Here is a 55,602-nt window from a genome sequence, read left to right on the forward strand (position 1 = left end):
AAATGGTTGATCAGGTCGATGCGGGTAATCAGGCCGACGAACTCGTCGCCGTCGAAGATGATGGCGACCTCGTTGCGGTCGAACACCGGCAGCAGCGCATCCAGCGTCTGGCTGGCCTGCAGCGTGTGCAGATTGGAGGTCATCGCTGTGCGCACCGGGCCGTTGAAGCGCTCCCAGCGGCCGTCATGCGGGCCTTCGACCTTGGCCAGGATATCGCTTTCGTCGACGATGCCGATCAGCTTGCCGTCGTCGAGCACCGGTAGCTGCGAAACATCGGAGCGGCGCATCCGCCCATAGGCGTTGAGCAGGCTTTCGTCCGGGCCGACGGACACGGTGTCGCCGGTGCGATGCGAGCGCATCACCAGGTCGCGCAGGTCGCCATGCTGCTCCTGCTCGGCCAGCCCCTGCTCGGCCAGCCAGAAATCGTCGAACACTTTCGACAGATATTTGTTGCCGCTGTCGCAGACGAAGGTGACGACGCGCTTGGGCACCGTCTGCTCGCGGCAATAGCGCAAGGCAGCGGACAACAGCGTGCCCGACGACGAGCCGGCCAGAATGCCTTCCTTCGACAGCAGGTCGCGCACGGCCAGCATGCTCTGCTTGTCGGGGATGGCGTAGGCTCTTTTCACCAGCGACAGGTCGGCATTGGGCGGCACGAAGTCCTCGCCGATGCCTTCGACGGTCCAGCTGCCGGCCTCTTCCATCTTGCCGGTCTTGATCAGCGGCGCCAGCACCGAGCCGACCGGATCGGCGAGCACCATTTCGGTCTTCGGCGACACCTTGGCGAAATAGCGGCCAAGGCCGGTCAGCGTGCCGCCGGAGCCGACGCCGACGACCACCGCGTCGACATCGCCGTCGAGCTGCGAAAATATCTCCGGACCGGTGGTGGTCTCATGCGCCAGCGGATTGGCCGGATTGGCGAACTGGTTGGCATAGAAGGCGCCAGGCGTTTCCGCCGCGATCTTCTCGGCCATGTCCTGGTAATATTCGGCATGGCCTTTGCCGACATCGGAACGCGTCATGCGCACCTCGGCGCCGAGCGCGCGCAGATGCTGGATTTTTTCGCGCGACATCTTGTCGGGCACGACCAGCACGATGCGATAACCCTTGGGGATGCCGACCTGGGCGAGGCCGAGGCCGGTGTTGCCGGCGGTCGCCTCGACGATGGTGCCGCCACGCCTGAGCTTGCCCTCTCGCTCCGCCGCGGCGATCATCGACAGCGCGATGCGGTCCTTGATCGAGCCGCCGGGATTCTGGCTTTCGAGCTTAATGAACAGCCGGCACTTGCCGGTGTCGAACTTGGTCAGCTCGACCACCGGCGTCTGGCCGATCAGGTCGAGAACCGACTTGTAGGGCGGACGCAGGCGGGACAACGCGTCGGGTGCGGCGATCTCGTGCTCGCTCATATCGATGCTCCATGATCAAGCGACCGCCTCGAGGCAGAGCGGCAGCGTAGCCTCTTTTCCAGCCCTTTGCAGTCGGAAAGAAGATAGATCGTGCCAATCAACTGGCCAGATTAGGAATGAAATTCTGGGTTTACTGCTGTCCCGCAAATCGTGGCCGGGCAGCGGGACAGCGCCGACGTCAACAGCAACTCACCCCAGCAGCTGCTTGCTCAGCCTCGCACACTGCACGCGGATATCGGGAATGGCGTCGATCTCGAAGAAGGTGCCGCGTGTCAGCGGGCCGACGGCGAGGATCTTGGCTGAAACGGTGCCGTCGCCGGCGATGATCTCGCATTTGGCTGAGACGTCGAGGCCGATGCGCAGCGGATCCGGCCTTGCCAGGCCGCGGTCGACCAGCGAACGCACCACGCTGTTCGATGAGGTCGAGATGTCCCTGACGATGCCGGAGCAATCGTAGATGCGGGCGACCTCGAATGTCTCGAGGCGCTGTGTGTGGCGCGACTGGACCTGGATGGTGAATTCGCCCCCCTTGGCGATGTCGACGACGCGGCCTGCGACCAGGCGGATGCGGCCGGATTGCACGGCTTCGGTCACCCGAGCGTAGACCTCCGGCGCCATGCGATGACGGTGGATGTCCCACCAGGCCTTGGTGTGCTCGACGAAGCGGCGCTTGGCGGAAGCCGGCCAGTTCTGCCAGATCTTCTGGTTGAATGGCCGCAGCCCGTCGACGACGTCGCGCCAGTCGATGCCGGCCTTCTGGTTTTCCTTGATCAGGTCGCGGAACCAGCCGACGAAATAGGATAGCTGCGTGCCGAGCGGGATGTCGGCGACGTCGAGCTTGATCGGGTTGCCCTTGCGATGCGGCGAGGGCAGCAGGCCACGCCTGGACACAGCAATGATGTCGCCGCGATGGCCGCGCTGTTCCAGCGCCAGGAACGCATCGACCATGCTGAGACCGGTGCCGAGCACCATGACGCTTCTGTCGGGATCAAGTGCTGTATCGGCTTCCGAGCCCATCCTGACGGCATGGCCTTGCGCCGGCTCCTCGTCATGGCCGGTGGCCAGCACGGCGAGGTGTGCAACCACGCTGGTGCCGTTGGCCAGCGCCACTTCGACGCCCGATGCCGTGGGCGTGATCGATAGGCTTTCCTCGCGGATCAGGCGAAGCCGCCCGGTCTGCTGCTCGCGCGTCTCGAGATCATCCAGCAGCTCCCCGAGATAGCGGGCATAGACGCTGCGCGGCGCGTAGACCGGCGCCTGGTCCTGACTTGCCAGGCCGCGCTCCAGCAGCCAGCGCCAGAAATTGGCGGGATCGTCGGCATAGGCGCTCATGCCGGCGGCGCTGACATTCAGCACATGCGCCGACAGCAGCGTCGAATAGGCGATGCCCTGGCCGAAATGCGGACGCTTCTCGATCAGCGTGATGCGCAGGTCGGGATTGGACGATTTCAGCAGATGCGCTGCCAGCACGACGCCACTGGCGCCGCCGCCGACGATGATGATCGAGTTGGCGCGCCCGGTCATAGGCATGCCTGCGGTGTGCGCAGCGCCAGTGTCAGGCCTGGACCTTGATCGCAACCGGCAGGTCGTCCGTGGCCATATCGCGCATTTCGGCGAGGCTGCGCTGATCGAGCACCTCGGCGATCGCCTGCCGGACCTCGAGCATCAGATGTCGGACTTGGCATGTCGCCTCGTTGCAATCTTCACAGCGCTGATACTGGGTGCGGCTGGCGCAAGGGATAGGGGCCAGCGGCCCGTCGAGGACGCGCACGACATGGCCGACCTTGATTTCGTCGGCAGGGCGCGCCAGGCGGTAGCCGCCATCCTTGCCCTTGCGGCTCTGGACGAAGCCGGCATTGCGCAGCTCACCCAGGATGGCGTCGAGAAATTTCTTCGGGATGTTGTTGCCGGTGGCAATGTCGTTGACGAAGGCGAGCTGTCCGGCCGGCAATCGCGCGAGATGTACGAGCGCCTTGAGGCCGTACTTGCCCTTTTTCGTGAGCATGAGATCAAAATTTCTCTGTCATGCGACGGCGTAGAACCATCGGTTGCAAAACGCCTGGCGTGCATCCCCGTCGCGTCCAGGCTGCCATGACACATAAATTCTAGTGACATGATGTACAAGCCGATCAATGTTGATTTTGCTTCGTTTTCAAGCTGCTGTGGCCATTTTAACCTGCCTTTGTGCCCTTGAGAGCACAAAGAATGCGCTTTGATGGCAGCGGAATGGCAAATGGTCCTCCGGGGCCGGATGCGGCCGGCATCGACTGACGCGACGGCGAAAGCCGATCCATGCCGCGAGCGATCATGGTGATGTGGTGGCCGCTCATCGTCGACTCCAACTCCCTCATGTCGATAAGAATACTATACTTAGCTCCGGGCACGCGGAATGCGTTTTCAAATCCGGAGCTGTTTGAGGCATGGATTTGCGTGGCATTGGCCGAAGGGGGAATTCTCGTTCGCGAGTGGCTAGGCGATGCGGCGATCCTTCGCGCCCCCTTTGTCCCGCGGGCAATTAGAAAAGCTCTGCCCTGTCCAACGCCGTGACGTTGCCCACCGTAGCTGCCCTATCCGCCTTGGCAGCCCAACGCCGGTGGCTTTTTTCTAACAAGCCGGCCTTCGTTGGAAGGATTTAACTCTACAAGAACGATAGAATTAGATGACTATCCTGGGGCATTCCGATTTTCTCTTTTCAGGAGCCCTTCATGTCCACGATTTCGCGACGCATTGTTCTGCTCTCGTCGGCAGCATTGGCCGGTGCTGCCTTCCTCGGCCCGGCCCTTGCCGACGACCTCAAGATCACCATCGGCTACCAGACGGTGGTCGAACCCTCGAAAGTGCCGCAGGCCGATGGCGCCTATGAAAAGGCGACGAAGGCGGCCATCGACTGGCGCAAATTCGATTCCGGCGCCGATGTCATCGCCGCGGTTGCTTCCGGTTCGGTCGATATCGGCTATGTCGGCTCGAGCCCGCTGGCGGCGGCGGCGAGCCGCGAGCTGCCGATCCAGACCATCTTCATCGTCGGCCTGATCGGCGAATCCGAGGCGCTGGTGGCGCGCAACGGCGCCGGCATCGAGAAAATCGCTGATCTCGCCGGCAAGAAAGTCGCCGTGCCGTTCGTGTCGACGACGCATTACAGCCTGCTCGCCGCGCTGAAGCATGAGGGCGTCGATCCGAAATCGGTCGAGATCCTCAATCTCAGGCCACCGGAAATCGCGGCGGCCTTTTCGCGCGGCGACATCGATGCGGCTTACGTCTGGGATCCGGCGCTCGGCCAGATCAAGACGACGGGCAAGGTGGTGCTGGATTCCTCGAAGGTCGCCGCCTGGGGCGCGCCGACCTTCGACGCCTGGATCGTGCGCACCGACTTTGCCGAAAAGAACCCTGAGGCAGTACGCGACTTCGTCAAGGTGACAGGTGCGGCCTATGCCGAGTTCCTGGCGAAGCCGGACGCCTGGTCGGTGTCGTCGCCGCAGGCGGCTGCGATCGCCAAGCTCACCGGCGCCAAGCTGGAAGAAGTGCCGCAGTTGCTCAAGGGCTATGTCTTCCCGACGCTCGAAGAGCAGGCGTCCGACAAATTCCTTGGCGGCGGCACGGTCAAGGCGGTGGAAGCGACATCCGCCTTCCTCAAGGAGCAAGGCAAGATCGACGCCGTGCTGCCGGACTATTCGAAATACGTGTCGTCGAAATACGTCACCCAGGCGCTGGCCTCGAACTAGACGCATGAACCCCTGACGCCGCGTGCTGACTGCCCCGGAACCGCTGACGAGGAGCGGCTCCGGGGCATTTCAGATTTAGACGAACCTCTTGCGAGGCACCCATGCCGCATCTCGTGCTCGACCCCCATCTCGTGCTGGACAAGGTCTCGATCCAGTATGACGGCCAAGCCGCACCCGCCGTCGAACTTGTGTCGATCGATGTCGCCAAGGGCGACTTCGTCGTGCTGGTCGGCCGTTCCGGCTGCGGCAAGACCTCGCTGCTCAATGTCGCCGCCGGCCTTGTCGCGCCGGCGCGTGGGCGTGCCTCCATCAACGGCAAGCCGATCACCGCGCCGGGCTCGGACCGGGCGGTGGTGTTCCAGAACGACGCGCTGTTTCCGTGGCTGACCGCGCGCGAAAATGTTGCCTTCGCGCTCAGGCTGCGTGGCATCAGGCCGGCCGAGCGGGCGCGCCGCGCCGATGAACTGCTCGAGTTGGTGAAGCTCACCGATGCCGGCGACAAGCGCATCTGGGAGCTTTCCGGCGGCATGCGCCAGCGCATCGGCCTCGCCCGGGCGCTGGCCGCAGAACCGGAATTCCTGCTGCTCGACGAACCGCTCGGCGCGCTCGACGCGCTGACGCGCGAACGCATGCAGACGACACTGCTCGATTTGTGGACGGCAAGCGATGTCGGTGTGCTGATGGTGACGCACGGCATCGAGGAGGCGCTGGTGCTGGCCACCCGCATCGTCGTGCTGGCGCCCGGCCCGGGCCGCGTGGTGAGGAGCTTCGAGCCCGGTTTCTCCAGGCGCTACGCGGCCGGCGAGGCCATTCGCACCATCAAGGCCGATCCGGCCTTTGCCGCGGCGCGCGGCGAGTTGACCGACGCGATCTTCGAAGGAGAAGCGGCATGACCGTTACTTCCTACACGGAGCGGCCGGGCAGCAAGGTCGACGAGGCCGACGGCCTGTCGGTGCCGTGGTCGCGGCCAAGCCCGAAGCGCAAGGGCATCTCGGCACGCGCGGTCAGCGCCGTGACCATCCTGGTGGTGCTGGCGGTATGGGCGCTGTCGGCCCGCCTGCAACTGGTGTCGCCGGTGTTCCTGCCTTCGCCGATCGCAGTGTGGAACAAGTTCATCCTCGTCGCCCGTGACGGCTTCGTCGATGCAACGCTGCTGCAGCATGCGGTCGCCAGCCTGGGCCGAGTCTTTGCCGCGCTGATCGCGGCCATCCTCGTCGGCGTGCCGGTTGGTCTCGCCATCGGCATCAGCACGGTCGGGCGCGGCATCTTCGATCCGCTGCTGGAGTTCCTGCGGCCGATCCCGCCGCTCGCCTATCTGCCGCTGGTCATCATCTGGTTCGGCATCGGCGAACCGTCCAAGATCCTGGTGATCGCCATCGCCATGCTGGCGCCGGTCGCATTGTCGACCGCCTCGGGCGTTCGCGGCGTCTCGCAGGAGCGCATCAATGCGGCGCGTTCGCTTGGCGCGACACGAGCACAAGTGGTCCGCCATGTGATCCTGCCCAGTGCGCTGCCTTTGATCCTGACCGGACTGCGCATCGCACTCGGCGCCGGCTGGTCGACGCTGGTCGCCGCCGAGCTGGTGGCGGCGACGCGGGGGCTCGGTTTCATGATCCAGTCGGCCGCCCAGTTCCTCGTCACCGACGTCGTGGTGATGGGCATATTGGTGATCGCGGCCATCGCCTTCGTGCTCGAATTCACCATCCGCAGGATCGAGCGCGTGCTCGTCCCGTGGGCGGGACGCGAATGATTGGAAACCAGAAGAGCAGGAGAGAATGACGATGACCCATTCCACCGCCGTGCTGTTCGCCCAGGCCGGCAACTGGTTTCTCGCCTGGACCAGGGAAAGCCAGCCGCCTGAACAGCAACCGAAATCGCCGGCGCCGGTACGCTGGGACGCCGAGCGCGACCGCCTGCCGCCACGCGACGAGAGTTTTTACTGGGCCTGGCAGTACTGGTCGCAGTGAGGGGTCACACCCTACCGGTTTGCCCAGACCAGCCCCACCAGGCCGACCAGCATGGCGACAATGCCGATATAGAGCCATTGCGACTGGCCGGTCATGAAGCTGCCGCCGACAACGCCGACGCCTTGCAGCGACCACAGCGCGCCGATGGCAAGCACAATCAACGCCAGCAGATTTTTGGTCAGTCTCATTGACGGATCTCGCTTTCGAAGTCGATCGGTTGCGGCGCTGGGGCCGCGATGAAAGAGCCAAAGGAAGTGGCCCGCTTGCGTCGACTTCTACTTGGATATCTATGCTCGATCTTGTCAAACAAATCCCGGATATCGGAACGAAGATCATCATCAATTGATCATCTCTTGCCGGAAAATCCCTGACAGACTGTTACCCAATGACTCCAAACGTGTGCCACTGCCACGGAACCGCCAGATCATTGCCGCATTTCCTGCCTTATTCGGCACCTAACGGCTGGGTCTGTCAAAGAACGGAGCCATCCCTCAACATGAAGAACTCAAAACAGACCGCGCTTGTCGCGGTAACGATCGCTGCTGGCCTGATGGTCGGCGCTTCTTCGGCAACCGCCGCCGGCCAGTGCGGCCGTGCCTCGTGGTATGCCCTGCACTCCAAGACCGCATCGGGCGAGCGCATGAATCCTTCGGCGATGACCGCCGCCCACCGCACCTTGCCGTTCGGCACCAAGCTCAGGGTCACCAACAAGAACAACGGCCGCAGCGTCATCGTGCGCATCAACGATCGCGGCCCGTTCATCAAGGGTCGCGTGCTCGACCTGTCGAAGGGTGCCGCCGGCCAGCTCGGCTTCATCGGCTCCGGCCACACCGCCGTGTGCATGGCGCGCGTTTGATGTGACTATTTCCTGGACCATGATCTTCTGCCGAGAACCGGAATCCACTTTTCGGGATCATGGTCGGGTGTCCGGCAAGAGGGGCCGGACACATTACTTACACATTTCGCAGCCGCACACTGAGCCGGCTGGCGCCGTTCAGGGCCGATTCCCAGTGCCTTGAACCAAAGAAATATTGGTCACGCCACGTGACGTATTGCATCGCAGCAATTAGTTGTTAACCTCCCCGCGAGACATTTAGGCTCGGCGCTGCTCGTCGTCCCTTCGGTCGCAGGCAGCAGCGGGGTTCTTAATGTTCTACCAGCTCTATGAAATGAACCACGCCGCCTTGCAGCCGGCGCGTCTCTATGCCGACGCGGTGCGCCTGTTCTACTCCAATCCGCTCAATCCGTTTTCCCACACGCCCTGGGGCCGTTCGGTCGCGGCGACCGCCGAATTGTTCGAGCGCACCACCCGCCGCTACGGCAAGCCGACCTTCGGCCTCAACAAGACAGTGGTCGACTGGAAGAGCGTCGAGGTCACCGAGAAGACCGTCTGGTCGAAGCCATTCTGCAAAGTCGTCCGCTTCGAACGCGCCATTCCCGCCGGGCGCCGGCCGGATCCTAAACTTTTGATCGTGGCGCCGATGTCGGGCCACTATGCGACGCTGTTGCGCGGCACGGTCGAAGCCATGCTGCCCTATGCCGACGTGCACATCACCGACTGGGTCGATGCCCGCATGGTGCCGCTGGCCGACGGCAGTTTCGATCTCGACGACTATATCGACTACATCATCGACATGCTGCATGCGCTAGGCCCTGACACCCATGTGATGGCAGTGTGCCAGCCTTCCGTGCCGGTGCTTGCCGCAGTTGCGCTGATGGAAACGAAGGGCGATCCCTTCGTGCCCTCGACGATGACCTTGATGGGCGGGCCGATCGACACCCGCAGCAACCCGACCGCGGTCAACCTCCTGGCGCAGGAAAAGGGCATCGACTGGTTCCGCGACAATGTCATCATGCAGGCGCCGTGGCCGGTGCCGGGCTTCGGCCGCGAGGTCTATCCAGGCTTCCTGCAGTTGTCCGGCTTCATGAGCATGAACCTCGACCGCCACATCATCGCCCACAAGGACTTCTTCATGCACCTGGTGAAGCATGACGGCGACAATGCCGAGAAGCACCGCGACTTCTACGACGAATATCTGGCTGTGATGGACCTGACGGCGGAGTTCTACCTGCAGACCGTCGACACCGTCTTCGTGCGCCAGGCCTTGCCCAAGGGCGAGATGACGCATCGCGGCACCAGGATCGATCCGTCGGCAATCCGCAATGTCGCCCTGTTCACGGTCGAGGGCGAGAACGACGACATCTCCGGCCTTGGCCAGACCAAGGCGGCGCATGATCTGTGCCCCAACATCCCCACTGAGCGGCATGCCCACTACATGCAGCCGGCAGTCGGTCATTACGGCGTGTTCAACGGCTCGCGTTTCCGCTCCGAGATCGTGCCTCGCATTGTCGACTTCATCACCAGCTATGGGCGCCAAGAGCGTGTTGCGGTGAAGCCGAAGCTGGTGCGTACCGCCAAAAGATAATGCGCATCGCCCAAAAGCATGTTCACGGGCTGACCCGAGGGCGTAGCTATTTTGGGAAATGACGTCCCTGGAACAAAGCTTAACGGCGCCAATCCGGCCAATTGATCGTCAAAACCGGCCGGCTGGCCGATTCTGTTGCACAATAGACGCGGTGCTGCCCCTCGGGTAACCATGCCGACAATCCGACCGTCGTCGTAATTGACACGGACTGTAAATCCCCCTTAACCTTTCGTTAATAACAAGGGTGAGCGGGGACAATGATATCCTCATCAATGGCACGAAGGCTGCGCGTGTATGTGGCGGCCGGGCTGGCAGTAACGGGAGGCTGGGTGGCGCCGGCTTTGGCGGCCGGAGCGATGGCGACCGGGGGTCTCACCTCGCAGCCGATCGGCCACTATGACTTCTGCAAGCTGCATCCGGGCGAATGCTCTATCCGTCCGACCAATCTCGCGCCGGCCCCGATGACCGACGGGTTGATGCGCAAGCTCCTCAATGTCACCGCCAGGGTCAACGCCGCCGTCAAGCCGATGAGCGACATGGACATCTACGGCAAGGACGAAGTCTGGGCCTATCCCGACAACGGCGTCGGCGACTGCGAGGACTACGTGCTGGAAAAGCGGCGCCAGCTTTCGCGCATGAGCATCTCGCTTGCCGATCTTCTGATCACCGTGGTGCGCAAGCCGGACGGCGAAGGCCATGCGGTGCTGACAGTGCGCACCGACAAGGGCGACTATGTGCTCGACAATCTGACCGACAAGGTCAGGCCATGGGACGCGACCGGCTACCGCTTCCTCAAGCGGCAGGCGATCGACAACACCGGCCGCTGGGTCTCGATCCGTGGCGGCCAGCAGGTGCTGGTCGGCGCGGTGCAGTAGGAAGCTTCGAAGCACGATCGCGCTTTCGCCAAATAGCCGAGGCCGGCGCCGCCCCTCATTGTCCTGCCGGACATTTCTCCCCGTATAGGGGCGGGGAGAAAGACGCTTTCATCGCGCTTTCGCCAATCATCAACGTCGCAAGCGCCAACGGCGCGGCTATACCCTTCTCCCCGTCACAGTAACGGGGAGAAGGTGCCGGCAGGCGGATGAGTGGCAGCGGGACGTCTGCCAATATTTACCACGCCCCGAATGAATTTTCGCACTTCTCCATGAACCATTTCGCTCCGGCCAACGACACACAGCCGTGAACCGAAACCAACCATGGAGACTTCAGATGACTGCTTTTCTGCGAAACACCCTTCTCGCCGCTATCGCGGTGTCGAGCCTAGCCGGATCCGCTATGGCAGATCAGACCACCAGCTGTGCCAAAACCAACCTCAACGACCTCTGGGCTGGCCGTTGTTGCAGCGCTGCCGGGGCGTCGGACTGCCTGGGCGGCGGAAACAATGGCCACGACCATAGCGACAAAGGTGGCCGGGGAAACAATGGCGGCACGGCCGGCAAGAAATGATCACTGTTGACCGCCGGCGGGCTCTTCAGGTGAAGTGAACGCCGGCGCCACTAGGGGAACTCAGGCCCCTGGCACGAGCCGGCGAGTTATGGCCGCCGGCCGAGCGCCGCGCGGATCGATGCGGTGATGCGGCGAAGCTCCGCTTCGTCGAGTTTTTCGATGTTCTCGGCCAGGAGATTGGCCAGCTCGGTGGCAGCCGGGTTCAGACCCGACGTGTCGAGCTTGACGCGCGGGTGCGAGGCTTCGGCCAGCCGCGCCAGCTCCTCGGCGTCGTCCCAGATGATGTTGAAATAGCCGATGATCTTCTGGATCAGCGTCCAGGTCGGCGCGCCGCGCCTGCCATGTTCCAGCGCCGACAGATAGGCGGCGCTGACGCCGATCGCCGCCGCCATGTCCTTCTGGCTGACACGGCGTTCGCTTCTGAGCGTCCGCAGCTTCTCGCCGAACGGGGTCATGAACGCACCCGCCGCAGCCGGATATAAAGCGCGCCCGAACCGCCATGGTTGCGCGCGGCATGGTCGTGGCTGGAGACAAGCGGCCGGAAGGCAGGCGTCGACAGCCAGGCGGGTACGGCGCGCCGCAAGACGCCATCGCCACCGGAAGACGAGCCCTTGCCGGTGATGACCAGGACATAGCGGATGCCGCCGGCATGCGCCCGGTGCAGGAACGAAAACAGCAGCGAATAGGCCTCGTCCTGCGTCATGCCGTGCAGGTCGACGCGGCCCTCGATGGGCAGCCGGCCTTTCGACAGTTTATCCAGCGTCGGCTCGTCGAGGCGGTGCGTGACATGCTGAGCCTTCGGCTTTGCGGTCCCTGCGGCGTTGGTAGCGGCCAGCGCGGGCTGCGACTGACTTGGCTTGGCTTCGGCAGCAATTTCGGGGACGTCGACTGCAGTCCTGCCTTTGAGCGGCTTGGCCGTGCGCGCGACCAGGTTCCACAGAACCCGGTCGTCTTCGCTCAATTTGTCTGGGCGCCGGGTCATCGATTCGCACCCGGAAAGAGCACGCGCGGCACAAGCGCATAAAAATCGGCCGCATTGCGCACCACGCCGGCGATCTCGCCGGCCGCGTCGCCGGAGCCGGCGAAGAGATCACCCCGCGCCGGCCCGGTGATGGCCGAACCGGTGTCCTGCGCGATCATCAGGCGCCGGAACGGTTCTGCGTCGAAAGCGGTCAGTGTCGGGGCGTCGATGTAGAACGGCGTGCCGAATGTGTGCAGCAGGCGGTCGACGGCAATGGAGCGGCCCGGTGTCAGCGGCACCTTGGCGGCGGCGATCGGGCCAAGGGCCGCGTCCTCGACATCGGCCTCGCGGAAGAAAATGTAGGAGCGGTTCTGCCACAGGATCTCGTCGATGCGGTCGGGGTGCGCCTTGAACCAGGCGCGGATCGACTGCATCGTCACCTCCGTCAGCGGGATCTCGCCCATCTCGCTCAGGATCTTGCCGGGCCCGGTAAAGCGCTGGCCGGATTTGGCGGCATAGGTGACGCGGGCAAGCCGGCCGTCGGTCATGTTTAGTCGTGCAGCACCTTGCACGTGAATGAAGAAGGCATCGACCTTGTCGGCCAGCCAGGCGATTTCCAGGCCCTTGCCATCAAGCGCGCCGCGCTCGATCGCGCCGCGATCGAAATAGGCGACCGGCCCGTCCGGCGTCTGCCGCGCGAAAGCGAGATACGAATCCATTCCAGACGGCCGGTTGGCGTCGTCGATATCGACGAGATCGGCGGGGCGCGACAGCAGCGGCACCGAAAAACGGCCCGTTCGCACCGGCGAGGCTTCGACCACGGGCTCGTAGAAGCCGGTGACGAGGCCGGCGACGCCATTCTCGGCGCGGATGTGCGCCGGGACAAAATGGCGCTCGAAGAAGGACCGGGCTCCCTTTCGATCTAGAAATGGCGGCCGATTCGTCGGCGAAACGGAACGGGCCTCGGCGTAGGATTCGGCAAAGGCGTCGAAGTCGACGCCGAGCGCACCGCTGCGATAGGGTCTGGTCAGGACATGAAAGGCCGAGCGGCGAAAGGCTTCGAAGGCCGCCAGATGGTCGTCGTCCTCCCAGCCGGGGAGGTCAGCGAAAGATTTTCCGACAAAGAGGGACGATAGCGACACCGGAGCCTCGCCGCGTATCCGAACTCAGTCTTCTTCCTCGGTGGCGACGAGCTTCCAGTTCGGATCGCGCGAGCGCGTGTCGCGGGCGAAGGTCCAGACATCCTTGACCTCAGCGACAGTTTCCGGATCGCCGTCGATGACGGCGCCGGCCTTGTCGCGGGTCGCCGAAATGAGCTCGCTGATGATGCGCAGCGTGACATGCGCCTCGCCGCCCTTCATCTCGGCCGAGACGATGTCGGCCTTGTCGATGCCGACGAAGGAGGACTGGATCTTTTCCGCCTTGGCCTCGCGCTCGCCAATCGCGGCGACAAAGCCGTCAAAAACCTCGCGCGACAACAGGTTCTTCAGCGTTTTGCGGTCGCCGTCGGCATAGGCCATGACGATCATCTCGTAGGCCATCTTGGCGCCGTCGACAAAACCCTTCGGCTCGAAGGACGGGTCGTTGTCTTTGATCGTGCGCAGGCCCTTGTTGAGGTCGGTGTCGGGCTTGGCAAAAGCGTCGATCGCCGCATAGGTGTCGGCCGCCGCCGGCTCACCCGGCAGACGCTTGCGCGGCAGCGAAACGACATTTTCGGATTTCTGCGCGGCATCCTTGTCGCTGCGGGCCGCCGTGTAGGGATCGAAGGGCGGCCGTTCGCTGCCGGTACGACGGCCCAGCACATTGCGCAGCTGGAAAAAGATGACCACCGCCGCAATCAGGAAGAAAATCGTGCCGAAGTCGAAGAATCCCATATCTTCCGCCAATCAATCCCTGCCTTGTGGCCGGACCGTCAGGCCCAATGGCCGCGGTCGCATAGCGTTCAACATTCAAAGCATATAGAACGCAAGGCGCAATCATTCAAATCAAAGGCAGGCATACCTATCTAACAGCCTCAGTGCCAGCGGCGATTGCTCGCCGACGGCCAAAACAATCGAAACAGCCAAAACGATCGAAAAAGGTTGGCAAGACTTGCGCATTCCGTTCCTTCCGCTTTTTCTCCTGGCACTTCCTCTGCTGGAAATCGCCGGCTTCGTGGTTGTCGGACGCCAGGTCGGCGCCTTGGCGACGGTCGGCCTGGTGCTGGCGTCTGGTATCGCCGGCGCGCTGTTGCTCCGGCATCAGGGTTTCAGCGTCATGACGCGGATCCGGACCGAGATGGACGCCGGCCGCGATCCAAGCCGGCAACTGGCGCATGGCGCCATGATCGTGCTGGCGGCGATCCTGTTGATCATTCCCGGCTTCATCACGGATATTATCGGCCTGCTGCTGTTCCTGCCGCCGATCCGCGACCTTGCCTGGCGGGCGTTGAAGGGCCGCGTCGTGCTGGCCACCAATTTCTCGACCGGCGGCTTCCGCGGCCGGCAACGCGACAAGACCATCGACCTCGATGACGGCGATTATTCGCGCAGCGACGACTATGCGCGCGGTCCGGACCACAACTCGCCCTGGCGTCGCCTCAAGGACGAGTAGGGACGCCGCCCTCCAAGAGGCAGCATCATCGGTTCGCCACTCGAAAATCATGATAGGCCAACTCATAGGTCTTCTGTTCGAAACCAGGCCATTCCTCTTGCAAAGTGGTCGCTGAGCGCGCCCTGGAGAAATCGGCGTCCATCATCAGTTTCCATGCTTTTTGGCTTTGCAACTCGCGGGCTGCCTCGATGGCTTCCAGGAGACGCGCGTTGGTTGCGTTGGGGTGGGCTGCCTTCAGTCGAAGGACCATCATTTCATGCGGGTTGAATCTCAATATGGTACGGCGCGGGCCGATAAGCGGCTTAGCCGGCACGGCAGGATCGTCGACGAAAGGCACGTTGCGAAGTCTGGCATCGAACTCAATCATATTGAGCAAAAATTCGGATCTCAGGAGAAGGTATGCGGCATCCCAAAGGGGCAACTCAGCCATCTTGTCGAAGATGGACTTGGCTTCAGGTACCGACCGCAGCTTGGCCGTCAATTTTTTAGGTGTGATCATCTGGACCCTCGGCGACGCGAACAATAGCACTTTGATGCCATAAGACCGAAAGCGGAAATTCAAATGTGGCGCTACCACTACCGCAAGGCGGCAAACCTTGTCTTGTCATCCCCGCCATGGTAGCGAACGCCCGATTTCAATTCGGTCAGCGACGCTGCCCAGGCAAGAGGACAAGGCTTATGGCCAGCAAAGATGACGCGCCGGTCGGCGCAGCCAACGGAAACGGCAATGCGGCGCAGCCGTCGCTCAACGTGCTGGCGCAGTATGTGAAGGACCTTTCCTTCGAAAGCCCCGGCGCGCCGAATTCGCTGCGTGGCCGCGACAAGGCGCCCGGCATCGCCATCAACGTCAACGTCAACGCCAACCCGCTCTCCGACAAGCAGTTCGACGTCAACCTGACGCTGAACGCCAAGGCGTCCTTCGATCAGGAAGTGCTGTTCAATGTCGAGCTGGTCTATGGCGGCGTGTTCGCCATCAGCGGCTTCCCGCAGGAGCACATGCTGCCGATCCTGTTCATCGAATGCCCGCGCCTTTTGTTCCCGTTCGCCCGCCAGATCATAGCCGAGGCAACCCGCAACGGCGGCTTCCCGCCGCTGATGCTCGACCCGATCGATTTCGCGCAGATGTTCCAGCAGAAGCTGGCCGAAGACCAGGCGGCCACCAAGGTCAAGGTGAGCTGAGGCCTGCCAGCCACGAATTGTGAAAAACCCGGCCTCGCGTCGGGTTTTTGTTTTGGGGGGCGCCGGAGAGATATAGCTGAGACGCCGACGGGACAGCGCGAAGGATCGCTACGGAACGTACTTTAGTTCCCGACAACCTTCAGCCACAGTGCCTTTTCGCCAAGCGTGGCGACCATGCCGGCATGCGCGCCGCGCTCGGCTTCGGTGAGGCGCGGCGGCAAGGGTGCCGGCCGCTGGCTGATGACAATTTCGATCTGGCGGACATTCTCGTTGCCCCGGGCCGGCGCGGTGGCGCTGTCGAGGACGAGGGCCGCCTGCTTGCCGCCGATCAGCTCGATATAGACCTCGGCCAGCAATTCGGAATCGAGCAGGGCGCCGTGCTTGGTGCGCCTTGTGTTGTCGATGCCGTAGCGCCGGCAGAGCGCGTCGAGCGAATTGGGACCCATCGGATGCTTGCGGCGTGCCAGTGCCAGCGTGTCGACAACAAGGCCATTGTCGATGACGGGGTGACCCAGCCGGCCGAACTCGACGTTGAGGAAGCCGATGTCGAACGTCGCGTTGTGGGCGACCAGCTTGGCGCCGTCGGTGAAGGCCAGCCACTCCTCGACGATTTCGGCAAAGGTCGGCTTGCCCGCGAGGTCCGCCGCGCTGATGCCGTGCACGGCCTGCGCCTCGGCGTGGATCGCGCGCCCTTGAGGGTTGATATAGTGGTGGAAGGTCTTTCCGGTCGGGAAGCGGTTGACCAGCTCGACGCCGCCCAACTCGATCACGCGGTCGTCGCGCGAATCGAGGCCGGTGGTTTCCGTGTCGAAGATGATCTCACGCATCGAATCAGGTGCTCCAAAGGAGCAGAATCATGAGACCGGAACAAAATGGCAATGGCCAATGCTGACGACCTGCCGCATGTCCCCGAAAATCGGTACCGATTTTCGGAAAGGACATGCGCAAAATCAAAGTGCTACAGCGTCCTTTGCGCGTCCAAACGGACGCGCGGCGCTGTAGTGTCAGGAGCCTGCCTTACCGGACTTATCCCCGGAGAGTTCGGCGATGATGGCTTTGACCGCCACCCGCGCGGCGTCCAGCCCCTGGCCGGTGTCTACGACAAAATCGGCCTGGCGGCGCTTTTCCACGTCCGGCACCTGTTTGGCCAGGATCGACGCCAGTTTTTCCTCCGTCATGCCCGGCCGCGCCAGCACGCGTTCTCGCTGGATTTCAGGTGGCGCGGTGACGACGACGACCTTGTCGACGCGGCCACGACCGCCGGTTTCGAACAGCAGGGGGATGTCGAGGACGGCGATCGGCGTGCCTGATTTACGATGCCTGACCAGGAAGGCATCGGCGTCGGCGCGCACCAGCGGATGGATGATCGCCTCGAGCCGCTTCAGCGCGGCGGCGTCACCGAGCACACGCGCGCCAAGTTTGGTGCGGTCAACCACTCCGGCAAATGTGGTGCCAGGAAAGGCCGCCTCGACCAAAGGTGCTGCCTTGCCGGCATAGAGGCGATGCACCACCTCGTCGGAATCGTGAACCGGCACGCCGGCCTCGGCGAACATCTTGGCCGTGGTCGACTTGCCCATGCCGATGGAGCCGGTGAGGCCGAGCACGATCATGGCTTCGGCACCAGATCGGCAACGATGAGCGCGCGCAGTTCGGCCGTGACCTGCGGCCTGACACCGAACCAGCGTTCGAAGCCGGGCACGGCCTGATGCAGCAGCATGCCGAGGCCGTCGACCGTCTTCAGCTTTCTCGCGCGCGCCGCCGCAAGCAGCGGCGTTTCCAGCGGCACATAGACGATGTCGGTGACGATGGCGTGGTCCGGCAGCAAAGCGGGATCGGCCGACAGGCCCTCATTGCCGTGCATGCCGAGGGCCGTGGTGTTGATCAGCAGGCCGGCATCGCCAAGCAATTCGCTGGTCACCGCCATGCCATGCGCCGAAACGCCGGCGCCGAAACGATCGCGCAATTCTATAGCCCGGGCCAGCGTGCGGTTGACGATGCGGATGTCGGCAACGCCGCGCTCCTTCAGCGCATGGATGACCGCGCGCGACGCGCCGCCGGCGCCAAGCACGACCGCCGGGCCCTCGCTCGCCCAGCCCGGCGCATGATCATCGAGATTGGCGGCAAAGCCGTGCGCGTCGGTGTTGCCGCCCCACAGGACTCCGTCTTCGAACCACAGCGTGTTGACGGCGCCGATTTCTTCGGCCGCCTGGTCGCGGCGTTCGGCCAGTGCGAAAGCCGCCTCCTTGTGCGGGATGGTGACGTTGCCGCCGCGGTAGCCGTTTGCCTGCAGCGTCTTAACGAAATCGGCAAAGTTTTCCGGCGCGACATCGATGGCCTGGTAGCTGCCGTCGATGCCATGTCTGGCCAGCCAGTGGCCATGGATCTTCGGCGAGCGCGAATGCTTGACCGGATGGCCGGTGACGAAGGCCTTCTTGGTCGCGTCAGCCATCGATGGCTCCCAGCGTGCGCAGTTCGGCCAGCAACGGTAACAGCGGCAGGCCGACAATGGTGAAATGATCGCCCTCGATCTTGTCGAACAGCTGGATGCCTTCGCCCTCGATCTGGTAGGCACCGACGCTCGACAGCGCCTTGGCGCCTACGCGGGCGAGGTGGCGGCCGATGAAGGCGGGGTCGAGCTTGCGCATGGTCATCGAGGCGATGCCGACATGACGCCACAAAACCATGCCGTCGCGAACCAGCACCGCGGCGCTGTTGAGCTGATGGGTCTTGCCGGAGAGTGCCAGAAGATGACGGCGAGCGCCTTCCCTATCGGCCGGTTTGTGGAACACCTCGTCGCCGAGCGACAGCGTCTGGTCGCAGCCCAGCACCAGGGCGCCCGGCTTGCGCTCGCTGACTTCGGTGGCCTTCGCTTCGGCCAGCACCAGGGCAACATCCTCGGGCGAGACACCGCTGTCCTGCAGAGGCGCCTCGAGTGCACGCTCGTCGACATCGGCCGGAACCGCCTCGACGTCGACGCCGGCACTGACGAGCATTGCCTTGCGGAACGGACTGCCCGAAGCGAGGATGATTTTCTCGGTCATGGTTCGTGCGCCTGATTACCCGTCCAGTTGCCGTCGGGATGTTCATCCAAGTAGAAAACCGTTGCGCCCGTCGGGCACTGTAACTTTCAAGCGACGTAGCGGTGGGGTGTTGGCGACGCGCGGCGGCTCCAATTATCGGTTCTTTCCCCGCAGGGCAACGATCGCCGCTGCCGTTTCCTCGATCGAGCGACGGCTGACGTCGATCATCGGCCAGCCATGGCGCGTGCAGATCTGGCGGGCGTAGGCGAGCTCTTCGGTAATGGCGGCGCGGTCGATATAGTCTGATGCCTCATAAGAGCTGCTGTTGCCGAGGATGCGGTTTTGCCGGACGTGCGAGATGCGCTCGGCGGTGGCGATCAACCCGACGATCAGCGGCGTCTTGGCGTTGACCAGGCTTTCCGGCACCGGCACGCCGAGCACGATCGGGATGTTGGCGGTCTTGATGCCACGGTTGGCGAGATAGATGCTGGTTGGCGTCTTCGACGTCCGCGAGATACCGATCAGCACGACATCGGCATCGTCCATATTGAGCGGCAGCTGGCCGTCATCATGGTCCATGGTGAAATTGAGCGCATCGATGCGACGGAAATATTCAGCATCGAGCACGTGCTGGGCGCCTACGCGCCGGCCGGCCGGCGTGCCGAGATAGGATTGGAACACGGTCAGCACCGGCTCCAGCACCGACACACAGGGCAGGCCCATGGTCGCACACCGCTCGTCGATGCCGCGTGCCAGCTTCTGGTCGACGACCGTATAGAGGATGATGCCGGGCTCCTCCTCGATGTCCTCGAACACTTTCGCCACCTGCTTTTCGGTGCGGATGAGCGGATAGATGTGCTCGATGGCACGCGCATCCTTGTACTGCGCCGAAGCCGCCCGGCCGGCGGCGAGCAGCGTTTCGCCGGTCGCGTCGGAAATCAGGTGCAGGTGGAAGAAGCTCTGGGGTTTGTTCACAGGGGGTCACCTGGGGCTGTGGGCTTCTGTGGATAAAGCGGGATGAAAAGACGGGTCGGTCGGAGGCGACTGTATCAGATGGCAGTTTGTCCACAATTCGATGCGCTGTCAGCTTCGTCGGGCGGCTGGGGACAAGTTTGGGGACCGGTTTTCTTGCCCTGCTTCTGTCCACAGGGCCGGTTTTTCCCGGAGCATCCTAAGGCTTTGACTCCAGTAGCGGATTCCAAACTATCCCCAGAGCCCTACATCCGGGAGAAAGAAGCGCGCGACAATATGCTTGCTGGTGTTTTTCGGGGCAAAGCGGGACAGGTGACAACCACCACAACCAACAGACTCTTAGAATCAGAAGAATCTTAGATATAAGAATCTTTAAGATTATAGAGGGCTGGGAGAGGCGAGCGTTCGATGCCCAAAAGCCGGATCATACTGGACGTCCTCAAGGGCGAAGCGGTGTTTCCGCCTCCGCTCTGGATGATGCGTCAGGCCGGGCGCTATCTGCCGGAGTATCGTGAAACCCGCAGACGAGCCGGGTCCTTCCTCGATCTCTGCTATGATCCCGACCTTGCCGTCGAAGTGACCTTGCAGCCGATCGAGCGCTTCGGTTTCGACGCCTCGATCCTGTTTTCCGATATCCTTGTCGTTCCGCATGCGCTTGGCCGCGACGTCCGCTTCGAAGAGGGGCGAGGGCCGCTGCTGACGCCGATCACGGCGCAGGAGATCTTGGCTCTGGAAAGCAAGGTGTTTCACGTGAATCTCGAACCGGTCTACGAGACGGTTCGCCGCTTGCGGGCAAGATTGCCCGACGAGACAACGCTGATCGGCTTCTGCGGCGCGCCGTGGACGGTGGCGACCTACATGATCGCCGGCCATGGCACGCCCGACCAGGCGCCGGCGCGGCTGTTTGCCTATCGCGAGCCGGCGGCGTTCCAGCACCTGCTGAAAGTGCTTGCCGATCATTCGGCCGCCTATCTCATCCGCCAGATCGAAGCGGGTGCGGATGTGGTGCAGATTTTCGATTCCTGGTCCGGCGTGCTCGATGACGCCTCCTTTGACCTGTTCTGCGTGCAGCCGGTGGCGGAGATCGTGCGTCAGGTTAGAGCCGTCTATCCCGATGTTCCGATCATCGGCTTTCCCAAGGGCGCCGGCGCCCGCTACCAGACCTATCGCCAGAAGACCGGCGTGACGGGTCTGGGGATCGACTGGACGGTGCCCCTGGAGGCGGCGAAGGATTTGCAGCGCTCCGGTGCGGTTCAGGGCAACCTCGATCCCTTGCGCCTCGTGGCTGGCGGCAAGGCGCTGTCCGATGGCATCGACGCGATCCTGAAAGCGCTGGGCGAGGGGCCGCTGATTTTCAATCTCGGCCACGGCATCACGCCGGAGACGCCGATCGCCCATGTCGAGGCGATGGTGAAACAGGTGAGGAGCGCGACACGCTGATGGCTGAGATGAACAACACGAACAGCACTGGCCAGGCGATGATGCGCATGACGATCGGTATCGCCGTGCTGGTTGTTCTCACCGCGCTTTTGTATTTCGCAGCACCCGACAGCTTCTATCCCTGGGCCAAGGCGATCCACATCCTCGCCGTCATCTCATGGATGGCCGGTATGCTCTATCTGCCGCGGCTGCTGGTCTACCACGCCGATGCCGAGAAGGGCTCGGTGCAGTCGGAGACCTTCAAGGTGATGGAGCGGCGCCTGCTGCGCGGCATCATCAATCCGGCGATGATCGTCACCTGGGTGTTCGGCCTGTGGCTTGCCTGGAAAGGCTTTGGTTTCGAGGGTGGCTGGCTGCACGCCAAGATCGGTGCGGTGCTTTTGCTGTCCGCCGTTCACGGCTATCTGGCTGGTGCGGTGCGCAAATTCGCCGAGGATCGCAATGAAAAGCCCGCCAAGCACTGGCGGATCGTCAACGAGATCCCCACATTGCTGATGATCGCGATCGTGATCCTGGTTGTCGTCAAGCCGTTCTAGGCCTTTATCGGTCCCGCAAAACGCAGCTTGCTCTTTCACCCGACCGACGATAAAAGACGGGTCTTCCTTCCCGTCATGCGCCGCCCCTCATTGCTTTCGGCCGCGCCCGGCATTTGTCGCATCCCGCCGATATTTTCCCAAAGCTTACCCAGACTCCATCTATTCAAGGTCCGTCTATGCAAGAAATGAAACTCGCCGAGTTCAAAAACAAGAAACCACCAGAGTTGATCGCTTATGCCGAATCGCTCGAGGTCGAAAACGCCAGCGTCATGCGCAAGCAAGAGCTGATGTTCGCGATCCTGAAGAAACTGGCCGCACAGGACGTCGAGATCATCGGCGACGGTGTGGTCGAGGTGCTGCAGGATGGTTTTGGTTTCCTGCGCTCAGCCAACGCCAACTATCTGCCAGGTCCCGACGACATCTACATTTCGCCGTCGCAGATCCGGCGCTTTTCGCTGAAGACCGGCGATACGGTCGAAGGGCCGATCCGCAGCCCGAAAGAGGGCGAGCGCTATTTCGCGCTGCTCAAGGTCAACACGATCAATTTCGACGATCCCGAAAAGATCCGCCACAAGATCCACTTCGACAATCTGACGCCGCTCTATCCGACCTCGCGGCTGAAGATGGAAATGGAGGTTCCGACCTCCAAGGACATCTCGGCCCGCGTCATCGACCTGGTGGCGCCGCTCGGCAAGGGCCAACGCGCTTTGATCGTGGCGCAGCCGCGCACCGGCAAGACGGTGCTTTTGCAGAACATCGCCCACTCGATCACCACCAACCATCCCGAATGCTATCTGATCGTGCTTCTGATCGACGAGCGGCCGGAAGAAGTGACCGACATGCAGCGCTCGGTGAAGGGCGAGGTCGTCTCCTCGACCTTCGACGAACCGGCGGTGCGCCACGTGCAGGTTGCTGAAATGGTCATCGAGAAGGCCAAGCGCTTGGTCGAACATGGCCGCGACGTCGTCATCCTGCTCGATTCGATCACCCGTCTCGGCCGCGCCTACAACACGGTGGTGCCGTCATCCGGCAAGGTGCTGACCGGCGGTGTCGACGCCAACGCGCTGCAGCGCCCGAAGCGCTTCTTCGGCGCTGCCCGTAACATCGAGGAAGGTGGTTCGCTGACCATCATCGCCACCGCGCTGATCGATACCGGCAGCCGCATGGACGAAGTCATCTTCGAAGAGTTCAAGGGCACCGGCAATTCGGAAATCGTGCTCGACCGCAAGGTCGCCGACAAGCGCATCTATCCGGCCATGGATATCCTCAAGTCCGGCACCCGCAAGGAAGACCTGCTGGTTGCCCGCCAGGACCTGCAGAAGATCTTCGTGCTGCGCCGCATCCTGGCGCCGATGGGAACGACCGACGCGATCGAGTTCCTGATCGACAAGCTGAAGCAGACCAAGACCAATGCGGACTTCTTCGATTCGATGAACACGTAACGGTCAGGCCGAAACTTTCCGGCCTATGCATTGAAACCCCATTCCGGGAAACCGGGATGGGGTTTTTCATTGCCGGGGTCAGGTCGCATTCCCGATATCGAGCGGCCGTATGCGGCGGCGAATGATTTCGCCCTCATGCAAAGCTGACGTCTTCGAATGGGAAGCAGCGACGTGAAGAAGACAATCCCGACCCTGGTCGGCTTTTCGGCCATCCTGACATGGTCGTTCCTGGCGTTGCTTTCGACTGCCGCGGGCCCGATCCCGCCCTTTCAGCTGGCAGCCATGACCTTCCTGCTCGGAGCGCTCGTCGGCGCGAGCAGCTGGATTGTCCGCCCGGCCGCGATCCGGTCACTGCGGCAGCCATGGCCGGTCTGGGCGATCGGAACGGCGGGACTGTGCATCTACCACTGCGCCTACTTCTTCGCGATTCAGTCGGCGCCGCCGGTCGAGGTCAGCCTGATCGCCTATCTCTGGCCGCTGCTGATCGTCGTCTTCGCCGCCTTCCTGCCCGGTGAAAGGCTGAGGGTTCATCACGTCGTGGGCGTTGTTCTCGGGCTTGCCGGCGCCATCGTCGTGATCACCAAGGGCGGCGATGTCGGGCTGGCCAATGGGGTGATGAAGGGCCATGTCATCGCTCTGTTCTGCGCCTTCATCTGGGCCGGTTATTCGGTCCTGTCGCGCCGCTTCGGCCAGGTGCCGACCGATGTCGTGGCCGGATATTGTTTCATCACGGCGGCGGTCGCTTTCGCGCTGCACCTGACCCTCGAGACCACGATCTGGCCGCAGACGCCGACGCAGTGGATGGCTATCGTTATTCTGGGCACGATCCCTCTGGGAGCCGGCTTCTACGCTTGGGATTTTGGCTGCAAGCACGGGGACATCATGATCCTCGGCGCCCTGTCCTACGCCGCACCGTTGTTTTCGGTGATCGTGCTGCTGTTGGCAGGGTTTGGCGTGTTCCATTGGTCGGTGGCGCTCGCTTGCGTGCTGATCACGATCGGCGCGGTCATCGCCGCCAAGGATTTGCTGTTCAAGCCGAGCCAAGTCGCGTCTTCGGCCGAGGCGTTCCCCTCGCCAGCGCAAGGCGACGCATCCTGAGCTATTGGCGGCGCAGAAGGCGCTCCAACTCTTCCGGATCCGTCACTGGGGGAAGGCAAACCTGCCCCGTACATAACCATGCACCCGCTCTGTCGGTCGGTGGCAGGCTTCCGCCGGGCAGCAAGGGTCGATTCGCTACCGTACCGATCGGCACGATGATGTCGACGCGACACGGGTTCGGGTATCGATTCGCAACCGGAACAAGTTTTGGATCGTCCAGCGCATCGACGATGACCAGTTTGAGCGGCTCGATTGCCAGCGCGCAGGCGTTGACGATGCCGGCCTGGCCATAGGCCTGGTGCGCCGCGCGGCCGGCGGCGTGCTCGGCGATTTGCCAGGCTCTTTCCTGCAGCTCGAGATCGCCGGTGACGGACGCCAGCCGGACCAGCGCCTCGATAATCCGGCCGGTGGCGGAAGGGATGGCTTCGTCGACATCGCCCCTGATGCGGATCGGCACATCGGCGCAGTCCGACGCGCTCAGGTAATAGCCTGTCTTCTCGGCGTCGGCGTGCCAATGGTCGAGCTGCCCGATGAACTTGCCGGCTTGGTCGACATAGCTCCAATCCCCGGTGGCCTCGAACAGCGATACCGCTGCATTGGCCATGGCGGCGTAGTCGCTGGACAGAGCAGGGAACAATGTCCTGGCGCCAAGCATCGAATGCGGCAAGCGGCCATCGCGGCTGGCAGAGCTGATATGGGTGAAAGCTTTTGCCGCGGCGTCGATCCAGTCAGGCCGCGATAGCGACCGGCCGGCCTCGGCAAGGGCTGCGATCATCTGGCCGTTCCAGTCAGTGAGGGCCTTGCCGTCGCGCCCGGGCCTCACACGATGCTCTCTGGCCGCCAGAAGTTTCGCTTTCAGCGGGACGAGTTGATCGCGATCGATAACGCTTTGGGATTGCTGGGATCTTGTTTGATGGACAACCGGTTTTCCTTCCCAGCCATGTGGGCTGGAGAGCGCGAAGTGTTTGAAAAACAAGGAGGACTCGTCGCCGAGAACAGCTTCGATTTCGTCCCGGCTCCAGGTGTAGAACAGCCCTTCCTCACCGTCGCTGTCGGCGTCGAGGCTGGCGGCGAAGGCGCCGCCGTCGACGCGCATTTCGCGCAGCAGCCAGTCGACCGTCTCTTCGATTCGCACCCGGAACAGTTCATTGCCGCCTGCCGCATAGGCCCAGTTGCAGAAGCGGATGAGCTGCGCATTGTCGTAGAGCATCTTTTCGAAATGCGGCACCAGCCATTCGGCATCGGTCGAGTAGCGGCTGAGCCCGCCGCCAATATGATCGTAGATGCCGCCGCTCACCATCTGTTCGAGGCTGATGAGGACGTCGTCGCGATGGCTGGCGTTGCCGTCGCGCAGCCAGGACAGCCAGAGTGTCAACATGAACGGCGCATTGGGGAATTTCGGCGCGCCGCTTAAGCCCCCTAGATCGCGGTCGATCATGCCGTCGATGCCCTTGGCCAGTTCCGCCAGCGTGTCGCGATCGAGCCCTGTTTTCGCATGCGAGCCGGCGAGCCGTGCCTCGACATGTGTCGTCAGGCCGTCGGCGCTCTGGTTGAGGCTCGCCCGCTTCTCGCGCCAGGCCTTGTCCACCGCCTCCATCACCTGGATGAAACCAGGACGACCATAGCGCGGCTCGCGCGGGAAATAGGTGCCGCCCCAGAACGGCTTGCCGTCCGGGGTCAGGAACATGGTCAGTGGCCAGCCGCCTTGCTCGCCCATGGCGGATAGCGCCGCCATGTAGATCTGGTCGATGTCAGGGCGCTCCTCGCGGTCGACCTTGATATTGACGAACAGACGGTTCATGACGGCGGCGACGTCAGCGTTCTCGAAGCTTTCATGCGCCATGACATGGCACCAATGGCAGGCGGCATAGCCGACCGAAAGCAGGATCGGCCTGTCCAGCGCCTTTGCCTCCTCAAGCGAAGCCGGCGACCAGGCCCGCCAGTGGACGGGATTGCCGCTGTGCTGCTGCAGATAGGGGCTGGCCTCCTGGGCAAGCAGGTTTTGCGCGGGTAGCGTCACGATGGGTAAACTCGGTTGGGGTTACCGTATGGGCGCGAAGCTAGGGTGGTTCGGTAGAGCGGGCAAATGATTTCAGGCGATTCGATCGTTGCATTGTCGAGCGGCCGGCTTCCGGCCGGCGTCGCCGTCATCCGCATTTCGGGCCTGCAGACTCGATTCGTAGTCGAAACGATCGCCGGCACTATGGTTAAGGACCGCGCGGCGGTTTTGCGCAGGCTGCGGGCGCCCGATGGAACCGTACTGGATAACGGCCTGGTCGTCTTCTTTCCCGGGCCGGCCAGTTTTACGGGTGAAGATGTCGCGGAGTTCCACGTTCACGGCGGACGTGCCGTGGTGGCCAGGATGCTGGAGACGATCACTGGTTTTGACGGCGTCAGGCACGCGGAACCAGGCGAATTCACCCGCCGCGCCTTTCTCAACGGCAAAGTCGATCTGGTCGAGACCGAGGCGCTGGCGGATCTCGTCAACGCCGAAACCGAGGCGCAGCGGCGTTTTGCTGTCCAAAATGCCGAAGGCGTTCAGAGCGAACTCTACCTCGGCTGGCGCCGCAGGCTGGTCCATGCCCGCGCCATGATCGAGGCGGAGATCGATTTTGCCGATGAGGACGATGTCCCCGGTTCCGTTTCGGATACGGTTTGGTCCGACGTCCGGATAATGATCGATGAGATCCACCGACACATCGCCGGGTTTCGCGCCGCCGAGATCATTCGCGATGGATTCGAGGTCGTCATCCTTGGTGCGCCCAACGCTGGTAAGTCGAGTCTGTTCAACGCCCTGGCGCGGCGGGATGCCGCTATAGTAACGGATGAGCCCGGCACGACGCGGGATCTGCTTGAAGTGACACTTGATCTTCAGGGGCTGCGGGTCAGGCTTACGGATACGGCCGGGCTGCGCGATGCGCCGGGCAAGGTCGAGGCGATCGGCATCGAGAAGGCGAAGGCCAAGGCGCATGGTGCCGATCTCTTGCTGCTGCTGGAGGACGTTGCGGACCCCAGGGACATCGGGTCGCTGCCGACGGAGGCGCCGGCCTTGCGCGTCGGCACCAAGCTCGATCTGCTGGAGAGCCGTGCTGCAAACGAAGCGGCTGGCGATTATGATCTTGTCATCTCGGTGAAGAATGGGGCCGGCGTGGAAGAACTGCTGGCGGAAATCGGCCGGCGTGCGGCGGAGGCGGCCGGTAGCGTCGGCGATGTTCTGCCCTCACGCCTGCGCCACGTCGAATTGCTTGGCGCGGCAAACAGCCATCTGCTTCGTGCCATTGACGACAGGACTGTCGGACAGGAATTGCGCGCCGAGGAGTTGCGGCTCGCTGCCGATCGCCTGGGCCGAATCGTTGGCGCCATTGACGTCGAGGACATGCTGGACGTGATCTTTTCGCAGTTCTGCATCGGGAAATGACTCACGTGAAACAGTGGCTTGCTGGGAGGAACCACGACGTCGTCATCCTCGGGCCTCCGAGACGGAGCTTCGCTCCTGCTCCGCCCGTGGATGACGAGGTTTCGTCTGGGCCACCGCGCTGCGCCGCCTGCGTGACTCACGTGAAACGCGTCAGGCGGCCCCGGTGACTCACGTGAAACATGGAGCTGACAGCCCGCACGGTTGTTTCACGTGAAACGACTCGCGGAGTTTTCTTGACAGCATCGCCCTGCAGGGACATGTGTCCCTCATTCATTGAGTCTAGGAAGTTTGTGATGACCAATCACTATGATGTGGTTGTGGTGGGCGGCGGCCACGCGGGTTGCGAGGCGGCCAGTGCTGCTGCGCGCGCCGGTGCCAGGACTGCACTGGTGACGCTACGCTTTGATACGATCGGTGTCATGTCGTGCAATCCGGCGATCGGCGGGCTCGGCAAGGGTCATCTGGTGCGCGAGATCGATGCCAGGGACGGCCTGATGGGCCGGGTAGCCGACGCTGCCGGCATTCAGTTCCGTCTGCTCAACCGCCGCAAGGGTCCGGCGGTGCGCGGCCCCCGCACGCAGGCCGACAGGAAGCTCTATCGCCTTGCCATGCAAGAAGCGATTCGGCAGCAGAACGATCTCGACGTCGTCGAAGGCGAGGTTCTGGACTTCGAGATCGTCGCCGGCCGGATCGCGGCTGTTCTCCTGGCTGACGGCAGGCGGCTTGCCTGTGGCGCGGTCGTTCTGACGACTGGGACCTTCCTGCGCGGGCTTATTCACATCGGCGAGAAAAAGATTGTCGCCGGCCGCATGAACGAGCAGGCCAGCCTTGGCCTGTCGGCAACGATGGACCGGGCGGGCTTCAAGCTCGGACGGCTGAAGACCGGCACGCCACCTCGGCTCGATGGCCGGACCATCGATTGGGCGTCGCTGGAAAAACAGGCCGCCGATGAATATCCGGTGCCGTTCTCACTGATGACCGACCGCATCGAGACGCCGCAGATCGAGTGCGGCATCACGCGGACCACTACGGCAACTCATGATTTGATCCGCGCCAATCTCCGCCGCTCGGCCATGTATTCCGGTTCGATCGAAGGGGTCGGGCCGCGCTATTGCCCGTCGATCGAGGACAAGATCGTCAAGTTCGGCGATCGGGATGGACACCAGATCTTTCTGGAGCCGGAAGGGTTGGACGACGACACCGTCTATCCCAATGGGATTTCGACCTCGCTGCCTGAGGATGTGCAGCTTGATATCCTGAAAACCATTCCCGGGCTCGAACGCGCAACCATGCTGCAGCCCGGCTATGCCATTGAATATGATCATGTCGATCCGCGCGAGCTGCATCAGACCCTGGAGACGAAGCGCATTAGTGGCCTCTTCCTCGCCGGGCAGATCAATGGCACGACCGGCTATGAAGAAGCGGCCGGGCAGGGCCTGCTCGCCGGCCTCAATGCGGCGCGGCGGGCGGCAGGCAGCGAGCAGATCGTGCTCAGCCGCACCGAGGCCTATATCGGGGTGATGGTCGACGATTTGACCAGCCGCGGCATCAGCGAACCCTACCGGATGTTCACCTCGCGGGCTGAGTTCCGACTCTCGCTGCGCGCCGACAATGCCGATGAGCGGCTGACGCCATTGGCGGCGAAACTGGGCATCGCCTCGACGCGGCGGATGCGGCGCTACGAGCATGTCATGCAGCATCTCGATGAGGCGCGAGAACTGGCGAAGTCGCTCACCCTGACCCCCAATGAAGCGGCGCGTCATGGGCTGGAGATCAACCGGGATGGCGTGCGCCGGTCCGGCTATGAATTGCTGTCCTATCCCGACGTCGATGTGGCCTGGCTGGCTCGTATCGATTCGCGGTTCGCGGAAATCGACGGCAAGACGGCGGAACGTCTCGAAACGGAAGCGAAATATTCGGTCTATCTCGATCGCCAAAGGACGGATGTGGCGCAAATCCGGCATGAAGAGAGCCGCTTGATCCCTGAGGCGGTCGATTTCGCCGGCGTGCCGGGACTGTCGAACGAGTTGAAGCAGAAGATGCAGGTACGGCGGCCGCGCTCGATCGCCGATGCCCAGCGCATGGAAGGCATGACACCGGCGGCGCTGGCGATCATTGTCGCGCATGTCCGCCATGCAGAGAGCGCCCAGCGCCCACAAAAGGATGTTGCGTGAGTTCTATGTCCCTAGAGAGTCTGCAGGATGCGGCGGGCCCGGTTTCACGTGAAACATTCGATCGGCTGATGGCGTTCGAGCAGATGTTCCAGAAATGGAACCGCAGCATCAATCTTGTGGCGCAGTCGACGTCGGGCGATGTCTGGCAGCGCCACATCCTCGACAGCGCGCAGCTCGGGCGCATAGAGCCGACCGCCACACGCTGGGTGGATTTCGGCTCGGGCGGCGGATTCCCCGGCCTCGTCATGGCTTTTCTGCTTGCCGAGCGCGACGGCGCCAGCATCGATCTGGTTGAAAGCAATCGCAAAAAAGCATCCTTCCTGCAGACCGTGGTCGGACAGTTCAGCCTGCCGGCGCGGGTCGTGGCGCGCCGCATCGACGACAGCCATGCGCTTGTTTCGACACCGCAAATCGTCACGGCGCGAGCGCTGGCCTCGCTTTCGACCTTGTTGGACCTGTCGGCGCCCTGGCTGACGTCGGGCGCGCGCGGCCTGTTCCACAAAGGCCGGGATTACCGCGCCGAAGTGCAAGAAAGCGTTCACCGATGGTCCTTCGATCTGGTAGAACATCCAAGTGTGACCGACCCTCATGGGGTCATCCTTGAATTGTCGAACCTGCGACCTGTCTGATCTGCGACCTTTCAGACCATTTGGCGACCCAAAATGAACTTCTGGCATAGACCCATGATGAAGAATGGCCCCCGAATCATCACCGTAGCCAACCAAAAGGGCGGCGTCGGCAAGACCACTACCGCCATCAATCTGGCGACCGCGCTGGCCGCGATCGGCGAAAAGGTGCTGATCGTCGATCTCGATCCGCAAGGCAATGCCAGCACCGGCCTTGGCATTGACCGCAAGGATCGGACGGTCTCGTCCTATGACGTGCTGACCGGCGAGCTGGAGCTGGAAGCCGCGGCCATCCCGACGGCTGTGCCTGGCCTGTCGATCGTGCCGTCGACGCTCGATCTGCTCGGCATCGAAATGGAGATCGCCTCCGCACCCGACCGTGTGCTCAAGCTGCGCAATGCGCTTCGCGCCGCAACCGCCCGTGGGGCGCCGTTCGGCTATGTGCTGATCGACTGCCCGCCGTCGCTCAACCTTTTGACTTTGAATTCCATGGCGGCAGCCGATTCTGTTCTTGTGCCGCTGCAATGCGAATTCTTCGCGCTCGAAGGTCTCAGCCAATTGCTGGAAACGGTCGAGCAGGTGCGCCGTTCGATCAATCCGGATCTCACCATCCAGGGCATCGTGCTGACCATGTATGACGGCCGCAACAATCTCGCCAACCAGGTGGTGCAGGATGTGCGGGCGCATATGGGCGACAAGGTCTACGAGACCATCATTCCGCGCAATGTTCGGGTGTCCGAGGCGCCGTCTTACGGCAAGCCGGCGATCCTCTACGACCTGAAATGCTCGGGTAGCCAGGCCTATCTGCAACTGGCGTCGGAAGTGATCCGCCGTGAGCGCAAGTTACGCGCTGCTTAATAGACCGTCCACACAGTTAAAAGCCGATTCGATACCGAAACGATCCGGGACTTTGGAATAAAAATGAGCGAAGACCTTTCGAGAAAGAGACTGGGCCGTGGACTGGCAGCGCTGATCGGCGAGATTGATCGCCCAGTAGCACCCGAAAAGCCGGGTATGAGCGCCGACGGCAAGGTGCCGATCGAGTTCCTGACGCCAAATCCGAAAAATCCGCGCCGGCATTTCGGCGACGCCGATCTGACCGATCTTGCGCAGTCGATCCGCGAGCATGGCGTCGTCCAGCCGGTGGTGGCGCGGCCTTCGCCGACACAGGCCGGCCGCTACGAGATCATCGCCGGCGAGCGCCGCTGGCGCGCGGCGCAGCGTGCCGGGCTGTCCGAGATCCCGGTCATTATCCGCGAGGTCAACGACCGCACCGCGCTCGAGCTGGCAATCATCGAGAACGTCCAGCGCACTGATCTTAACGCGGTCGAGGAAGCGCTTGGCTACCAGCAGCTGATCGACGATCACGGCTACACCCAAGCCGATCTCGGCCAGGTGATCGGCAAGAGCCGCAGCCATGTCGCCAACACGCTACGCCTGCTGAAGCTGCCCGACGTGATCCGCGACATGCTGGTCGACGGCGCACTGTCTGCGGGCCACGCCCGCACGCTGGTGACGGCCGAGGATCCGGCCGGCCTTGCCAAGCGCATCGTCGAAGAGGGGCTTTCGGTGCGGCAAGCCGAAGCGCTGGCGCAGATGCCGGCCGGCAGCAGCAGTGCGAAGGAAGCCAAGCCTGCGCCAAGCCCGGAGCAAAAGGACGCCGACACGCTGGCGCTGGAAAAGCTGCTGACCGACACGATCGGCATGATCGTATCGGTGGATCACAAGGGCAAGGGCGGCGTCCTGCGGGTTTCGTATCGGTCGCTGGAGCAGCTGGATGAGCTGTGCCGGCGGCTAAAGCAGGAGCGGTAGTTAGCCGGCGAATTATCTTCAAGTCGGAGATTGATTTGGCGCATATGGAAAGGGCTGGCCGTTGGGCGGCCTTTTTCCTTTGTGGCAATGGTGATTGGCGAAATCGGCGAAGCCGCGAATCCCCTCGAGAGGGGAGATTGGGCGCGCTGCCCCAGCCTCGCGCTCTCAACCGCGATCCCGAGCACCGCCTGTCGCCAGCCCTGGCGCTCGCGGCTTGACAGTGCCAGGCAACGGCGTAACCTATATTACATATGGCTTAAATTATGTGCCCTAGCGTGCCGGTCAGTCGAGGCAAGGGCTATTTGCCGTTCCTACAATAGTCGTGAAATGGCACCGCCTTGCCAAAGCGATATGCCGACGCGCCTGACGCAAGTGGGAGGTGCAAATGGCAGTCCGTTGGCAATTGTCCGGAAGTTACTTCGAAAATTGTAGCTGCGATGTCGTATGTCCTTGCCTGCTGTCCACCAACGCGCAGCTGACATCGAAGCCGACGAGAGGTGTTTGCGACGTCGGTTTGGTCTTTCATATCGATACGGGCAACTACGGCGACGTTCGATTGGATGGGCTCAGTGTCGCGATGGTTGCTCACACGCCGGGTCCGATGGCAAACGGCAATTGGACGGCCGCCGCCTATATCGACGAACGGGCCGATGACAGGCAAACAGAGGCGCTAGGTGCCATCTTCACTGGCGCCGCGGGCGGCCCGATGGCGGTGCTGGCGCCCATGATTGGCACGAACCTTGGCGCCAAGAAGGTGCCGATAAGCTACCGGATAGACGGCAAGAAGCGGTCGGCGGAGATCGCGGGCGTCATGCAGATGGCGGTCGAGCCGCTGCCGACAATGCGCGAGGACGGGCAGATGTGGGCGGCCACCGGCCATCCTATCAATCCCGACTGGCTCGCCCTGGCGATGGGGGCGGAAGGCAGTACATTCAGCGACCATGGCATGAGCTGGGACAATTCCCGCCGAAACGGACATTACGCCCCGATCAATTGGTCTGGCCAGCAGTAGCCGTTGGCCGCATAGTACGAAACGACCCGTCCATGGCGCCGACGTTGCAGCGATACATAATTCTCGCGCTGCTGATCGCTATCGCTGCGGCGGCGTGGACCCTGCTTATCTGGGAGCAGATGGGCATGGACGTGGACATGCGCATGGAAATGTACGCACTCACCATGGGCATGAAGGCGCCGCTGTTTCTTGCCGTCTGGATGATCATGATGATTGCCATGATGTTTCCGACGGCCGCGCCCATGATCCTGACGTTTCACCAGGTCCAGGCCGGCAAACAGGGCCGGGGCGAGACCTTTGTCTCGAGCTGGGTGTTCGTGGCCGGGTACATGCTGGTTTGGGGCGTGATGGGCGTTATCGCCTTTGCCGGGGCGGCGGGTGCGGAGATGCTTGCCGGGCGTGTGGGATTGTCCACGGCGACGGCCGCGCGTATCGGCGGCGCGCTGCTGATGATCGGGGGCGCCTATCAACTCTCCCCACTGAAAGATCTATGTCTGGCCAAATGCCGCACGCCGATTGGCTTCATCCTGACCTCATGGCGCGATGGTTACTGGGGTGCGGTTCGCATGGGCCTGGAGCATGGACTTTTTTGCCTGGGCTGCTGCTGGCTTTTGTTTCTCGCCCTCTTTCCTCTCGGGATCATGAACGTCGCCGCAATGGCCGTGGTCACCTTGCTAATCTTTGCGGAAAAGACCCTCCCGTCAGGAGGTGGGATCGCAAAGGTGTCGGGTATCGCTCTGCTTCTTTATGGCGCGGCGGTACTGGTCTTTCCACAGGCGCTGCCAACCTTTCAGCCGGTGGGCGCCATTACAATGAATTGACGAATGGAGCCAGCGGCTCGGCGCCGAAAGGAGGAGGATCGCTCTCCTACCGCTGCGCCAGCCTGCTGCTCTCGACCGCTATCCCCAGCAGTGCCTGCCGTGCCAGCGCCACGGAAAGATCCGGTCGCCTCCGCGTCTGCAGCACCGCCGTCTGCAGCCGGGTCAGCGCGCGGCTGAGCGCGTCGGTGCTCCAGCGCTCCAGGGCCTTCTCGACCAGCTTACGACGAGAGAAAAACACCGGCGGCCGAGCGGCGGCGACGACCGAGGCGGCGCTTCGATTGCCTGAGTCCATCTGGCCGCGCATGACTTGGATCTGCTGCAACTGCCGCATCGCCGAGGACAGCACCAGGAAGGGCTGGCCGCCCGACTGGCAATGGCGGCTAAAGGCGGTGTCGAAGTCGCCGATCTTGCCTTCGAGAAGCGCATCGACGGCGTCATCGAAGGAGGCGCCGGACACGTCGCCCGACATCGCCTTGACCTCCTCCAGCCCGATCTCGTTCTGGCCATGGGCGTAGAGAATGAGTTTTTCTATCTCACCGCGCGAGGCCAGCCGGTCGCCGCCGAGATTGCGGCGCAGCGCCTGCCTCGCCTCCATGGTCATCGACATGCCGGCCTTGCGCAGTTCATCGTCGATGACCGCGTCGATGTCGCGGGCTTCATCGGCATAGCACGGTAGCGCCATGGCAGTGTCCGCCGCCTCGACGATGGCGCGCAGCCCGACGCCCTTCTTGAGATCGCCGGCCTCGATCAGGATGATCGCGTCTCGCGCGGGCTCCGCCGTCAGCGCCTTGACGTCGTCGGCCAGCGCCTTCTGGCCGCTGGCATTGCGCACCCAAAGCAGGCGCCGGTCGGAGAACATCGGCACGGTGCGGGCTTCGTCAAGCAGCCGGCCCTCGTCGCGATCGACCTCCGACCCCTCGAGCCGGACCACCGAGAACGGGTCGTCGAGCGGCAGGCCGGTCTTTTCGGCAAAGGCCTTCGCCCGCTCGGAGACGAGGCCGCGATCGGGGCCGTAAAGCAGGACAATGGAGATGCGCTGGTCCGGCCGCGCCAACCACCCATCGACCTCGTAAGCTTTCTTCTGTGCCATGGCGGGTTGGTTAGCATGATGCGGGGGCGGGGTGAAATGGTGGAGTGCGTGATCTCCCCCCCTCGAGGAGGAGATGGCCGCAGGCCAGAGGGGGTCGGTTCGATTGGATGCGACCTGCTTGCGGCAGATGGAGGCCGGCGCTTCATGCGCGGCCACCCCCTCTGTTGCCTTCGGCGACATCTCCCCCACGAGGGGGGAGATACCGCCGCTTTCGCCAACTTACCTTATCTTCCGGCAAACCCGGCCCAACCTTCTCCCTAATTGCGCGCGACCGCCCAACATCGACGAGAAATTTCGCGGACATATCTTCATCTTGGTGCTGGGGAGGCTGGATCGGCCGGCGCGACCGGACCGAGGTCCGCAGGCTTGCCCGACGAATTCGCACTGGTCTGGCCGCGCAGATATGCAAATATCTGTTCCAGGCAACATTGGAGGACAAAGGTCATGGCCGATGCTGGGATGTTGCGTTTTCACGTTCCGGAGCCGGAAGTGCGGCCGGGCGGAACGCCTGACTTTTCCAATGTGCCGATCCCGAAGGCCGGCTCGGTGCCGCGCCCCGAGATTGATGTCGATCCGCGCACCATCCGCGATCATGCCTTCTCGATCATCCGGGTGCTGAACCGCAATGGCGAAGCCGTCGGCCCTTGGGCCGGACTGCTGTCCAGCGACGAGCTTTTGGCCGGCCTGCGCCATATGATGACGCTCAGGACCTTCGATGCGCGCATGCAGATGGCGCAGCGGCAGGGCAAGACCTCGTTCTACATGCAGCATCTGGGAGAAGAGGCGGTGGCTTGCGCCTTCCGCAAGGCGCTTGAACCCGGCGACATGAACTTTCCGACCTATCGCCAGGCCGGGCTGCTCATCGCCGACGGCTACCCGATGGTCACAATGATGAACCAGATCTATTCCAACGAGGCCGATCCGCTGAAGGGCCGGCAATTGCCGATCATGTATTCGTCGAAGGAGCACGGCTTCTTCTCGATCTCCGGCAATCTGGCGACGCAGTATATCCAGGCGGTCGGCTGGGCGATGGCTTCGGCGATCAGCAATGATTCGAAGATCGCCGCCGCCTGGATCGGCGATGGCTCGACCGCCGAATCCGACTTTCATTCGGCGCTGGTGTTCGCCTCCACCTACAAGGCGCCGGTGGTGCTCAATGTCGTCAACAACCAGTGGGCGATCTCGACTTTCCAGGGCATTGCGCGCGGCGGTTCGGGCACGTTCGCGGCAAGAGGCCTCGGCTTCGGCATCCCGTCATTGCGCGTCGACGGCAATGACTATCTCGCCGTCCATGCGGTCGCCAAATGGGCGGCGGAGCGGGCGCGCAGCAATCTCGGGCCGACGCTGGTCGAATATGTCACCTACCGTGCCGGCGCGCATTCGAGCTCGGATGATCCGTCCGCCTACCGGCCAAAGACCGAATCCGACGCCTGGCCGCTCGGCGACCCGATCGTGCGGCTGAAGAACCATCTGATAGGGCTCGGTGTCTGGTCGGACGAGCGGCACGCGCAGGCCGAGGCGGAAATCCTCGACACAGTGATCGCGGCACAAAAGGAAGCCGAAAGCCACGGCACGCTGCATGCCGGAGGCAAGCCGTCGACGCGCGACATGTTCGAGGGCCTCTACGCCGAAATGCCGCCGCATCTGCGGCGCCAGCGCCAGCAGGCGGGAGTCTGAGCCATGCCGAGACGGACCATGATCGAGGCCATCCGCGACGCCATGGATGTGTCGATGGGGCGCGACAGCAAAGTTGTCGTGTTCGGCGAGGATGTCGGCTTCTTCGGCGGCGTCTTCCGCTGCACGCAGGGCCTGCAGGCCAAATACGGCAAGAGCCGCTGCTTCGACGCGCCGATCAACGAATCCGGCATTGTCGGCTCGGCCATCGGCATGGCCGCCTATGGCTTGAAGCCGTGCGTGGAAATTCAGTTTGCCGACTATATGTATCCGGCTTACGACCAGCTGACCCAGGAAGCGGCGCGGCTGCGCTATCGCTCCAACGGCGATTTCACCTGCCCGATCGTGGTGCGGATGCCGACCGGCGGTGGCATCTTCGGCGGCCAGACGCACAGCCAGAGCCCGGAAGCGCTGTTCACCCATGTGTCGGGGTTGAAGACGGTGGTGCCGTCCAATCCGCATGACGCCAAGGGGCTGCTGATCGCGGCCATCGAAGATCCGGATCCGGTGATCTTCCTTGAGCCGAAGCGGCTCTACAACGGTCCCTTCGACGGCCATCACGACCGGCCGGTAACGCCATGGTCGAAGCATGAGCTCGGCGAAGTCGCCGACGGCCACTACACCGTGCCGCTCGGCAAGGCGGCGATCCGCCGGGCGGGCTCAGCGATCACCGTGCTGGCCTACGGCACCATGGTCTATGTCGCGCAGGCCGCGGTCGAGGAAACTGGCATCGATGCCGAGATCATCGATCTCAGGACGCTTCTGCCGCTCGACCTCGATACGATCGTCGCCTCGGTCAAGAAGACCGGGCGCTGCGTCATCGTGCACGAGGCGACGCTGACGTCGGGCTTCGGCGCCGAGCTGTCGGCCTTGGTGCAGGAAAATTGTTTCTACCATCTGGAGGCGCCAGTGGCGCGGGTCGCCGGCTGGGACACGCCCTATCCGCATGCGCAGGAATGGGACTATTTCCCCGGTCCCGCGCGCGTCGGCCGCGCTTTGCTTGAAACCATGGGAGCCTGACATGGGTGAACACATCATCAAGCTGCCCGATGTCGGCGAAGGTGTCGCCGAGGCCGAGCTCGTCGAATGGCACGTCAAGATCGGCGACATCGTGCGCGAGGACACCGTGCTTGCCGCCGTCATGACCGACAAGGCAACGGTCGAAATCCCGTCGCCGGTCGATGGCGAAATCCTGTGGCTGGGCGCCGAGATCGGCGACACGGTGGCGATCGGTTCGCCCATCGTGCGGCTGAAGGTGGCGGGCGAGGGCAATGCGAAGCCGCAAAGCGGCGCAGCGGAAGCGGTGGCCGCCGAGCCTCCGGCAAAACTCCCGACCCCGAAACCCGAGGCTGCCGCGCCGCCGGTTGTGAAGACATCGCCAAAGAGCGACGAGCCAAAGGCGAAACCGGCGGCCCCATCGGCCGTTTCGAAAAGCACGGCGCAGCCGTCCGTCTCCGGCGCGCCGCGTCCTGAAGGCGAAAGACCGCTGGCCTCGCCGGCGGTTCGTCTGAGGGCAAAAGAGGCGGGCATCGATCTCAGGCAGGTTGCGGGATCCGGTCCGGCCGGCCGCATCGGCCACGAGGATATCGAGGCTTTCCTGGCGCGCGGTCCGCAGGTCGCCAAGGCATCCGGCCTCGCCCGTAACGATGCGGTACAGGACATCAAGGTGGTGGGCTTGCGGCGCAAGATCGCCGAGAAGATGTCGCTGTCCAAATCGCGCATCCCGCACATCACCTATGTCGAGGAGATCGACGTCACCGCGCTCGAGGAATTGCGCGCCGCGCTCAACAAGGAGAAGCGTCCGGGCGTGGAGCGGCCGAAGCTGACGCTGCTGCCGTTCCTGATGCGGGCGATGGTCAAGGCGATATCGGACCAGCCCAATCTCAATTCGCTGTTCGACGACGAGGCCGGAATCATCCACCAGCATGGCGGCATCCATATCGGCATTGCCGCGCAGACGCCGTCGGGGCTGGTGGTGCCGGTGGTCAAGCATGCCGAGGCGCGCGACATCTGGGATTGCGGCGCCGAGGTTATCAGGCTGGCCGAGGCGGCCAAGTCCGGCACGGCGACACGTGACGAGCTGTCCGGCTCGACCATCACCATCACCTCGCTCGGCGCCATGGGCGGCGTGGCGACGACGCCGGTCATCAACCATCCGGAAGTGGCGATCATCGGCGTCAACAAGATGATGGTGCGGCCGGTGTGGGACGGCACCCAGTTCATCCCGCGCAAGATGATGAACCTGTCCTCCAGTTTCGACCATCGCGTCATCGACGGCTGGAACGCGGCGGTGTTCATCCAGCGCATCAAGACGCTGCTGGAAACGCCGGCGCTGATTTTCGTGGATTGATGCGATGAGAGCCGTCGCAAAGACCCCCTCACCCGGATTGCCAACCGAATTGCAAAGGCAATTCGGGGCAATCCGACCTCTCCCCGAGGGGAGAGGAGGTCGCCGGCGCCAAAGCTCGTCTCTTCTCCCCAGCGGGGAGAAGGTGGACGCGAAGCGGCCGGATGAGGGGGCCTTCCTCACCAGAAAGAGCGAGCCAAGATGAAAGAAATCTCCTGCAAGCTGCTCGTCATCGGCGCCGGTCCCGGTGGTTACGTCTGCGCCATCCGCGCCGGACAGCTCGGCGTCGACACGGTGATCGTCGAAGCCGGCAAACCGGGCGGCACCTGCCTCAATGTCGGCTGCATCCCGTCCAAGGCGCTGATCCATGCGGCCGAGGAGTTCGAGAAGGTCTCGCACATGGAAGGCGGCAATAGCCCGCTCGGCATTTCGGTCACCGCACCCACGCTCGACCTCGCCCGAACCGTCGCCTGGAAGGACGGCATTGTCAGCCGGCTCAACAGTGGCGTTGCCGGTCTGCTCAAGAAGGCCGGCGTCAAGACCGTGCATGGTTGGGCAATGTTTCGCGACGGCAAGACCGTCGCGGTCGAGACCGAGACGGGAAGCCAAGTGATCCGGGCCGAGACGATTGTCATCGCCACCGGTTCGGCGCCGGTGGACCTTTCGTTCATGCCCTTTGGCGGTCCGGTGATTTCCTCCACGGAGGCGCTGGCGCTGAACGAAGTGCCGCAAAAACTCGCCGTCGTCGGTGGCGGCTATATCGGGCTGGAACTCGGCATGGCTTTCGTGAAAATGGGCGCTGAGGTGACAGTGGTCGAGGCCTTGCCGCGCGTGCTGGCGCAGTATGACGCCGAGTTGACGCGGCCGGTGGTCAAGCGGCTCAACGCACTGGGCGTCGAGGTGATGCTGGGTGCCAAGGCCAAGGGGCTGTCGACCAAAGGCGATGCGCTGCTGGTCGAGACCTCAGACGGCAAGAACGCCAAGGTCGCCGCGGACAGGATCCTGGTGACGGTCGGCCGCAAGCCGGTGACCGAAGGCTGGGGGCTCGAGCAGATCGACCTCGACAGGGCGGGAAAATTCATCCGCATCGACGACCAGTGCCGCACCTCGATGCGCGGCATCTTTGCCATCGGCGACGTCACCGGCGAGCCGATGCTGGCGCACCGCGCGATGGCTCAGGGTGAAATGGTCGCCGAGATCATCGCCGGCCATAAGCGCAGCTGGGACAAGCGCTCCATTCCCGCCGTCTGCTTCACCGATCCGGAACTCGTCACCGCTGGCCTGTCACCGGAAGAGGCCAAGGCGCTCGGCGGCGAGATCAAGATCGGCATGTTCCCATTCGCCGCCAATGGGCGGGCGATGACCAAGCTGGGCGAGGACGGCTTTGTTCGCGTCGTGGCGCGGGCGGACAACCATCTGGTGCTCGGCATCCAGGCGGTCGGGCAGGGCGTGTCGGAACTGGCGGCGGCTTTCGGGCTGGCGCTCGAAATGGGCGCAAGGCTGGAGGACATCGCCGGCACCATCCATGCGCATCCGACGCAAGGCGAGGGGTTCCAGGAAGCAGCGCTGAAGGCGCTCGGGCACGCGCTGCATATCTAGGGTGGGTTGCCCGGCCCGCGCGAGCATTTCCGAGAACCGGATTCCACCGTTCGGCATCATGCTCTAGTCTCAGCCAATGAACTCCGACCTGAAGAAATACGTGGCGATTCGCTACAACACCGCCACCGGCTTCATGCCGAGCCAATGGAATGGAAAGGGCAGAGCCAATCTCGACCCGGTGTGGCTGGTCGAGCGGCTGGCGTTGTTCGACACCTATTGCGCGCCCTCGCTCGATGGCCAGTCGCTGAAGGACTTTACGGTCCTGGTCGGGTTCGATTCCGAGACACACGAGAACTACATCCGGACCGTCTGCGATTGTGCGATCGGGATCGACGTCAGGCCGGTCCTCGTCGATGCCGGCGCGGACTACAATGTTGCCTTCAATGCGTTTGTCCAAAGCGACACCGATGCCGAATTCGTTTCGCTGACGCGGCTCGACAGCGATGACGCGCTGGCGCCGAGCTTCATGGAGCGTGTCGACTTCTACGCGCGCCGGGAAATCGCCAAGGGCGAAGTGAACCAGCAACCGCTCTATATAGCCTTTCCGCACGGCCAGAATTTCGATGCGGCAACCAACCGCTATACGCAGCACGAATATCCGACGTCGGCCTTCGGCACGCTGGTCGAGAAGAGATCACCGTCCATGAACGGGGTCTATTGCGACGAGCACACGAAGATGGCGATGCGTTTCAACACCGTTGGGGCGGCCTCGAAGGAGGCCCAATGGTGCATCGTCATCCACGACAACAATGCAGCCAATGTCTTGCGCGGCAAGCCGGTCGCGGAGCCGGCTTTCACGGTGGGCCGGCCCGGTGCCGAAACAGAAACGCGCGCGGCTGCCCGAAAAGAGCCTGCGCAAAAGCAGATGCCGCAGACCTCCGCCAAGGCCTCGCGCAACGCCGGCAATTTCATCCGGTTTCTACTGGGGCGGCCGATGGTGTTGCGGAAATAGGACGTGAGGATCTCCCTTCTCCCCCTGTGGGAGAAGGTGTCGCCGAAGGCGACGGATGAGGGATGCTCCAGGAAACGCCAACGCCTCACTCCGCTGGAACACCCCTCATCCGTCTCGGCGCTGCGCGCCGATCCACCTTCTCCCACAAGGGGCCTGTTGCATAATTCGTTCCGTGGCGTCCAAGCTCCAAAGTTGCAAAGTGCGCGGAGAATCCAGTTTCGGACAAATGCTGTCGGCGAGAATTCCGGTTCATCTTCTCTGTTCGAAATTCGATTTTTTGGAAATCTGTTCCGCGCCTCTCCAGCCAATTTTGTAGTCTTGGAATTATGCAACAGGCCCACAAGGGGAGAAGGCAAGGTGGTGCCGCTTCAGCTCGCCAGCCGGCTCACCATCTCGTGCTGGGCATAGGCACGGCCGAAGCGGTTGGCGAGGAAGGTGTCGAGCGCGATCTCTTCCTGCTTGATGAAACCCGTCGCCGGCAGGCTGCCGTCGGCCAGCATGTCGAGCACGGCGCAGATGCCGGAGGCCGTGGTGATCTGGATGGCGCTGCGCACCTGATTGCCGACGCGCTGGGAGTAGACCTTGTTGGCGTAGGTCTCCTGTAGCAGGCGGCCGTTCTTGCGACCGGAGACGGTGACGAAGACGATGACCACGTCCTGCAGCGTCGCCGGCAGGGCGCTCTCGAAAATGTCCTTCAGCACGTCGCGGCGATGGCGCAGGCCGAGATCGTTGAGCAGCGCCTTCATGATCGCGGCGTGGCCGGGATAGCGGATGGTGCGGTAGTTCAGCGTGCGCACCTTGCCCTTCAGTGTCTCAGCCAGTGTGCCGAGGCCACCAGAGGTGTTGAAGGCCTCGTAGGTGACGCCGTCGAGCGAGAATTCCTCGCGCTCCTCCAGCGGCGGCACTTCGACCAGCTCGCCCTCGACGATCGCCTCGCACGGTTCGCAATATTCGTTGATGACGCCGTCGGTGCTCCAGGTCAGGTTGTAGTTCAGCGCATTGGACGGATATTGTGGCAGGGCGCCTACGCGCATGCGCACGCTCTCCAGCGAATCGAAGCGGCTGGCGAGATCGTTGGCGACGATCGAGATGAAGCCCGGCGCCAGGCCGCATTGCGGAATGAAGGCACTCTTGCCCGAACGCGCCAGCTCCTTGACCCGGCGTGTCGAGACGACGTCCTCGGTCAGGTCGAGATAATGCACGCCGGCACTGGCCGCCGCCTCGGCGATGCGGGTGGTCAGGTGGAAGGGGGCGGCGCTGAGCACCGCGAACTTGCCGGCGAGCGCGGCTTCCAGGGTGCCGGCGGCTTCGATGTCGAGCTCCAGCGCCGCAACCGTGGCCGGCAGTTCGGCAGCAATGAGCTGTGCCGCCGAGCGGTCGACGAGCGTGACCTGGTAATCCCCGGTGGCGGCAAGCATCTCGGCAATGGTCGAGCCGATCTTGCCGGCGCCGACAACAACAATTTTCTTCATGACCGATCCCTCACTGATTGTGAGGCACAGATTCGCAGCTTGCCCGTCGAAAGGAAGCGTGGAATTGTTCGAAACGAAACTCTGATTGGACATTCTGCCGACAGGAATCGTCAAAATGCTCAGTGAAGCCGAACAGGCCCTGCTTTCCCTGCTGCGCGAAAATGCGCGCGCCTCGACCGCCGAGCTCGCGCGGCGGCTTGGCGTTTCCCGCACGACGGTGCAGAGCCGCATCGAGCGGCTGGAACTGCGCGGCATCATCACCGGCTATGGTGTGCGGCTGGCGCCGGACTATGAGCAGGGGCTGGTGCGAGCGCATGTGCTGCTCACCGTGACGCCTAAGCTCGCCGACAAGGTGGTGCGCGGCCTGCGCGCCCTGGCGCCGGTTAGGACGCTGCATTCGGTCAGCGGCAATTTCGACATGATCGTCATTATCGACGCGCCGTCGATCCGCGATCTCGATATGCTGCTCGACCAGATCGGCGCCATGGACGGGGTCGAACGGACTTTGTCATCGATCATCCTGTCGACGCGTATAGACCGCTAGGCGGGGCTTCTGAGGACTTGGACTGCACCAGGCGTTTCGCCGGCTAATCCATCGCTGTGGGAAAACTGACCGATACCGCAAGTCCAGGTCGGCAATCCTCGAGCATAATCGAGGCGCCATGCAGATCGGCGATGGCCCTGACAAGGCTGAGGCCGAGGCCGCTGCCCGGCGTCGACCGGCTGTGGTCCAGCCGGTAAAGCCGCTGGAACACTTTCTCACGCTCTTCTGCCAGAATGCCGGGACCGTTGTCGGCGACGCTGGCCACAACGCGCTCGCCCTGGCGCGTCACCGACAGTTTGATGGATGTGCCTGATGGACAATGGCGCAGTGCGTTCTCGACCAGATTGGCGAACATCTGCGTCAGCAGCTCCCTGTCGCCGTGGATACGCTCCGCCGTCTCGCACAGCTGCACTGACGACAGCGATTTTCCGTCGTCCTCGGCAACGTCGGCATAGATCTCGGCGATGGTTTGCAGAACCTCGCCCAGATCGACATCGGTGAATCGCGCCCGGCGGGCGCCGGCCTCGATCTGCGCGATGCGCAGCAGCGCATCGAAGGTCTCGTTGATCTGCAGGCTCTCGGCATGCGCCTCCGCCAGTTCGCCGGCGACCTTCTGACCCGACAGGTTCTTTTCCGACGCGGTGTCGAGGATCATCTGCAATCGGTTGAGCGGCGTCTTCAGGTCGTGCGCGATGTTGGCGCTGACCTGTTTCATGCCCTCGACCAGCGCCGACAGGCGGTCGAGCGCGGCATTGACCTGGTTGGAGACGATGTCGATATCGTCGCCCTTGCCGGTCAGCGGAATGCGGGTATCCAGCCGTCCATGCGAGACATCCACCATGGTGGCGGCGATGCCGTCGAGACGGCGCTGGACGCGCGAGGCCAGCAGGGCGCCGCCGGCGACCGCCAGCCCGGTGATGATCAGCGTCCCCCAGCCGAAGCTCATCAGCACCACCTCTTCCAGCTCCTCCGTCTCGGAAAGGCTGAAGGCGACGGTCAGGGTGTTGCCGCCGATCGAGCCGGAATAGGCGCGGTATTCGGCCCCCGGCGGCACGCCGGGCAATACGGCGTCGAACATCGAAAAGCCGTCGGGAAGCTCTGCCGCGGTGAAATTGCCGGCCAGATGGTTTCCGGCCGCGTCGGTCAGCGAAAACAGCTGTTCCTTCTTGAGGCTGCGCATGGAGTGGCTGCCGACAGTCTCCACCAGCTCCTTGAGATCGTTGTCGGCATAGGTCGCGGCAACGACCGCGTAGGTTTCCTTGATGGTGTCGTCGAGCCGCTCGGCAAGATCGGCACTCATCATCTGGTAGACGATGGCGCCCGACAAGACGAAGGCCAGCACGAACAGGAAGGCGAAGGTCAAGGCAAGTCGGAACGGCGTGCTGCGCAGCAGGCGGGACCATGTTCCGGTCATGGCGCCGCGTGCAGGCTGTAGCCGGTGTTGCGGACCGTGTGGATGAGCTGGGTTTCGAATGGCTTGTCGATCTTGGCCCGCAGCCGGCTGATATGGGTTTCGACGACGCTAGTCCTGGGATCGAAATGAAAATCCCAGACGCGCTCCAGAAGCATGGTGCGGGTGATGACGCGGCCCTCGCCGCGCATCAGCACTTCCAGCAGGCTGAACTCCCTGGGCTGCAGGTCGATCGGCTGGCCCTGCCTGATAACGCGCCGCATGATCAGGTCCATTTCGAGGTCGGCAACCCGCAGAACGGTTTTCTGCTCCTGCGCGGCCGGCCGTCGGCCGAGCGCGTTGATGCGGGCGAGAAGCTCGGAAAAGGCGAAGGGCTTGACCAGATAGTCGTCGCCGCCCGCCTCGAGCCCTTCGACGCGGTCGTCGATGCCGCCGACCGAGGTGAGAAAGATGGCCGGCGTCCGTACGCCGGCGGCGCGGATCGCCTTGACCATCGACAGGCCGTCGAGGCCCGGGATCATACGATCGGCGACGATCACGTCATAGCTGCCGCTGGTTGCCGCGAAAAGTGCGTCATGTCCGTTGCGAAGCAAGTCGCAGACATGGCCGGCCTCGGTCAGTCCCTTGACGATGTAGTCGGCGGTCCTGTGGTCGTCCTCGACGAGAAGAAGTCGCATGAAAGGTCCGGTCCGTTGCCGAGATCTGGGGCAGGGTAGCACCGGCATGGGTCCGTTCCTAGGATGGCAGGCATTCAGGCCGCTTCCCTGACGAAGCCAAGGTTTCAATCCGACTCCAGCAGGATTTCGTCGGCATCGTCGGCGGTTTTCTTCAGGGTCATGTAGAGAACAAGGGCAATGATGCAGCCGAGGAAGATCAGGCTGGTGAAGGTCGTGCCGAAGCCGAGGCCGCCATATTCGACCGGCTGCGACAGCAGGTCACCGAAGGAGGCGCCAAGCGGGCGGGTCAGGATGTAGGCAAGCCAGAAGGCCAGGATGGCGTCCAGGTGGAGTAGATAATAGGCGAGCGCGATCAGCGCGATCACCCCGCCGAACAGCAGGCCTGACGTGAGGTAGCCCATGTCGAAGGTCTCGGCGACGAGGTCGCCGGCGGCGGTGCCGAGCGAGAAGGTGAAGAGGATCGCCAGCCAGTAGAAGGTCTCGCGTCGGGTGGTGAAGATGGTGTGGATCGACAGAGTCCTTTCGCTGGCGTACCAGACGGCGAATGTTGCGGCGAGCACGACCGAGAAAGCGATGGTCGTCGTCTGCAGGCGCACGCCGAAATTGTCGACGAGATTGTCCGTCACCAGTGTACCAACGACGCTGATCAGCACCACCGCCAGCCAGTAGGCCCATGGCACGTAGCGTTTCTGCGCGAACTGCAAGACAAGCGCTACGATCAGCACGCCCGACATGATCAGCGATGTAACGGTCAGCCCAAGTCCCAGGTTGACGGCGAGATAGTCGGCCGCCGTCTCGCCCATGGTCACCGCCATCAGCTTGATCAGCCAGAAATCGATCGTGACATCCGGAACCCTGTTGTGGCCTGGTCCGGCTGGGGGTTGCGTGTTGTGCGAGAGCATGGCTGATATCCTGAGGCTGGTTCGCGGAATTACTTGCCCATGACCTTCATGGCCTGAGCGAAGAAGTCGTCGGCGCGTTTGTCGTCGTCCGCATTGCAGCGCTCGATGCCCTTGGTCTCCAGCTCCGAGACCTTCGCCTTGTCGGCGGCGCTGAGCGTGGCCGTTGCCTCGGCCGCGCGAAGGGCTTTCAACGTCTCCTCGCAGGGCGCGGTGGCGGCAAAGACGGTGCAAATCGCGCCGGAGATGGCGAGGGTGCCGACCGCGATGGCAAGCGCAAATCTTCTCATGAAACCATTCCTTGTTTGATGCCGGTGGTCGGGCTGCCGCAATGGAAGCCGGCCCTTAAATGGCAGGCCGGCATCCGAACGATAGGGATGCGACTTCACATCAGCCTGTCCGGCGGCATACAAATTCGTAAGAATGGGCGTGGATCGCGCAAAAGGCCTTTACGAATGCCTCGCGATGCGCTGATGAAATGCGGGCGCCTTGCATCCGCCATCAATGTGGTGACCAGTGCCCCGAACCTGCTCAACGCCGGTTGTCGAAGCCCAAGGAAAACAAGAATGACCTACGCTTCCCTCAAGCCGGTTTCACAGGCCTTCGACCAGCGCAAGCGGTTGATCTTCGTGCGGGCCGCGGCGCTGCTGGCGGTGCTGCTGCTGTTTCTCACCAAACCGGCGCTGAGCGAGGGCTCGGACGGGCACGAAAGGCTCGAACTCCTCGGCTTCTGCCTGGTGCTCGCCTGCGTCGTCGGACGACTCTGGAGCATCCTCTATGTCGGCGGCAAGAAGAACGAGGAACTGGTCTCGACGGGACCGTTCTCGACAACCCAGAACCCGCTCTATTTCTTCTCGACGGTCGGCGCGGTCGGCGTCGGATTGCTCTACGGCTCGATGGTGGCGGCGCTGGCGCTGGGCCTCGCCAGCTTCTTCATCTTTCGCGTCACGGCGCGAAAGGAGGCCGAATTCCTGCTCGGCAAATTCGGCCCGGCCTACCTTGCCTATACCAAGGACACGCCCCGCTTCTGGCCAAATCCTTGGCTGTACCACGACCATGACGAGCTGCAGTTCTCGACGCGGGCGCTCAAGCGTACGTTTTTCGACGGGCTTTATTTCCTCGCCATCTTCCCGGCCATCGAACTGGTCGAGCATTTCCGGGCGACCGGCCTGCTGTTTCCAGCCTTCGTCACGCTCTACTGATCGGTTCCTAGCTGCCGAGCGGATGCGGCATATAGCCGACAAAGCCCGCGATCTTCCAACGTCCGCTGACCTTCCTGCAGAAATACAGCGTCTGCCATTTCAGCCTGTCGACGCTGCCATCCGCCTTGGCAACCGAGCCGTCGAATTTCTTGTGCAGCACGGCGCGGTCGCCATCGACATCGATGTCGCGCATGTTGGTGACGCGAAACAGCGCCTCGCGCAGCGGCTCGGCGAATTTGGTCGCCGCCGTCTCCTTGGCCTGGCGCAGCCACTCGTCGCGATAGATTTCCAGCCTCGGAAACTGCAGCCGCCAGGCGTCGGCATTGCTGAGGAAATGCGCGTGCATGCCGAAGAAGCTGTCGGCGACGAAATCATCCTCGACCATGGACCAGTCCTGGCCGATGAAGGCGTCGATGTCGCGCCGCACCAGCATTTCCCAGAGCGCGTGGCGATCCGCATCGCCTGATGGAAACGGGTTCTTGTCGTAGGTCATTGCTATTGTCTCCGGTCCGGCAAATGCGTCTGTGCGTTGCGGCTGCAAAGGCAGCCCGACAGCGCTCACGATGCAAGCGCTTCTGTAATAAAGCAACATAGATTTCGAAGAATGTTGCTTTCCAACAAGGCCCCTATGAGGATCGCCCCGATCGGGGTAAATGTCGACGCAAGCGGGCGCTGCCACGGCATCCCGTCCTGTCATCAGAGGAGGCCTTCCCTTGCCCAAGCAATGTTTTGGAATGTCGCATGTGCCGCTGTCGCCAGCCGTGCGGGCCGGTGATCTCGTTTATGTCTCCGGCCAGGTGCCCGTCGGCAGCGACGGCATCGTGGTCAAGGGCGGCATAACGGAACAGACAGAACAGGTGCTCGCCAACATCAAGGCTGCGTTGGCGCTCGCCGGCTGCACCCTGGACGATGTCGTGAAGACGACGGTCTGGCTGGAGGACGCGCGCGATTTCGGCGCCTTCAACGCTGTCTACGCCAAGCACTTTCCGAAGAACCCGCCGGCCCGCACCACGGTCGAATCGCGGCTGATGATCGACATCAAGATCGAGGTCGAGGCGGTCGCCTACCGGCCTCTCTAAGCGAAGCTGGCGAACCGGAGGTGACCTCAATGCAATTCGACCTCCTGCTGAAGGGCGGACGGCTGATCGACCCGGCGTCCGGGCTCGATGCGCCGCGCGATGTCGCCATTGCCAATGGCCGCATTGCGGCGGTCGACGCCGATATCCCGGCCGGCCGCGCCGCGCAGGTCGTCGATGCCGGCGGCTGCATCGTCACACCAGGCCTCGTCGACCTGCATAGCCACGTCTATTGGGGCGGCACCTCGCTCGGCGTCGATGCCGATCGGCTGGCCGCCAAGAGCGGCACCACCACCTTCATCGATGCGGGCAGTGCGGGAGCCGGCAATTTCCTCGGCTTCCGCCGCCACGTCATGGAGCGCTCGAAGGTTCGCATCCTGGCCTATGTCAACATTTCCTTTGCCGGCATCTTCGGCTTCTCGCAGACGGTGTCGGTCGGCGAATGCAGCGACCTCAGGCTATGCGAGCCGCGCGAGGTTGTGGCAGCGGTGCGTGAACACCGCGATGTCGTGGTCGGCGTAAAAGTTCGCTCCGGCAAACATGCCGGCGGGACCAGCGGCATCGCCCCGGTGGATCTCGCGCTGGAGGCTGCCGACCAGGCTGGCCTGCCGCTGATGGCGCATATCGACGAGCCGCCGCCCGGCCGCTCGGAAGTGCTGCCGCGCCTGCGCAAGGGCGATATCCTCACCCACTGCTTCCGCCCATTCCCCAACGCGCCGGTCTTCGCCTCCGGCGCCGTGAGGCCCGACATGCGGCTGGCGCGCGAGCGTGGCGTTATCTTCGACATCGGCCACGGCATGGGCTCGTTCGATTTCGCCGTCGCCAGGGCGATGCTCGAGGAAGGGCTGGCGCCGGACGTGATCAGCAGCGATGTGCATCTCTACTGCGTCGATGGGCCGGCCTTCGACATCTTGGTCTGCATGTCGAAGCTGCTGGCGCTCGGCATGCCGCTGGTCGAGGTCCTACGCGCCGCAACACAAGCGCCGGCGCAGGCGATCGCCAGACCTGATCTGGGCACGCTGGCGGTCGGCACTGTCGGCGACGTCGCCGTGCTGCGGCAGCGCCCGGGCCGCTTCACCTTCGTCGACGCGGTTGGCGCATCGCTGGTCGCCGACCAGCGGCTGATCTGCGAAGGCATCGCCATCGGCGGCACCTGGTGGCCGAACGAGGCGGTCAACGATGTCAGCGAGACCGAGCGTTTTGAGCCGCATGAGCGGCATACGCATGTCGAGGTTGCGGCGAGGCATTTTGGACATCGGCACGATTGAGGCTGCGCCTTTCTGCTGACGGTCGTTGGATGTCAGCGCAGTCAGGCCGGATCCAGCATGCCGACGAAGCGCTCGGCGTCCATCGTCATCAAAAGCTCGATGCGCTCGCGGATCAGATCGTCGCTCCAATTCCACCATTCCAGCGTCTGCAGGCGCTCGATGACTCCCGGCGAGAATCTGTATCTGAGGACACGAGCGGGATTGCCGACCGCGATGGCGTAGGGAGGGATGTCCCTGGTGACGATGGCGCCCGCACCGATGACTGCTCCGTTGCCGATCGTGACACCGCTGAGGATGGTACAACGAGCACCAAACCACACGTCATTGCCGACGGTGATTGGCCCCTTGCCGGAGGGTTCGGGACCGCTTCGGGCCTTTCCGTACATACGGTGGATCGGATAGGTGGTTGCGGTGCCGACCCCGTGTTCAGCCGCGCAGACGAAGAGAACTTCCGGGCCAACCGAACAGAACGAGCCTATTCGCACCGGCACGTTTTCATGCGGCATATAGAACGATCTCTTGTTGAGACCGTAGGTATGACGGCCAATCTCAACGCCTGGCAATGGCGGCAACGGGTCCTTTTTCAGTCCCAGCTTTATACGAAGTCCTCTCAGCAGTCCCACCAGCTTCCCCCCAGGAATTGCCAGGCAACACAGGGAGACTACTCACCACATCTGAAAAGTTCGCAAGCAATTTCGTGTAGTGGCCCAACGCTACTGGCGTACCGGATCAGGAGTTGCTCGGCTTTCCGTAAACCGGCGTCGCGATACCTTCCATCCGTGCCTTGATCTGCAGCGCCACATATTTGGAGTAAAACCTCGACAGCGCCAGATTGCCGCCGTGGAACCACAGCGCTTCCTGCGCGGTCGGCTTCCACATGTTGCGCAGCTCGCCTTGCCATGGTCCGGGGTCGCCCTTGACGCCCGAGCCAAGCCCCCAACAGGGGCCGACCTTGTCGGCGACGTCGCGAGAGACGATCGCCGCCACCGTCTCGTTCATCGACTGATAGCCGGTGCAGGCGATAATGGCGTCGGCGGCAAGTTCGCTGCCGTCCTCGAACAGAATGCCGTTCGGTGTCAGCGACTTGATGGCGACGCCGCTGCGGACGCCGATCTCTCCGTCGATGATGAGATCCGAAGCGCCGACATCGATGTAGTAGCCGGAGCCGGTGCGGTAGGCCTTCATCAAAAGGCCGGTTTCGTCGTCGCCGAAATCGATGGCGAAGCCGGCGGCGCGTAAGCGATCATAGAAGGCCGCGTCGCGCGCCTTGATCACCTCGTAGAGCGCCCGCTGGCCCTTGGGCACCAGCGCGAACGGCGTCGAGGCGACGATCATGTCGGCCTTCTCGGTGGTTATGCCGCGTGCCAGCGCCGTCTCCGAAAAGATCTCGAAGCCGACCTCCATCAGCGTGTCCGATTTGACCACCGTCGTCGGTGAGCGCTGGATCATGGTCACCTCGGCGCCGCTCTCCCAGAGGTCGACGCAGACATCGTGCCCAGAGCTTGCCGCGCCGATGACGGCGACCTTCCTGCCACGAAATTTCTCGCCGCTGGAATACTGGCTGGAGTGCAGAAGCTCGCCCTTGAACTGATCGGCGCCCGGCAGATCGATCCGCCGTGGCGGGCCATAAGCGCCGGTGGCGAAGACGATGTGCTTCGGCTTCAGCGTGATGTGCCGGCCGACGCGGTCGACCACCACGGTCCAGACTTTCTCCACCTCGTCATAGCTGGCGCTAAGGCATTTCGTGGCGACCCAATAGTTGAGCTCCATGACGCGCGTGTACATTTCCAGCCAGTCGCCCATCTTGTCCTTGGGCGTGAACACCGGCCAGTTTTCGGGGAAGGGAATGTAGGGCAGATGGTCGTACCAGACCGGGTCGTGCAGCACGAGCGTGCGGTAGCGGTTGCGCCAGGAGTCGCCCGGCCTTGCGTTCTTCTCGATGACGATGGTGGGCACGCCGAGCTGGCGCAGCCGCGCGCCCAGCATGATGCCGCCCTGGCCGCCACCGATGACCAGGCAGTAGGGCTGTTCATCAGTGCCGAGCTCGCGCGTCTCGCGCGCCCGCGCCTCCGACCAGGTCTCGCGCCTGGGATCGGCCTTGTGGCGCACACCCAGCGGCCGCTCCGCCCCCTTGCGCTCCTCGAACCCTTTGAGGTCGGTCATCGCCGTGAACAATGTCCGGCAGCGGCCGTCGCGCAGCCGCATGATGCCCTCTCCTGACGCCACTGCTGTTTCGAAGCTGAACCAGGCTTCGATGGTGCCCTCGTCCGAGGTCGCCTCGCCGGTCAGCTGCCATGCCTTGGGCTTGGTCGTCGCCAGCGCCGCCGCCAGCATGTCGGCGATCGCCTCGCGGCCTTCCATGGTCGTGATGTTCCAGGTGAAGGTCAGGAGATCGCGCCAATAGCAGTCGTCGACGAACAGGTTGCTCGCTGCCGCCCCATCGCCGGCTTCGAGCGCCTGCGCCAGGGATTCGAGCCATGCGGCGGCCTGTTTCGTCGGTACTATTTCGAGCATTTCTTCCCTCTTTGTGCGTGCGCCGACACATGGCGCAAAATCTCAATTGTCGAACTCAGCGCCGCCCCTCATCCGCCTGCCGGCGTTCGTCGTTCGAAAAGCCAAGCAGTTGGCTTTTCGTCCGCTACGCGGACCATTCCTCACCTCCCCGTGAACGGGGAGAAGGGAGCTAGTCTCCGAGCGGCTCCATCTCCTTGCCGGTGCGGTGGATCTGGGCGTTGTATTTGATGCGGCGGACGGTCTCGCGGGCCGAGCCGTCGAGCTTGTAGGCCGAGGCCACCGCCAAAAGGTCGATCGCCGCCAGGAAGGCGAAGCGCGACGCCGTCGGCTTCAGCGTATCGGGATATTCGGGCACCGCCACCGTCAGCCTGACGTCGCAGGCACGGGCGAGATCGGTGTCGGGCGCGGTCACGGCGATCGCATTGGCGCGGTAGTGCTTGGCGAGTTCGACGGCTTCGATCACCTCGCGGGTGCGTCCCGTCGCCGAAATGGCGATCACCAGATCACCCGGCTTCAAGGTCGAGGCGGTCATGCGCATCAGATAGGGGTCGCACTGGGCGCTGACTGTGATGCCGTAGCGGAACAGCCGGTACTGGGTTTCCTGCGCCAGCGCCGAGGAACTGCCGCCGAGGCCGAAGACTGTAACCTGGCGCGCCTTGGCGACCAGCTCGGCCGCCTTCTGCAACTGCGCCGGGTCGAGCTGCCGCTCGGCCTCCTGCAGCGCCCGGCGCGCCTCGCCGAACACGGCATTCCAGAACGGCATGCCATTGTCGTTGCTGACGGAAGGTGACTTGGCCAGATAGAGCGCCCCGACGACGAGGCTCTGCGCCAGCTTCAGCTTGAAGTCGCGCACGCCCTCGCAGCCGATGGCGCGGCAGAACCGGGTCACCGTCGGTTCGCTGACCCCGGCGCGCTGGGCAAGGGCGGCATTGGAGGCGTCGACGGCATATTTGACATCGTCGAGCACGACATCGGCGACACGCCGTTCGGCCGGGCGCAATTCGCTGTAGGAATCCTTGACCAGCGAGATGATGTCGGGAATGCGCCGGACAGGATCGCGCCCCTCAGTATCGTGGCCTGGAACAGGCTCGTCCTGGCTGCCAGCTTCGGTCATGGGGTCCTGGTCTTTCCCTGGGTTGCGTGGCTGCCGTCTTAGCATGTTTGCACGTCATGGCTCCACGTGCCTGACCACATCGCAACCGTAGCGTGTCGTTGGGGAAACCTCACCTTCCCCGCTTCCTTCCAGTCTGCGCGAATTCGGAAGTATGTAGGAAAGCAACATGTATTTCAAGGTCACGAAAACATCAAGAAAACAATTGGATAGCTAGGCGTGTCCATTTTTGTGATACGGGTACCAGCGCTCGTGCTTGACAGGAAAGTAGGATAGTTACAGACTGATTTCGCGGTCGGGTGAGCCAATGGATCATCGCGCAATCTTCCCGGGGGGCAGATGAACACGGGCGATGCAAGAAACCCGAAGCTTGGCGTGCAGGCAGCGACCAAGATCTATCATACGGCCTCCGGCGACCTGCTGGCGCTGGACCGCTGCAGCCTCGATGTCAGCGCCAATGAAATCGTCTCGATCGTCGGCCCTTCCGGTTGCGGCAAGACGACCCTTTTGTGGTCGATGTCGGGCCTGCACAGCCTGACCAGCGGCGAGATCCGGCTTGACGGGAAGACCATCACCGGCCCGCATCCCGATATCGGCATCGTCTTCCAGGAAGCGAACCTTCTGCCGTGGCGCAATCTCGATGCCAACATCCGCTTCCCCTTCGAGATCAAGGGCGAGAAGCCGGACCGGGCATGGATCGCGCATCTGCTCAACCGCGTCGGGCTCGACGGCTTCGGCGGCAAGTTTCCGCGCGAACTGTCGGGCGGCATGCAACAGCGCGCGGCGATCGTGCGGGCGCTGGCGCTGAAGCCGTCGGTGCTGCTGATGGACGAGCCGTTCGGCGCGCTCGACAGTTTTACCCGCGAGGAGATGAACCGGCTGGTAGAGGAGATCTGGCTCGACACCAAGACCACCATCGTCTTCATCACCCACAGCATCGAGGAGGCGATCTTCCTCTCCGACCGGGTGGTGGTGCTGAGCGCCCGGCCGGGTCGTGTCGCCAAGGAGTATCGCGTGCCGTTTGCGCGGCCACGCTCGCTGGAGATCATGGCGACGAAAGAGGTCTTCGACCTCACCAACCGGATCAAGATGGACATTGTCGGCGAACGCACGCGGCCAAAAGCGCCGGAGCGCCCGAGCGCCGAGATCGTGAGGATCAGGCCGTGAGCGGAGGCGACGCCATTCCGGAATTCTCGAAGTCCAAGACCGGTGACGGCCACGAGGTCAGCCTGACCAATCTGTCGGCCTTCGCCAGCGGCCCCGGCATCAAGTCGGGCAAGGAGGTGGCGGCCATTCTTGCGGTGGCGGTGATCATCATCGGCGGCATCGAGCTGGCGCTACGCCTGTTCCATGTGCCGCTCTATATCATGCCGCCGCCGAGCTCGATTGCCTATGCGCTGTTCGACGAGTTTCCGCTGATTGCGCCGCATCTCGGCTACACGCTGGTCGAGCTGGTGTCCGGCTTCACCATCGGCGCTATCATCGGCCTGGTGCTGGCCGCCGTCATCACCCAGTTCCCGTTCGCCGAGAAGATCGTCGCGCCCTACATCCTGCTTTTGGTCACCACGCCGATGCTGGCGCTGGTGCCGCTTCTGATCCTGCGCTTTGGCTTCGGCTACACGCCGCGCATCATCGCGGTGGCGCTGGCCGCCGGGCCGATGGTGATGATCAATGCCGCCACCGGTTTCCGTCGCGTCGA

At 63.1% G+C, this 55,602-nt stretch carries 57 protein-coding genes (1 of these 57 only partly in view); 32 read left to right on the forward strand and 25 right to left on the reverse strand.

The features are described 5' to 3' along the window. The 3 genes from EN993_RS02625 to EN993_RS02635 form a co-directional block, all read right to left on the reverse strand. Positions 1-1,406: pyridoxal-phosphate dependent enzyme (locus EN993_RS02625; RefSeq protein ID WP_127262305.1), on the reverse strand; the 1,406-nt coding region annotated here is incomplete at its 3' end. 189 nt (positions 1,407-1,595) lie between these two features. Then, a complete protein-coding gene (locus EN993_RS02630; RefSeq protein ID WP_109663531.1) occupies positions 1,596-2,930 on the reverse strand; it encodes an FAD/NAD(P)-binding protein in 1,335 nt (444 codons plus the stop codon). A 31-nt stretch (positions 2,931-2,961) separates the two neighbouring features. Further along, on the reverse strand, positions 2,962-3,411 hold the full coding sequence (locus EN993_RS02635; RefSeq protein WP_109663534.1) for an Rrf2 family transcriptional regulator: 450 nt from the start codon (positions 3,409-3,411) through the stop codon (positions 2,962-2,964). 700 nt (positions 3,412-4,111) lie between these two features. Between EN993_RS02635 and tauA the strand changes: the two genes are divergently transcribed. The 4 genes from tauA (at position 4,112) to EN993_RS02655 (ending at position 7,092) form a co-directional block, all read left to right on the forward strand. Continuing rightward, positions 4,112-5,125: a taurine ABC transporter substrate-binding protein gene (gene tauA, locus EN993_RS02640; protein WP_109663536.1), complete on the forward strand. Its 1,014-nt coding sequence runs from the start codon at positions 4,112-4,114 to the stop codon at positions 5,123-5,125. Between the two features lie 101 nt (positions 5,126-5,226). Then, the gene (locus EN993_RS02645; RefSeq protein ID WP_109663539.1) at positions 5,227-6,018 is read left to right on the forward strand and encodes a taurine ABC transporter ATP-binding protein; all 792 of its coding nucleotides are present in this window, start codon (positions 5,227-5,229) and stop codon (positions 6,016-6,018) included. Further along, positions 6,015-6,875, forward strand: a complete 861-nt coding sequence (locus tag EN993_RS02650; protein ID WP_109663542.1) for an ABC transporter permease subunit — start codon at positions 6,015-6,017, stop codon at positions 6,873-6,875. Before EN993_RS02645 ends, EN993_RS02650 begins: the two co-directional genes overlap by 4 nt. 31 nt (positions 6,876-6,906) lie before the next feature. Then, the gene (locus EN993_RS02655; RefSeq protein ID WP_109665302.1) at positions 6,907-7,092 is read left to right on the forward strand and encodes a hypothetical protein; all 186 of its coding nucleotides are present in this window, start codon (positions 6,907-6,909) and stop codon (positions 7,090-7,092) included. An 11-nt stretch (positions 7,093-7,103) separates the two neighbouring features. Here the strand turns inward: EN993_RS02655 and EN993_RS36920 are convergent, their stop codons facing one another. Continuing rightward, the gene (locus EN993_RS36920) at positions 7,104-7,280 is read right to left on the reverse strand and encodes a hypothetical protein (RefSeq protein ID WP_164548536.1); all 177 of its coding nucleotides are present in this window, start codon (positions 7,278-7,280) and stop codon (positions 7,104-7,106) included. Between the two features lie 308 nt (positions 7,281-7,588). Here EN993_RS36920 and EN993_RS02665 point away from each other — a divergent pair, with 308 nt between their 5' ends. The 4 genes from EN993_RS02665 to EN993_RS02685 all read left to right on the forward strand — a co-directional run bounded on the left by EN993_RS02665 (position 7,589) and on the right by EN993_RS02685 (position 10,964). Further along, on the forward strand, positions 7,589-7,948 hold the full coding sequence (locus EN993_RS02665; RefSeq protein WP_109663545.1) for a septal ring lytic transglycosylase RlpA family protein: 360 nt from the start codon (positions 7,589-7,591) through the stop codon (positions 7,946-7,948). Between the two features lie 292 nt (positions 7,949-8,240). Next, a complete protein-coding gene (locus EN993_RS02670; protein ID WP_109663548.1) occupies positions 8,241-9,518 on the forward strand; it encodes a polyhydroxyalkanoate depolymerase in 1,278 nt (425 codons plus the stop codon). 257 nt (positions 9,519-9,775) lie between these two features. Then, positions 9,776-10,393, forward strand: a complete 618-nt coding sequence (locus tag EN993_RS02680; protein WP_109663552.1) for a transglutaminase-like cysteine peptidase — start codon at positions 9,776-9,778, stop codon at positions 10,391-10,393. 334 nt (positions 10,394-10,727) lie between these two features. Next, entirely contained in the window at positions 10,728-10,964 is a 237-nt protein-coding gene (locus EN993_RS02685) for a hypothetical protein (RefSeq protein ID WP_109663554.1), read from the forward strand. Positions 10,965-11,050: 86 nt separating this feature from the next. Here the strand turns inward: EN993_RS02685 and EN993_RS02690 are convergent, their stop codons facing one another. Genes EN993_RS02690 through EN993_RS02705 form a run of 4 tightly spaced genes read right to left on the reverse strand, consistent with a single transcriptional unit; the run spans position 11,051 to position 13,799 of the window. Further along, complete coding sequence (locus EN993_RS02690) at positions 11,051-11,419, reverse strand: helix-turn-helix transcriptional regulator (protein ID WP_109663555.1); 369 nt, start codon at positions 11,417-11,419, stop codon at positions 11,051-11,053. After that, positions 11,416-11,946: a Smr/MutS family protein gene (locus EN993_RS02695; protein WP_109663556.1), complete on the reverse strand. Its 531-nt coding sequence runs from the start codon at positions 11,944-11,946 to the stop codon at positions 11,416-11,418. Before EN993_RS02695 ends, EN993_RS02690 begins: the two co-directional genes overlap by 4 nt. After that, positions 11,943-13,067 carry a murein transglycosylase A gene (locus tag EN993_RS02700; RefSeq protein WP_127262306.1) on the reverse strand — a complete coding sequence of 375 codons (1,125 nt, stop codon included), beginning with the start codon at positions 13,065-13,067 and terminating at the stop codon, positions 11,943-11,945. Before EN993_RS02700 ends, EN993_RS02695 begins: the two co-directional genes overlap by 4 nt. Positions 13,068-13,091: 24 nt before the next feature. Further along, positions 13,092-13,799, reverse strand: coding sequence for a Tim44/TimA family putative adaptor protein (locus tag EN993_RS02705; RefSeq protein ID WP_109663559.1), 708 nt, complete (start codon positions 13,797-13,799; stop codon positions 13,092-13,094). Between the two features lie 217 nt (positions 13,800-14,016). Between EN993_RS02705 and EN993_RS02710 the strand changes: the two genes are divergently transcribed. Next, positions 14,017-14,517 (forward strand): FxsA family protein, encoded by a 501-nt coding sequence (locus EN993_RS02710; protein WP_126066998.1) that lies wholly within the window; start codon positions 14,017-14,019, stop codon positions 14,515-14,517. 25 nt (positions 14,518-14,542) lie between these two features. Here the strand turns inward: EN993_RS02710 and EN993_RS02715 are convergent, their stop codons facing one another. Then, entirely contained in the window at positions 14,543-15,016 is a 474-nt protein-coding gene (locus tag EN993_RS02715) for a hypothetical protein (RefSeq protein WP_127262307.1), read from the reverse strand. Between the two features lie 179 nt (positions 15,017-15,195). On the opposite strand from EN993_RS02715, the gene secB reads away from it, so the two are divergent. Further along, positions 15,196-15,696: a protein-export chaperone SecB gene (gene secB / locus EN993_RS02720; RefSeq protein ID WP_109663564.1), complete on the forward strand. Its 501-nt coding sequence runs from the start codon at positions 15,196-15,198 to the stop codon at positions 15,694-15,696. 122 nt (positions 15,697-15,818) lie between these two features. Here the strand turns inward: secB and dnaQ are convergent, their stop codons facing one another. From dnaQ to EN993_RS02745, 5 genes are all read right to left on the reverse strand, one after another. Beyond that, complete coding sequence (gene dnaQ, locus EN993_RS02725) at positions 15,819-16,523, reverse strand: DNA polymerase III subunit epsilon (protein WP_126066996.1); 705 nt, start codon at positions 16,521-16,523, stop codon at positions 15,819-15,821. A gap of 177 nt (positions 16,524-16,700) precedes the next feature. Next, complete coding sequence (gene coaE / locus EN993_RS02730; RefSeq protein ID WP_109663568.1) at positions 16,701-17,306, reverse strand: dephospho-CoA kinase; 606 nt, start codon at positions 17,304-17,306, stop codon at positions 16,701-16,703. Continuing rightward, a complete protein-coding gene (locus tag EN993_RS02735; protein ID WP_127262308.1) occupies positions 17,303-18,145 on the reverse strand; it encodes a shikimate dehydrogenase in 843 nt (280 codons plus the stop codon). The genes coaE and EN993_RS02735 overlap by 4 nt, the downstream gene beginning before the upstream one ends. Further along, entirely contained in the window at positions 18,138-18,737 is a 600-nt protein-coding gene (locus tag EN993_RS02740; RefSeq protein WP_127262309.1) for a Maf-like protein, read from the reverse strand. The genes EN993_RS02735 and EN993_RS02740 overlap by 8 nt, the downstream gene beginning before the upstream one ends. A 132-nt stretch (positions 18,738-18,869) precedes the next feature. Then, on the reverse strand, positions 18,870-19,691 hold the full coding sequence (locus EN993_RS02745) for a pyruvate, water dikinase regulatory protein (protein WP_109663575.1): 822 nt from the start codon (positions 19,689-19,691) through the stop codon (positions 18,870-18,872). A gap of 405 nt (positions 19,692-20,096) precedes the next feature. Between EN993_RS02745 and hemE the strand changes: the two genes are divergently transcribed. The 4 genes from hemE (at position 20,097) to EN993_RS02765 (ending at position 24,204) form a co-directional block, all read left to right on the forward strand. After that, positions 20,097-21,128 (forward strand): uroporphyrinogen decarboxylase, encoded by a 1,032-nt coding sequence (gene hemE, locus EN993_RS02750; protein ID WP_127262310.1) that lies wholly within the window; start codon positions 20,097-20,099, stop codon positions 21,126-21,128. Beyond that, the gene (gene hemJ / locus EN993_RS02755) at positions 21,128-21,664 is read left to right on the forward strand and encodes a protoporphyrinogen oxidase HemJ (RefSeq protein ID WP_127262311.1); all 537 of its coding nucleotides are present in this window, start codon (positions 21,128-21,130) and stop codon (positions 21,662-21,664) included. The genes hemE and hemJ overlap by 1 nt, the downstream gene beginning before the upstream one ends. Positions 21,665-21,840: 176 nt before the next feature. After that, positions 21,841-23,106 (forward strand): transcription termination factor Rho, encoded by a 1,266-nt coding sequence (gene rho / locus EN993_RS02760; protein WP_109663581.1) that lies wholly within the window; start codon positions 21,841-21,843, stop codon positions 23,104-23,106. Positions 23,107-23,277: 171 nt separating this feature from the next. Beyond that, entirely contained in the window at positions 23,278-24,204 is a 927-nt protein-coding gene (locus EN993_RS02765; RefSeq protein ID WP_245468606.1) for an EamA family transporter, read from the forward strand. A 1-nt stretch (position 24,205) separates the two neighbouring features. On the opposite strand, the gene EN993_RS02770 is transcribed toward EN993_RS02765, so the two are convergent. Then, positions 24,206-26,224, reverse strand: coding sequence for a thioredoxin domain-containing protein (locus EN993_RS02770; protein ID WP_127262313.1), 2,019 nt, complete (start codon positions 26,222-26,224; stop codon positions 24,206-24,208). Positions 26,225-26,290: 66 nt separating this feature from the next. Here EN993_RS02770 and mnmE point away from each other — a divergent pair, with 66 nt between their 5' ends. From mnmE to EN993_RS02805, 7 genes are all read left to right on the forward strand, one after another. Then, entirely contained in the window at positions 26,291-27,622 is a 1,332-nt protein-coding gene (gene mnmE / locus EN993_RS02775) for a tRNA uridine-5-carboxymethylaminomethyl(34) synthesis GTPase MnmE (RefSeq protein ID WP_127262314.1), read from the forward strand. 293 nt (positions 27,623-27,915) lie between these two features. Next, a complete protein-coding gene (mnmG, locus tag EN993_RS02780) occupies positions 27,916-29,796 on the forward strand; it encodes a tRNA uridine-5-carboxymethylaminomethyl(34) synthesis enzyme MnmG (protein WP_127262315.1) in 1,881 nt (626 codons plus the stop codon). After that, the gene (rsmG, locus tag EN993_RS02785) at positions 29,793-30,425 is read left to right on the forward strand and encodes a 16S rRNA (guanine(527)-N(7))-methyltransferase RsmG (protein WP_127262316.1); all 633 of its coding nucleotides are present in this window, start codon (positions 29,793-29,795) and stop codon (positions 30,423-30,425) included. The genes mnmG and rsmG overlap by 4 nt, the downstream gene beginning before the upstream one ends. 54 nt (positions 30,426-30,479) lie before the next feature. After that, positions 30,480-31,280, forward strand: a complete 801-nt coding sequence (locus tag EN993_RS02790; RefSeq protein WP_109663593.1) for a ParA family protein — start codon at positions 30,480-30,482, stop codon at positions 31,278-31,280. A gap of 63 nt (positions 31,281-31,343) precedes the next feature. Continuing rightward, entirely contained in the window at positions 31,344-32,234 is an 891-nt protein-coding gene (locus tag EN993_RS02795; protein ID WP_127262317.1) for a ParB/RepB/Spo0J family partition protein, read from the forward strand. A 385-nt stretch (positions 32,235-32,619) separates the two neighbouring features. Then, positions 32,620-33,246 carry a DUF1326 domain-containing protein gene (locus EN993_RS02800; RefSeq protein ID WP_109663597.1) on the forward strand — a complete coding sequence of 209 codons (627 nt, stop codon included), beginning with the start codon at positions 32,620-32,622 and terminating at the stop codon, positions 33,244-33,246. A 32-nt stretch (positions 33,247-33,278) separates the two neighbouring features. Next, on the forward strand, positions 33,279-34,067 hold the full coding sequence (locus EN993_RS02805; protein ID WP_127262318.1) for a DUF2182 domain-containing protein: 789 nt from the start codon (positions 33,279-33,281) through the stop codon (positions 34,065-34,067). Between the two features lie 46 nt (positions 34,068-34,113). Here the strand turns inward: EN993_RS02805 and holA are convergent, their stop codons facing one another. Next, on the reverse strand, positions 34,114-35,157 hold the full coding sequence (holA, locus tag EN993_RS02810) for a DNA polymerase III subunit delta (protein WP_109663602.1): 1,044 nt from the start codon (positions 35,155-35,157) through the stop codon (positions 34,114-34,116). Between the two features lie 444 nt (positions 35,158-35,601). On the opposite strand from holA, the gene EN993_RS02815 reads away from it, so the two are divergent. The 5 genes from EN993_RS02815 to EN993_RS02835 all read left to right on the forward strand — a co-directional run bounded on the left by EN993_RS02815 (position 35,602) and on the right by EN993_RS02835 (position 41,729). Next, a complete protein-coding gene (locus EN993_RS02815; protein WP_109663604.1) occupies positions 35,602-36,834 on the forward strand; it encodes a 3-methyl-2-oxobutanoate dehydrogenase (2-methylpropanoyl-transferring) subunit alpha in 1,233 nt (410 codons plus the stop codon). A gap of 3 nt (positions 36,835-36,837) precedes the next feature. Continuing rightward, positions 36,838-37,851 carry an alpha-ketoacid dehydrogenase subunit beta gene (locus tag EN993_RS02820; protein WP_109663606.1) on the forward strand — a complete coding sequence of 338 codons (1,014 nt, stop codon included), beginning with the start codon at positions 36,838-36,840 and terminating at the stop codon, positions 37,849-37,851. Between the two features lies 1 nt (position 37,852). Further along, positions 37,853-39,181 carry a dihydrolipoamide acetyltransferase family protein gene (locus EN993_RS02825; protein WP_127262319.1) on the forward strand — a complete coding sequence of 443 codons (1,329 nt, stop codon included), beginning with the start codon at positions 37,853-37,855 and terminating at the stop codon, positions 39,179-39,181. A 198-nt stretch (positions 39,182-39,379) separates the two neighbouring features. Then, positions 39,380-40,777 (forward strand): dihydrolipoyl dehydrogenase, encoded by a 1,398-nt coding sequence (gene lpdA / locus EN993_RS02830; protein ID WP_127262320.1) that lies wholly within the window; start codon positions 39,380-39,382, stop codon positions 40,775-40,777. A 100-nt stretch (positions 40,778-40,877) separates the two neighbouring features. Beyond that, positions 40,878-41,729 (forward strand): glycosyltransferase, encoded by an 852-nt coding sequence (locus EN993_RS02835; RefSeq protein WP_164757520.1) that lies wholly within the window; start codon positions 40,878-40,880, stop codon positions 41,727-41,729. 368 nt (positions 41,730-42,097) lie between these two features. Here EN993_RS02835 and EN993_RS02845 read toward each other — a convergent pair whose 3' ends face one another. Next, positions 42,098-43,201, reverse strand: coding sequence for a saccharopine dehydrogenase family protein (locus EN993_RS02845; protein WP_109665309.1), 1,104 nt, complete (start codon positions 43,199-43,201; stop codon positions 42,098-42,100). A gap of 115 nt (positions 43,202-43,316) precedes the next feature. On the opposite strand from EN993_RS02845, the gene EN993_RS02850 reads away from it, so the two are divergent. Continuing rightward, positions 43,317-43,745 (forward strand): Lrp/AsnC family transcriptional regulator, encoded by a 429-nt coding sequence (locus EN993_RS02850; protein ID WP_109663614.1) that lies wholly within the window; start codon positions 43,317-43,319, stop codon positions 43,743-43,745. Between the two features lie 43 nt (positions 43,746-43,788). On the opposite strand, the gene EN993_RS02855 is transcribed toward EN993_RS02850, so the two are convergent. The 4 genes from EN993_RS02855 to EN993_RS02870 all read right to left on the reverse strand — a co-directional run bounded on the left by EN993_RS02855 (position 43,789) and on the right by EN993_RS02870 (position 47,022). After that, positions 43,789-45,159, reverse strand: coding sequence for a HAMP domain-containing sensor histidine kinase (locus EN993_RS02855; protein WP_127262323.1), 1,371 nt, complete (start codon positions 45,157-45,159; stop codon positions 43,789-43,791). Then, positions 45,156-45,833, reverse strand: coding sequence for a winged helix-turn-helix domain-containing protein (locus EN993_RS02860; RefSeq protein ID WP_109663619.1), 678 nt, complete (start codon positions 45,831-45,833; stop codon positions 45,156-45,158). Before EN993_RS02860 ends, EN993_RS02855 begins: the two co-directional genes overlap by 4 nt. Positions 45,834-45,937: 104 nt before the next feature. Next, entirely contained in the window at positions 45,938-46,735 is a 798-nt protein-coding gene (locus EN993_RS02865) for a hypothetical protein (protein ID WP_127262324.1), read from the reverse strand. A gap of 29 nt (positions 46,736-46,764) precedes the next feature. Beyond that, the gene (locus tag EN993_RS02870) at positions 46,765-47,022 is read right to left on the reverse strand and encodes a hypothetical protein (protein ID WP_127262325.1); all 258 of its coding nucleotides are present in this window, start codon (positions 47,020-47,022) and stop codon (positions 46,765-46,767) included. Between the two features lie 276 nt (positions 47,023-47,298). Here EN993_RS02870 and EN993_RS02875 point away from each other — a divergent pair, with 276 nt between their 5' ends. Continuing rightward, entirely contained in the window at positions 47,299-47,934 is a 636-nt protein-coding gene (locus EN993_RS02875; RefSeq protein ID WP_109665314.1) for an isoprenylcysteine carboxylmethyltransferase family protein, read from the forward strand. A 7-nt stretch (positions 47,935-47,941) separates the two neighbouring features. Here the strand turns inward: EN993_RS02875 and EN993_RS02880 are convergent, their stop codons facing one another. Continuing rightward, positions 47,942-48,427, reverse strand: coding sequence for a hypothetical protein (locus EN993_RS02880; protein ID WP_127262326.1), 486 nt, complete (start codon positions 48,425-48,427; stop codon positions 47,942-47,944). A 241-nt stretch (positions 48,428-48,668) separates the two neighbouring features. Here EN993_RS02880 and EN993_RS02885 point away from each other — a divergent pair, with 241 nt between their 5' ends. Continuing rightward, complete coding sequence (locus EN993_RS02885) at positions 48,669-49,013, forward strand: RidA family protein (RefSeq protein ID WP_206532338.1); 345 nt, start codon at positions 48,669-48,671, stop codon at positions 49,011-49,013. Positions 49,014-49,042: 29 nt separating this feature from the next. Beyond that, positions 49,043-50,278 carry an amidohydrolase/deacetylase family metallohydrolase gene (locus EN993_RS02890; protein ID WP_127262328.1) on the forward strand — a complete coding sequence of 412 codons (1,236 nt, stop codon included), beginning with the start codon at positions 49,043-49,045 and terminating at the stop codon, positions 50,276-50,278. Between the two features lie 41 nt (positions 50,279-50,319). Here the strand turns inward: EN993_RS02890 and EN993_RS02895 are convergent, their stop codons facing one another. From EN993_RS02895 to EN993_RS02905, 3 genes are all read right to left on the reverse strand, one after another. Beyond that, positions 50,320-50,901 (reverse strand): CatB-related O-acetyltransferase, encoded by a 582-nt coding sequence (locus tag EN993_RS02895; protein WP_164757521.1) that lies wholly within the window; start codon positions 50,899-50,901, stop codon positions 50,320-50,322. Positions 50,902-51,007: 106 nt separating this feature from the next. Beyond that, positions 51,008-52,792, reverse strand: a complete 1,785-nt coding sequence (locus EN993_RS02900) for an NAD(P)/FAD-dependent oxidoreductase (RefSeq protein WP_127262330.1) — start codon at positions 52,790-52,792, stop codon at positions 51,008-51,010. Positions 52,793-52,961: 169 nt separating this feature from the next. Beyond that, on the reverse strand, positions 52,962-53,906 hold the full coding sequence (locus tag EN993_RS02905; RefSeq protein WP_127262331.1) for a MurR/RpiR family transcriptional regulator: 945 nt from the start codon (positions 53,904-53,906) through the stop codon (positions 52,962-52,964). A 336-nt stretch (positions 53,907-54,242) separates the two neighbouring features. On the opposite strand from EN993_RS02905, the gene EN993_RS02910 reads away from it, so the two are divergent. Further along, positions 54,243-55,070 carry an ABC transporter ATP-binding protein gene (locus tag EN993_RS02910; RefSeq protein WP_109663634.1) on the forward strand — a complete coding sequence of 276 codons (828 nt, stop codon included), beginning with the start codon at positions 54,243-54,245 and terminating at the stop codon, positions 55,068-55,070. Then, positions 55,067-55,602: the 5' portion of an ABC transporter permease gene (locus EN993_RS02915; protein ID WP_109663636.1), read on the forward strand. It continues 313 nt past the right edge of the window; the window shows 536 of its 849 coding nt (coding positions 1-536); it begins with the start codon at positions 55,067-55,069; the stop codon falls past the right edge of the window. The genes EN993_RS02910 and EN993_RS02915 overlap by 4 nt, the downstream gene beginning before the upstream one ends.

Origin of the sequence: Mesorhizobium sp. M7D.F.Ca.US.004.01.2.1 (assembly GCF_003997785.1) — a bacterium.
Classification (GTDB): domain Bacteria; phylum Pseudomonadota; class Alphaproteobacteria; order Rhizobiales; family Rhizobiaceae; genus Mesorhizobium; species Mesorhizobium loti.

Bases quoted from the DNA above. Each gene is read 5' to 3' on its own strand.
- EN993_RS02630 (WP_109663531.1), bottom strand. From the start codon at position 2,930: ATGACCGGGCGCGCCAACTCGATCATCATCGTCGGCGGCGGCGCCAGT.
- EN993_RS02635 (WP_109663534.1), bottom strand. From the start codon at position 3,411: ATGCTCACGAAAAAGGGCAAGTACGGCCTCAAGGCGCTCGTACATCTC.
- tauA (WP_109663536.1), top strand. From the start codon at position 4,112: ATGTCCACGATTTCGCGACGCATTGTTCTGCTCTCGTCGGCAGCATTG.
- EN993_RS02645 (WP_109663539.1), top strand. From the start codon at position 5,227: ATGCCGCATCTCGTGCTCGACCCCCATCTCGTGCTGGACAAGGTCTCG.
- EN993_RS02650 (WP_109663542.1), top strand. From the start codon at position 6,015: ATGACCGTTACTTCCTACACGGAGCGGCCGGGCAGCAAGGTCGACGAG.
- EN993_RS02655 (WP_109665302.1), top strand. From the start codon at position 6,907: ATGACCCATTCCACCGCCGTGCTGTTCGCCCAGGCCGGCAACTGGTTT.
- EN993_RS36920 (WP_164548536.1), bottom strand. From the start codon at position 7,280: ATGAGACTGACCAAAAATCTGCTGGCGTTGATTGTGCTTGCCATCGGC.
- EN993_RS02665 (WP_109663545.1), top strand. From the start codon at position 7,589: ATGAAGAACTCAAAACAGACCGCGCTTGTCGCGGTAACGATCGCTGCT.
- EN993_RS02670 (WP_109663548.1), top strand. From the start codon at position 8,241: ATGTTCTACCAGCTCTATGAAATGAACCACGCCGCCTTGCAGCCGGCG.
- EN993_RS02680 (WP_109663552.1), top strand. From the start codon at position 9,776: ATGATATCCTCATCAATGGCACGAAGGCTGCGCGTGTATGTGGCGGCC.
- EN993_RS02685 (WP_109663554.1), top strand. From the start codon at position 10,728: ATGACTGCTTTTCTGCGAAACACCCTTCTCGCCGCTATCGCGGTGTCG.
- EN993_RS02690 (WP_109663555.1), bottom strand. From the start codon at position 11,419: ATGACCCCGTTCGGCGAGAAGCTGCGGACGCTCAGAAGCGAACGCCGT.
- EN993_RS02695 (WP_109663556.1), bottom strand. From the start codon at position 11,946: ATGACCCGGCGCCCAGACAAATTGAGCGAAGACGACCGGGTTCTGTGG.
- EN993_RS02705 (WP_109663559.1), bottom strand. From the start codon at position 13,799: ATGGGATTCTTCGACTTCGGCACGATTTTCTTCCTGATTGCGGCGGTG.
- EN993_RS02715 (WP_127262307.1), bottom strand. From the start codon at position 15,016: ATGATCACACCTAAAAAATTGACGGCCAAGCTGCGGTCGGTACCTGAA.
- secB (WP_109663564.1), top strand. From the start codon at position 15,196: ATGGCCAGCAAAGATGACGCGCCGGTCGGCGCAGCCAACGGAAACGGC.
- dnaQ (WP_126066996.1), bottom strand. From the start codon at position 16,523: ATGCGTGAGATCATCTTCGACACGGAAACCACCGGCCTCGATTCGCGC.
- coaE (WP_109663568.1), bottom strand. From the start codon at position 17,306: ATGATCGTGCTCGGCCTCACCGGCTCCATCGGCATGGGCAAGTCGACC.
- EN993_RS02735 (WP_127262308.1), bottom strand. From the start codon at position 18,145: ATGGCTGACGCGACCAAGAAGGCCTTCGTCACCGGCCATCCGGTCAAG.
- EN993_RS02740 (WP_127262309.1), bottom strand. From the start codon at position 18,737: ATGACCGAGAAAATCATCCTCGCTTCGGGCAGTCCGTTCCGCAAGGCA.
- hemE (WP_127262310.1), top strand. From the start codon at position 20,097: ATGCCCAAAAGCCGGATCATACTGGACGTCCTCAAGGGCGAAGCGGTG.
- hemJ (WP_127262311.1), top strand. From the start codon at position 21,128: ATGGCTGAGATGAACAACACGAACAGCACTGGCCAGGCGATGATGCGC.
- rho (WP_109663581.1), top strand. From the start codon at position 21,841: ATGCAAGAAATGAAACTCGCCGAGTTCAAAAACAAGAAACCACCAGAG.
- mnmE (WP_127262314.1), top strand. From the start codon at position 26,291: ATGATTTCAGGCGATTCGATCGTTGCATTGTCGAGCGGCCGGCTTCCG.
- mnmG (WP_127262315.1), top strand. From the start codon at position 27,916: ATGACCAATCACTATGATGTGGTTGTGGTGGGCGGCGGCCACGCGGGT.
- EN993_RS02790 (WP_109663593.1), top strand. From the start codon at position 30,480: ATGATGAAGAATGGCCCCCGAATCATCACCGTAGCCAACCAAAAGGGC.
- EN993_RS02795 (WP_127262317.1), top strand. From the start codon at position 31,344: ATGAGCGAAGACCTTTCGAGAAAGAGACTGGGCCGTGGACTGGCAGCG.
- EN993_RS02800 (WP_109663597.1), top strand. From the start codon at position 32,620: ATGGCAGTCCGTTGGCAATTGTCCGGAAGTTACTTCGAAAATTGTAGC.
- EN993_RS02805 (WP_127262318.1), top strand. From the start codon at position 33,279: ATGGCGCCGACGTTGCAGCGATACATAATTCTCGCGCTGCTGATCGCT.
- holA (WP_109663602.1), bottom strand. From the start codon at position 35,157: ATGGCACAGAAGAAAGCTTACGAGGTCGATGGGTGGTTGGCGCGGCCG.
- EN993_RS02815 (WP_109663604.1), top strand. From the start codon at position 35,602: ATGGCCGATGCTGGGATGTTGCGTTTTCACGTTCCGGAGCCGGAAGTG.
- EN993_RS02820 (WP_109663606.1), top strand. From the start codon at position 36,838: ATGCCGAGACGGACCATGATCGAGGCCATCCGCGACGCCATGGATGTG.
- EN993_RS02825 (WP_127262319.1), top strand. From the start codon at position 37,853: ATGGGTGAACACATCATCAAGCTGCCCGATGTCGGCGAAGGTGTCGCC.
- lpdA (WP_127262320.1), top strand. From the start codon at position 39,380: ATGAAAGAAATCTCCTGCAAGCTGCTCGTCATCGGCGCCGGTCCCGGT.
- EN993_RS02845 (WP_109665309.1), bottom strand. From the start codon at position 43,201: ATGAAGAAAATTGTTGTTGTCGGCGCCGGCAAGATCGGCTCGACCATT.
- EN993_RS02850 (WP_109663614.1), top strand. From the start codon at position 43,317: ATGCTCAGTGAAGCCGAACAGGCCCTGCTTTCCCTGCTGCGCGAAAAT.
- EN993_RS02855 (WP_127262323.1), bottom strand. From the start codon at position 45,159: ATGACCGGAACATGGTCCCGCCTGCTGCGCAGCACGCCGTTCCGACTT.
- EN993_RS02860 (WP_109663619.1), bottom strand. From the start codon at position 45,833: ATGCGACTTCTTCTCGTCGAGGACGACCACAGGACCGCCGACTACATC.
- EN993_RS02865 (WP_127262324.1), bottom strand. From the start codon at position 46,735: ATGCTCTCGCACAACACGCAACCCCCAGCCGGACCAGGCCACAACAGG.
- EN993_RS02870 (WP_127262325.1), bottom strand. From the start codon at position 47,022: ATGAGAAGATTTGCGCTTGCCATCGCGGTCGGCACCCTCGCCATCTCC.
- EN993_RS02875 (WP_109665314.1), top strand. From the start codon at position 47,299: ATGACCTACGCTTCCCTCAAGCCGGTTTCACAGGCCTTCGACCAGCGC.
- EN993_RS02880 (WP_127262326.1), bottom strand. From the start codon at position 48,427: ATGACCTACGACAAGAACCCGTTTCCATCAGGCGATGCGGATCGCCAC.
- EN993_RS02885 (WP_206532338.1), top strand. From the start codon at position 48,669: ATGTCGCATGTGCCGCTGTCGCCAGCCGTGCGGGCCGGTGATCTCGTT.
- EN993_RS02890 (WP_127262328.1), top strand. From the start codon at position 49,043: ATGCAATTCGACCTCCTGCTGAAGGGCGGACGGCTGATCGACCCGGCG.
- EN993_RS02900 (WP_127262330.1), bottom strand. From the start codon at position 52,792: ATGCTCGAAATAGTACCGACGAAACAGGCCGCCGCATGGCTCGAATCC.
- EN993_RS02905 (WP_127262331.1), bottom strand. From the start codon at position 53,906: ATGACCGAAGCTGGCAGCCAGGACGAGCCTGTTCCAGGCCACGATACT.
- EN993_RS02910 (WP_109663634.1), top strand. From the start codon at position 54,243: ATGAACACGGGCGATGCAAGAAACCCGAAGCTTGGCGTGCAGGCAGCG.